Raw genomic sequence first — 57,671 nt, 5'->3', positions numbered from 1 at the left:
CTGGCTCTGCGGCGCGAGTCGATAATGGCCGTGATGGGGATAACTCTGTTCAAACAATTGTTTTAGATGAAAAATATAATTGGCATTTTCGAAGGCGGTACGGGTATGGGCGTAGGGGAACCAGATATGATCACTCAAACCAAATCCCGAGTGGGCATCGAGCGAAATCAAACTTGTGCTGCGACTCAACAGTTGTTGTACATAGGCAACTAAGCCCGCAGTTTCCAGCTCCATTCCCCCAATACCGCGATACCAGGGCAGCCGTGACGATATACGCTGTCCTCCCACCATAAAGGACACTTTTTCACGGGATTCTATTGGAGCGTTACGCATCAAATCTACTTGATTACCATTGCCCCGCGTTCCCATGAATAACCCAACAGGATTCACTACAGGTACAAAAGCTAACCGCAGGCCCGTTAGCATCTGTTGTAGGTGTTTATCCCAAACAAGCCGCTGCAATAAACTGTTTAACAATGCCAAAATAACTTGAGATCCAATACGTTCAACCCCATGCACGCCACCCACAAAGAGCACTGTCGGACAAGGCGTATCTGTACCACCTAACTCAACACTGTAAAGGGGGAAATGCTCTTGGCGGAATGGAATGTCGGCAAGGATCTGATAATCTAACTTAAGATGATGAGTATCAATGAGTTGCTGCAGCGTATCTAACTCAAATGGAAGCTCAAAAGGAAGTTTCTTCATGTCACCTTAATCAATAAAATGAGAGAACAACTCATGCCGTTAAAGTGATACTAATAGTGAACAAAGACAAAATGATGACAAACTGCATATCAGAAGTGACTTTACGGGGAAATAAGCGGAAAAATAGCGAGTAAAACAAAGAATAAACTATCCTAAAACCCTACATTAGTCTTCACGATAAAGTAGCTCTCCAATGATGGTTTCTACGTCAACCTGCGCTAAACCTTGGTCAACAATATCTCGCCAACGCCGTCCCTCTTCTGTATTACGAAACGCGATATAGAGCTGCTTATTCGCCAGAATTTGCCGATTGATTTGCAACTTTGTCGCCAGCGGCTGTAAGGGCTTTTGCTTGAGTAAATAGTGCAGAACGTTGACATCAATCACCGCGGCATCAATCCGACCTGCGGCAACTTTTTTAACATTATGCTCATCCGAAGTCACAGCTTCAGTCCGCTGTACACCGGAAACGATCATGCGATCTAAGGCCTGAGTATTCACATAATCTTTCACCACACCTAAGGTATAGCGATTAAGATCTTCAATATAATTCCAACTTACTGGATGGGACTTTTGCTCCACCAGCCCCAATGGGCTTTCGCCAATCGGTTTTGAAAAGATAAACTTTTCAGTCTCTACATAGTATTCAGGAAAATAGCCTATGTAGTCAGAGTTCGGCATAGTCGTAAGTTTGACAGCGCGGCTCCACGGATAGAAATCCACGTCTAATTGGTGTCCCATGACGTTCAACGCCGCCCGTACCACGGCAATACTGGCACCCTGCTCCATTAATTGCTCTCCTGAGTAAGGCGGCCAAAGTAAAGATGTGAGCATTAAGGTGTCCGCTTTAGCTTCGCTTAATCCCATAAAGGAAAGACAATACACAAGGAGCATTGAACGCCATCGAACCATTTAGTACTCCTTTGCCTGCATGGATTTACGACTACATCATCGACAACTTAACGCTTTCGTTTTTATCTGCCGAGATTTTATGACTGGTTAGATTTTATGACTAGTTTTAGTATAGCTATCAAGCCACAGCGGGGAAGTGAAGTTTTGTTACAATTAGAATAACGACATTAGCAGCGAAAGCTAACTCAAAGTGCAGCTTGACTTGATGATATGACTCGCCGACTTTTTCATTAGCCAATTAGCTTGTTCGTTTATCTGCTAACCGAAATAGCTAGACAGAATAAAATTCAAGCCGCATTGCGCGGCTTGGAAGTCAAATATCAATAGTATTAATCAACTCAAAGCCAAATGACTTAAGCATTAATATCTTCATATAACTCTTGATACATCAGCTCACGCATTTTGAATTTCTGAATTTTTCCCGTCACTGTCATTGGATACTGATCCACAAACTTGATGTAGCGCGGCACTTTAAAGTAGGCGAATTTCTCGGTGAGAAAATGACGAATATCAGCCTCTGTAATCGCGGCTCCTGAGCGGACTTTGATCCAAGCACACACTTCCTCGCCGTATTTATCGCTTTGAACGCCAAAGACCGCCGCATCCTGCACATCTTTATGGGTGTAAAGTTTCTCTTCAATCTCACGGGGATAAATATTCTCGCCGCCGCGAATAATCATATCTTTAATGCGCCCCACAATTTGCACATAACCTTGCTCATCCATTTGGCCAATATCGCCCGAATGTAGCCAGCCTTGACTGTCTATGGTTGCCGCCGTTTTATCAGGATCATTCCAATAACACTGCATAATGCAGTAACCGCGACTACAAACTTCACCGGGTTGATTAATTGGCAGCACTTCGCCAAATTCATCGACAATTTTCACTTCGGTATGGGGCAAAGCACGGCCAACGGTGAGCACACGTTTCTCTACGGGTGAGTCGATTTCAGTAATGTGATTGAGCGGACTGCATTCGGTCTGTCCATAACCAATCAGCACTTCCTTCATATACATCAGGTTTTGTACACGTCGCATCACTTCTTCAGGACAAGTTGCCCCCGCCATCACGCCGGTACGTAAGGAACTCAAATCAAAACGAGCAAACTCTGGGTGTTCCAACTCGGCAATAAACATGGTCGGTACGCCATGCAAAGCGGTGCAACGCTCTTGCTCAATCACTTGCAATGTCGTCAGTGGATCGAAGGATTCTCCGGGGAACACAGCAGTTGCGCCTTTGGCTAAGCAAACTAAACTGCCGAGTACCATGCCAAAACAATGGTATAAAGGCACTGGAATACAGAGTTTATCGTGACAGGTAAACTTCATCGCCTCTGCGACTAAATAGCCATTATTCAATATGTTATGATGGGATAAGGTCGCACCTTTCGGGCTGCCCGTCGTGCCAGAGGTAAACTGGATATTAATCGCATCGTACGGGCTTAATTCCTTAGCAATACTCTTGAGCATTATCCTGTCAGCGGCGGTCACATCAACGATCAAGTCATCAAAATTCAACATACCGACGGATTTCTCTGCGCCCATACGGATCACAAATTCAAGCTCAGGTACGGCTTTAGCTTGTAATTTACCCGAGGGACAAGAGGTTAGCTCAGGTGCCAATTCATATAGCATCTCAAGATAATTGCTGGATTTAAACTTATCAGCACAAATTACCGCGCGGCAACCCACGTTACTCAGCGCGTATTGCAACTCTTCAGGACGATACGCAGGATTAATACACACCATGATGGCGCCAATTTTAGCGGTCGCATATTGGGTTAAACACCACTCGATATTGTTAGGCGACCAAATTCCTACCCTATCACCGGACTTAATACCGAGTTTTAATAGTCCTGTGGCGAGCGCATCGATTTGGGCAAGATATTGGCGGTAATTCCAGCGGATATGTTGATGGTGAACGACGACAGCTAATTGTTCGGGATACGTTGCCGCAATCTCATCAAGATATTGACCTATGGTCTTCTCAACGAGTTTCGGTGATGACTCGCCTCTAAACTCGCTAGCATTGAGCGGGCTTATAACTTGGCTTGTAGGAACTGACATTAAGGCCTCCGTGCATTTATTATTATGGTTAGCGAGGTCCAAACTAACCAATCCACGGATCATGTCACAAGTAAAAAAGCACTTTATTAGACTAAAGAGTAAGACAAACTATTAGATAACAATCCATTAAAGCCCAGTGCTAACGGCTGATAAACTCAAAATGAGCACTCGACTTAGGCACATTTAAGCTTTGTAACCGCTCAACAATGGCCAGTAACACCCCTTGGCGACGCATATTTTCTAACACGCCGGGGCTAAAAACCTCGAGTCGCGTCATGGCCGTCAACAGCAACTTACATTGTGCGATACTAGCATCACGAATATAGGCAGGTTTATCGACTAAGTAACTGTTGTTATACCAATAGTCCCAAGTGAAATTAGCCAATAACCAACCTTGCGTTGTCAGGTCATTAATAAATTCCAGCATTCGCTCATGACTTAAGATCACATCACCCGCCGTAAAATCCTTAAGATATTTAGTGTATAAACCACAATCGGATGTCATTGTTAAAGTCCCCATAACACACCTCACAGGTTTTGGTTGCCTCTGCTGCCACAACTTGTACGACACCAGTCACAAACCGAGATCGAATTTGACGCTTTGCCTTAGAAACGAGAATTTGCATAAGGCATACCAAATAAGATTACTGTCAACAGGCTAAGCCACGTTATCTGAACGGAAACTTAATCAAACTCACAATATTTGATATGGGTGACGAACTGGGGTATTCGACAAAATTCAGATAAACTCAGCGGTATTGAAGCGCTTAACGGCAACTATGAGTAAAGGAAACAAGATGAACTACTGGCTTATGAAATCGGAACCCGACGAATTTAGCATAGATGATCTTAAGGCTTGCCCTAACCAAACTGAAGCTTGGCATGGGATCCGTAATTATCAGGCGCGTAACTTTATGCGCGATGAGATGCAGATTGGCGACAAGGTATTTTTTTACCATTCAAGCTGCAAAGTGCCCGGTATTGTCGGTATCGCTGAAGTTGTGACCAATGCGTATCCCGACAGCACGGCCTTCGATCCAGAATCGAAGTATTTTGACCCTAAGTCAGATCCAACCAAACCAAGATGGCTACGAGTAGATATCCGCTTTGTCAAAAAATTTAACGAGATTATTCCCTTAAGTTTGATAAAAAGTTTACCCCAACTGGCGGACATGTATTTAGTCTCTAAGGGGTCAAGACTCAGTATCCAACCTGTGACCGCCGAACAATGGCAAGCCGTACTCATGTTAACCCGCTAGAAAGCAATCTTGAACCAGAACGTTCAGCTATAGTTCATTTCGCATCGCCTATTGTTGGCCACATCCAGCATTGGACACAACATCAACTCAATGCCCCTTAGGAGTACAGATGAATAAATTGACCTCAGTGGTAATCACAGGACTTGTCCTCAGCTTAACGATGTCCATCTCAACCTTTGCTAAAGATGACCATGAGCACCACAAAAAGGATAAAAGTCTACCGCCGGGATTACAGAAAAAAGTTGACCAAGGTCAGCCACTGCCACCCGGTTGGCAGAAAAAACTCCACCGTGGTGATGTGCTTGAGCATGATATTTATGATCGCGGCCGCATCGTAGTGCCCTTAGACAGAGATGGCATCATTAGCATTCAAGTCGAAGGTGCACTAATCAAACTCGATAATAACAGCCGTAAAATCCTCGATATCGTCAATATCATTACCGATTAACTTCCCATGGCAAAATGGCATTTATAACTGACACTTTTACAACTACGCCCAGCGCTTATCTGGGCGTTGAGTACTTCTTAATACTGCTTTGATCTATCAAAAAACGTTGTCTGTAAGACAATTTATCATCCCAGTCCTCACTCAATAACGTTCTAACTTACAATAAAGCAACATATTGATATTTATCATATCTTTACTATCTGGCTATTGGTCGTAAATTGGCTAAATGCTAGACTCATGCAGGGTGAAAAGATATCGAACAGAACAAGATAAGTGTCACCTAAAAATACTCATGCGGCTAAGGCAAAATCTTAATTGAATTCATAGCATCCCGATAATGACCGTAGACTAACGCTGGATTTTTGATAATGGAAAACACCTCACTTCAACGGGTTAAGCAGGCAATTATTGCGGGGTTCTGGGCATCACTCGCCAGTATTTCTGTGGGTTTTCTATTTAAACTCTGGCTAGCACAATGGGTTGCCAAAGCCGATCTAGCGCTCTATCACACAGTGATCGACATTATCTCACTGTCGCTAATCCTAATGACGGGATTTCGCTCCTCTATGGTGGTGACCTACTCCCAGACCAAGCAAGATGTGGATATTACCAATATATTCCGCTACAGCTTGATCGCTATGGTATTACTGACATGGGGCTTAGTTTTACCCTATATCAAACACAAACTTCAGCTCAATGTAGAATATTTTCAATTGGTTGGGATTATTCTGAGTATGGGGCTCAAGGTCTATTTTACCAATCAAATTGCCATGTACCGGCTATATGCCATCTCCAATAGAGTCACTTGGTTAGAGCCGCTCGCGCAAGTGACTAGCTTTTTATTATGTTTCTACGGCTTAAAACAAACCGCCATTGCATCACTCTTTTACAGCATGACACTGTCATCGCTCATCGTTGCCTTATATATGTACTTAAAACGGCGCAAAGATATTGCCACTCCGCCCTTAAGTGCAGTGCATTTTGATACGGGTTTACGCAGTTTTATGAAGAAAAGCCTGACGGCGTCCATGGAAGCGGGGGCCAGTATCTTGATGATTTACATCACCGTACTGCTGACTATTGCCTATTTCAGCATAGATGAACTGGGTGATTTCCAAGTGGTGGTGCGGCCGATGATCACTTACCTCACCCTGCTTTTTGTCTTTCCCATCTACCGGTTTGTACTGCCCGAAGTCGCAGTGTGCGTACGAGAAAAACGCTTTGACGAAGTCCAACAAATTAAATCATGGCTGACGAAAGTTTCTTTGTGGATCAGCGGTATTTTTTTTGTCGTTATGGTTTTTGCGAGCAAGCCGTTAGTCGCTTGGTTATTCCCCGAGCAATACATTAAAGCGGCCCCAGTATTAATGCATTTCTCCATGTTTTTTATATTTATGATGCTCAATGGCTACCAGCTAGCTTATATCAAAGCTCATGGCTACTTTACTCAAAGCCTACTTATTCGCCTTGCTGGTATCGCAGTACTGGTCGGTACTTTCTACGCTTACCGCCTGTATACGGAGAATGTCGTCGCGGTGATTTTAGCCTTAGGCACGGGCTATTTGATGATGTATCTCATATCTAAACTAATTGAAAGACGCATTCAACAAAGCCTTAACAACGGCGAAAATGCTTAAAACAATAAAGGAAATGACAGGTTTCAACTAAAAAGGCATCCCAGAGGATAGTCTGGAATGCCTTAACAGGAGACAGCATGTCAGCTTATAATTTAGCGCCCATCGAGCATGCGACCAATACCACCAAGCACAGAGCCTTCACCGCGATCACTGCCACCCGCTGATGGGGCATGGGCGATAATACGGTCCGCCATACGTGAGAATGGCAAGCTTTGTAGCCAAACCGTCCCGTGGCCTTTGAGTGTGGCTAAAAACAAACCTTCACCGCCAAAGACCATAGACTTTAATGAGCCTGCACGCTCTATGTCGTAATCAATCCCTGAGGTAAATGCAACAAGACAACCTGTGTCAACTCTTAAGGTTTCACCTTTTAGTTCTTTTTTCACTAAGGTGCCCCCCGCATGGATAAACGCCATACCATCGCCCTGTAGACTTTGCAGAATAAACCCTTCACCACCGAAAAATCCGGTACCTAAGCGGCGATTAAATTTCATCGTCACGCGTGTACCTAAAGCCGCAGCCAAAAAACTGTCTTTCTGACAGATAAGCTCACCACCATGTTCGGCCAAGTCGATCGCTAGGATAGTGCCAGGATAAGGGGCGGCAAAAGCGACTTTACGTTTTTGATTGCCTTGGTTGGTAAAGTGAGTCATAAAAATGCTCTCACCCGTCAATGCCCGTTTACCCGCGCCCACCAACTTGCCAAAAAAGCCTGACTCAGGCTCAGAGCCATCGCCCATTTTGGCCTCAAAGCTAATATCTTGCTCTAGATAATTCATCGCGCCCGCTTCAGCGACCACGGTTTCGTTAGGATCGAGTTCCACTTCAACCAACTGCATACTGTGGCCGATAATTTCATAATCCACTTCATGACAACGTCTAGACATACTGTTCCCCTTAACTGTCAGTTCCTTGTTACTATCCTTTAGATTGACCCCGATGGACGACTCTTTACCTATCGCGGCTCAATTTCACTCTTCATCTCGACCTTAATCTAGATCTTAGCTCAGTCTGAATTTAGGCCTTATTTTAACTCTCAATCTAAGCCTTAATCTGACCTAGGCATTAATCTATGACATAAAATGTCAAAATGCGATTATTTTATGCGGTAACTTGTATCAAAAGATGACAAGCGAAGACTTATCAACCCAAACCCACACCATTAAACTGCTCAGCCTTAGCAAACTCCTCTAATATCAACTCGGTAAAAAGTTGTCCCGCACGACCTAACGGTCGCTCTAAGGTCGAGACGAGCTGTGGAATAAACGTAAAACGACTGCCACCGACGAAATCGATTTCAACTAATTCGCCCTTAGCCAACTCTTCTTGCACTAAAAAGTCCGGCAACCAGCCAAAACCTAAGCCTTTTAACAAGGCGTTCTTTTTCATGATAAAGCCAGAAAGATAAAATACTTTATCGCCGCCAAATTGCATTTCATCGCGGTAACTTTTATTGGGTGAAGAGTCTTCGATAGTTAATTCCACATGTTGCTGCAGCTCAGACAAACTAATTTCGCGAATAAAAGATAAAGGATGCGAAGCACTGGCCACCAGCACGCTAGTAATTGCAGGCAAAGGCTGCGGATGATAATAGGGGCCAGTGCGATAATCTTTCACTAACATCAAGTCAGCATTATCACGCTCAAATCTGTGTTGTACACCGCCTAAAAACTCCATATTCAGCTGAATTTTAGTGGGGATCTGATGTTCAGCCATGCGCTTTAAGGCCGTCATGATAGGCTCCATCGGTAAGGCACCGTCTATCACTAGCTCTAGCTTGGGCTCCCAGCCTTCACTGAAACGACTGGCAAGATGTTCAATGTTTGCAAGGTGTTGCAGTAATCTTTGTCCCTCGGCCAAAATCACTCGGCCCTCTTGCGTCAGCTCAGCACGATATTGCTCACGGCTAAAAAGCGGCACGCCTAGATGCTCTTCTAACTTTTTAACTTGATAACTCACCGCCGATTGCGCTTTGTGTAATCGCTCCGCCGCCTTGGCAAAACTGCCCTCTTCCACCAGCACTTGCAGCACATTAAAAGCATCAATATCGATGCGCATGGTCACTCCTTGGCTCTAATGAACATGTCACGGAAACACTACGATTCGTAAAGATTAGAATACCATCTAATTTTTAGATTTAGATAACGGATTTATTATTCTTTTTTTTGTTCATTCAAGCAACTAAATTGATAACAAGATCACATAACCATAACGACAAGCGAAGTAGAGCTAATCTCACGCCGCTGTAAAAACCAAGGATCCTCCATGCCATTTTATGTGAAACAAGGCCAGATTCCCCATAAGCGCCATATCGCATTTGAAAAGGAAAACGGCGAGCTTTACCGTGAAGAGTTGTTCTCAACCCATGGTTTTTCCAATATTTATTCCAATAAATATCACCACAACATGCCAACCAAAGCATTAGAAGTAGCGCCCTACAGCCTAGGCCATGGTGCCAATTGGGAAGATTCGCTGGTCCAAAACTATAAACTCGATTCCCGCGATGCCGACCGTGAAGGTAATTTCTTCAGCGCCCGTAACAAGATTTTTTATAACAATGACTTAGCACTGTATACCGCCAAAGTCACCGCCGATACCGACGAGTTTTACCGTAACGCCTATGCCGATGAAGTGGTTTTTGTCCACGAAGGCGAAGGCACACTCTACAGCGAGTACGGCACGATTAAGGTCCAAAAATGGGACTATCTCGTGATCCCACGTGGCACCACTTATCAGTTTAAATTCAACGATTACAGCAATGTGCGACTTTTCGTCATCGAGTCATTCTCTATGGTGGAAGTGCCTAAGCATTTCCGTAACGAGTATGGTCAGCTATTAGAATCAGCACCTTACTGCGAGCGCGATTTGCGCGTACCTACATTGCAAGATGCTGTGGTTGAGCGCGGCGCCTTCCCCTTAGTGTGTAAGTTTGGCGATAAGTACCAACTCACCACGCTCGAATGGCATCCCTTTGATTTAGTAGGTTGGGATGGCTGCGTTTACCCTTGGGCATTCAACATCACAGAATACGCACCAAAGGTAGGCAAAATCCATCTCCCCCCTTCTGATCACTTAGTCTTTACCGCCCATAACTTTGTGATTTGTAACTTCGTACCGCGCCCCTACGATTTCCACCCTAAATCGATTCCGGCGCCTTATTACCACAACAACATAGATAGCGACGAAGTCTTGTATTACGTCGATGGCGACTTTATGAGCCGCACGGGCATTGAAGCGGGTTACATGACCTTACATCAAAAAGGTGTGGCCCACGGACCACAACCGGGCCGAACTGAAGCCTCAATTGGCAAAAAAGAAACCTATGAATATGCAGTGATGGTGGACACGTTCGCCCCACTGAAATTAACCGAACATGTACAAAATTGCATGAGCAAAGACTACAACCGCTCTTGGCTAGAAGACTAGCCCCAAGCCACCAGCACTCCCATGCGGGAGTCATTAGAGTGACGGCGTGTTGCACTAAAATAACGAGGAAAACAACATGGCAAGCGAACTAAATCCACTGGGCTTATTAGGTATCGAATTCACTGAATTCGCCAGCCCTGATACTGATTTTATGCACAAAGTCTTTATCGACTTTGGTTTTTCTCTGCTGAAAAAAGCCAAGAACAAAGACATCCTGTACTACAAACAGAATGACATTAATTTTCTGCTCAACACTGAGCGCGAAGGTTTCTCAGCTAAGTTTGCTAAATCCCACGGCCCAGCCATTTGTTCTATGGGCTGGCGTGTAGAAGATGCCGGCTTTGCCTATCGCGTTGCCGTTGAACGTGGTGCAAAACCCGCCGATGATGCCAACAAAGATCTGCCTTATCCTGCGATTTACGGCATTGGCGACAGCTTAATTTATTTCATCGACACCTTTGGCGCAGATAACAATATCTATGCCGCTGATTTTGAAGATTTAGACGAGCAAATTATCACCCAAGAGAAAGGCTTTATCGAGGTCGATCACTTAACCAACAACGTCTACAAAGGCACAATGGAACATTGGGCTAACTTCTATAAAAACATTTTTGGTTTTACTGAAGTGCGCTACTTTGACATCAGCGGCGTACAAACCGCGCTAGTGTCATACGCCCTGCGCTCACCCGATGGCAGCTTCTGTATCCCGATTAACGAAGGTAAAGGCAGCGATAAAAACCAAATTGATGAATACCTGAAGGAATACAATGGCCCAGGTGTGCAACATTTAGCCTTTAGAAGCCGCGATATCGTTAAATCTCTGGATGCGATGGAAGGCAGCTCAATCCAATGCCTAGACATCATCCCTGAATACTACGACACTATTTTCGATAAGTTACCGCAGGTCACAGAAAATCGTGAGCGCATTAAACATCACCAAATTCTGGTGGATGGTGATGATACAGGCTATTTATTGCAGATATTTACTAAAAACCTGTTTGGACCGATTTTCATCGAAATCATCCAACGTAAGAATAACTTAGGTTTTGGTGAAGGCAACTTTACTGCCCTGTTTGAATCAATTGAACGGGACCAAATGCGCCGCGGCGTACTGTAAGTATTCATCCTGCTAATAAAAAAACGGTACGCACTGCGTACCGTTTTTGTTTCTACGACGATCTAAATCGTCATTTAAATCAGCATCAGCTTTGACACCAATCACTCGGCTTTAACTTTCCTACGCTAGTCCACATTGATAGGTTTGATAACCTTACAAGGGTTACCTGCCGCCACACAGTTCGCGGGAATGCTCTTATTCACGACACTACCAGCACCAATGACACAATTATCACCAATGGTCACACCGGGTAACACAGAGACGTTTCCGCCTAGCCAGACATTATTGCCGATTTGAATTGGCGCGCCGTATTCCGTCGTTTGCCGCGCAATGGGATTAATAGGATGCGTTGCGGTAGAAATCATCACATGGGGACCAAACATCACATTATCGCCAATCGAGACTGAGCAAACATCTAATATGGTTAGATTATGATTGGCGTAAAATTGTTTGCCAATATGGATGTTATAACCGTAATCGCAAAAGAAATTAGGCTCAATATGGGCGCAGTGTTGAATATCAAGCAGGCCACGAAGATGCTCCATTCGGGCATCAAGCAAAGTCGGTTCGGCCAGATTAAACTGATGACAAATGGATTTCGCCCGCATCCGCTCAGCCAATAACTCATCATCCCAAGCCTTATAGGGCTGGCCCGCCAACATTTTTTGTTTCTCAGTCATCGTATTGTCAACATTCAGTCCATGATGACCTAACCCTAACAATCGATTGATGAAAGTTCAAGAACTGCCTTATATGCTATTGAATGAACGACCCATCTTACTGACAGAACATTTAGCTAATAGCCAATGTGAATCACATTCAAGCATTCAAGCATTCAATCTCAATCGAGACAAAGGTCATTGCCTTTGTTCGTCATCACAATAGAGTTCTGCAAATAAATACACTAGACACAAACTGTTAAGCGGCATGACCGGATTTGTCCAAATCATCCGGCTGTGACGCCCTGCTTCACCGAAGATTTCAAGCAATAAATCCGAAGCCCCATCGAGTGCTTTAGGATGTTCAAAGCAAGATTGATGCACATTTAACACCCCTTCCAAGCGATAAATTTGTTTTATCCGCGAAAGCTCACCGCAAGCCTGTTTCAATTGGGCAATGGCATTTAGGGTAGCAAGACGACAGGCAGCGTAGCCTTCGCTCACAGTATGATCTGCGCCCAATTGTCCTTGATACTGAAGCTCGCCCTCTAAATAGGGAAACTGACCCGAGGTCATTAACTGACTGCCAACAATTGAATAGGGTTCATAATTTCCAAGAGCCGCAGCAACCTCAGGTAGTTCAAGCCCTGCCGCCACTAGCCGCGATTCAGGTGTGATCATCATAATGTCACCCCCTGAGATGAGGCATTCGCAGGATTAAGCAGCGGGGCTAACCAAGTCGTCAAATGTTGAGGATTGACTGTCAGCCAGTTCGCAGCGGCCTCATCTTCCGTCATTCCTTGTCGATTAACCGCATAATCGAGTTCTGCAACCATTTGATTCGATAATACTATGTTATCAAGCACCTGAATTTGTGCGGGCGAGAAATTAACAGCTAACTCGCGTTCACGGGCGAGCAATACCGCTTTATCTTTCCCCCCGAGTAAACCTTTAGGGTCCTGAAGATCGCGAATACCGTATTGATGGTGTAAAAATTGTGGATGCCACAAAGGAACGATCACCCAATCGTTTACCGCTACGGCAGACTCAAAAGCGGCGACACAGTCGGCCTGAGTGCCTGTTCTAAATTGATAACCCGCCGCCGTTAATCCATATTGCGTCATAATATTTTTAGAAAATCGCGTGATCCCCGCCCCCTCACCAATCCCTTGAATGATGGGCCGCATACGTTGCTGCACGTCAGGTTTGAGTAAATCCTCAATGCTCGACACTTGCTCAGCAGGCACATAATCGGGTACGCCCCAGAGCGCATAGGGCTCATAATGCAGCCCGAGTTGCCGCGTAGCAACTCGCTCTTCGACACCTTGTCGATAAATCCCATGGCTATGGGGCAGCCATGCTGAACACAGCATATCCACTTTGCCTTCACCTAGCTGCTCAAAATTAGCCTCGTGCAATGCATAGCTTCGTTGCACCTCTTTGCCCATAATCCCTATCACATGGGCCACCACAGCGGCGGTGACTCGATGAAAACTTAAGTCCGTCACTCCCATGCGAATCATCGGCTTACCCTGTGAGCTCTCCATATTTGTACTCTTATTCAATGAATTCATACCTATCGCACCTCGAGGAAATAATGCCAATGATGCCAAACTGCCCAATCCCAACGTTTGCAATAATTGCCTTCTGAAGACATTAATCTCCGCCATGTTCAGGCTCCTTGGTGTCTAAAATAGTGAGCCTATCCATCACAATCCCTACGATGGCGTTATCCTTTGCATAGGGGAATATCATCTCTACTTTGATGCCATTCGGATCTTCAAGGAACAACTGATGCTCACCAATTTCAGGCACAATTCGTTCCTGAAAAATCATCCTCTGCTGGCATAAATGCTGCTGCATCTGGTGTAAATCCGTACCACGAAACGACAAATGGTCAACACGTCCCGAGCCATAAATATTTCTGCTTTCCCCTAAGTAGGCATCTAGCGCCTGATCGCCCGCTTCCACCAAATGCAAAATGGGCTTATTTGAGGCATAAAGCCAATGTCCAGGAAAACCAAACTGTGGCCGCCAACCTAATTTCAATCCAAGGATGACTTGATAAAACAACAGCGTTTCAACCAGTTTGGGCGTTCTGATGGTAAAGTGATCCAATCCGTTTATGTTCATATTGTCATCCTCTGGCAGTACTGACTCGGTATAACCAAGTGCGAATCCAAACCGTTTTAATCCGCAAAAATCGTGTGAATAAATTCAGTTCAGATAAGCACTTGGCGTAAGGTTATAAAATTAATTGATGAGATTAATTGTTCGGATTAATTACCACGAACGCCCGCCGCTAACGGCTTAAAACGGAAAATATAATAAGGTGGACTGTTTTCAGCTTTGCCATTATTTAATGGTGCCGATAACGGTAATTGCGCAGCCCCAGAGTACAAGTAACCTTGCTTGCCATAACTCACACTGTCGGGCCAAACCATACGTTCATCATGGACATAAGTACGATACTGGCGAGAATCTGCAGGGATCACGCCAATGGCCCGCTCTCCCACTTCCGTTAGATACAAATTATTCGCTTCATCAATACTTAAGCCACCGTTGTCGGGCTTATCGGCATAAGCTTCCACTTTGGCAGAGAGTGCCGCAGGCGTTAACGAAGGATTGATGAGATCTGTCATCCGCACACGGTAAACTTTGTCTTTATTCATCGGGGCAAAGTAGAGCCATGTTTGGGTTTTATCTAAAGCAATGCCATCGGCACCCACATAAACTTCAATCTGCTTTCTACCTTTTGAGTCTTTATCGATAATCAGTGGCCGCTGTAAGTCTGGCATCACACTGTTATCACCCTGTAATAGGCGCCGACTTTTCCCTGTATTTAAGTCCACAACCACCAGCGCAGCCTTTTCACCAATGGGACCCGTGCCAATCCCCTCATCGGCAATCACAATCGCTTGATGTCGAGATGAGATAACAAAGTCATTATGTTGTGACTCAGGAAGAGAGACTGGCGCGGGCAAATGAATAATGCGATCTAATTGGTTTTTCTTGGTATCCCACGCCACTAATTTAGGCTCAATACGTGGCGCCTGCTGACCAGAGTCTAATAGCCAGACTCTGTCTTGATCGTCGGTTCGCAGCCCCAACACCCAATTAAGGCAAGTGTCAGGTTCTTTCGCTTTGCCCTGCGGATCATGGCATTGCTGCCAATCCGAATTAGGAAATGGCTTAGTACTACCATCCGCTAAAAGCTCTGCCACCTTAATGTTAGGTTGATAGAAAGGGTGATAACTGAAAATCAATCGTTCATCTGATGTGAAAGTAATACCGCCCACAGCCCCATCAAGTTCGGCAAAGACTTCCATTTTTGCCAGCGGCTCAGTCTGTGTCGCCCATGAGTGAGAACACAACAAACTGGTTGCCAGTAGAGTAAAAGCCTTTGATAACATTGGGTATGTAATGCGCGTAGATAATATGGTCATCTTCATTCCTCCTAACGTGGGCCAGCTAAAAGCGTTAAACTTGCTTCGCCTAATCTATGCTGCCAAAGATAGAATCCCACCAAAGCGGGTGTTGATCCCTTGTCTATCGGCAACTGCGCCACATCCAAAGCATGCACTGTCCATACATAACTGTGTTCACGTCCCTCTGGTGGACAAGGTCCAAAGAATCCAGGTTTACCTAAATCGGTATTAGCTTCAATGGCACCACTGGGTAGCGCTCCGCCATTCACACCACCTGCGAGAGTCGACACCTGTGCCGGAATGTCATACACAACACGGTGCCAAAAACCACTGCCAGTAGGCGCATCTTTGTCATATAAAGTGACAGCAAAGCTCTTGGTACCGGCAGGTACATTTTGCCAAGTTAAACGCGGCGCAATATTTTCGCCCGAACAACCAAATTGATTCCAATAATACTCAGGAGGGAACCTTGAATTATCAGCTAAATTACTTTCGAGACTAAACGCAGAGGCACTGTCGTCAGCCATAACGTAATTAATACTGGCGGCCAAAGCGACAGTCACTAAGAGAGTCTTTTTAAAAGAGGAGAAATAAGGCGATTTCATAATGTGCTGAACCCATTTTTGAACTGTCCTAGAACAGTCATTAACCATTGATTTGAGAATGTGGGTTAGCATATCAATCAAATTATGATTGATAAGGCGTATTTGGTTGATATGAGTTTCAAAAAATATTGGATAATCTCAACATGCTTCTCAGTTATTTTTAGGTTATGGTAGTTTCAGCAAAGATAATGCAAAAAAGTAACAACCAAACGACTAAGATATGTTCTTAACACAATAATATAACGAGGATTAGCTATGATTAAAGCGGCTTATCAACCTTGGTTTCCCGTGAGCAGAAACCTAAAGCCACATCCGAACCTGAGTTGCAGATTAGACCATTTATCTTTAACCATTCTGTGGCAGGAACTTGATAACGATGCATTCACAATGGAATTATATTTCCCAACGATATCTGGAATACAAGTAATTGATGAGTCAAGTTATCAAACCTTCTTAGATAACATAAGTGATAACTTTAGCGATATTCAACATCATGATAAATGCAATACGCCATTCCCTATTGATTCAGATTTAAATATCACGAATCAATCCAATGTCGATTATTTTTCTTTACCTTGGCCAATATGGAAGTCGGTAAAAAATGCACGCCGTCCTTATTATGGTGAATTAGGCGAACATATTTACCAAGACCTATACAGTTATTATATGGTGGGCGCCGATAGTGTCTACTTGATCGATACTGATGTAGAACCTACAGTCAATGTCTTATCTTGTTAACTATGAAGTTAATCGCTGTTAACCGAACAACTGCAGAATTAATCACAATGGGGTTAGTGAGCATATTGTTAATAATAACTACAATATGCTTTTTGCGTGAAATATCGCCAGCCAACACAACCGATTACATTTAAAGAGAGCAAGTTCAAAATAAGCAGATTGGCTAAATCCTCCGTTTTCATTACACTATCGCCCTTCTCATCTTCACCCAAGAATGACCAAACCATGCCTGATTTTGCCTTACTCGCTGTGTTTATCCCGACTTTTTTCTTTGTTTCTATCACGCCGGGCATGTGCATGACACTCGCCATGACCCTGGGCATGAGTATAGGTGTGCGCCGCACCCTGTGGATGATGCTGGGTGAACTGGTAGGCGTGGCGTTGGTGGCGACAGCCGCCGTGATGGGCGTGGCCAGTATCATGCTCAACTATCCCGAAGTCTTTCAAATCTTCAAATGGGTTGGCGGAATTTATTTAGGCTTTATCGGCGTACAGATGTGGCGCGCGCGCGGCAAGATGACCATATTAAGTGATGATGACACTAACCCCAGAGCCAGCAATGTTACCTTGATCTCTCAAGGCTTTATTACCGCCATTGCCAATCCAAAAGGTTGGGCATTTATGGTGTCGCTACTACCCCCTTTTATCAATGCCGAGCGCGACGTCGTGCCGCAGCTCCTCGCCTTACTGAGCATTATCATGGTGACCGAATTTACCTCTATGCTCGCCTACGCCAGTGGTGGCAAAAGCCTGCGCATCTTCTTGAGCCGTGGCGATAATATTCGCTGGTTAAACCGCATTGCAGGCAGCCTAATGATAGGCGTAGGAGTTTGGTTAGCCATGAGCTAACGGTTTGAACTAACCGCTTAAATGTAACCCGTTCTACCTAAAATGAGCCCAATAAAGTCCCGTTAACTCGGTCTTTATGAAGGCTCTTTTTTGTAGGGCAACACATCCTGCATCTGCACCATATATTGCTGCATTTGCAGTGTTTCTTGCTCAACAAAGTCGGCAATCGCCGCCTTAAATCCCAAATGGGCGATGTTATGGTAGGAATACATTGCTACGGGTTCAAAGCCACGCAGCACCTTATGTTCCCCCTGTGCGCCCGCATCAAACACTTGAAACTCATGTTCAATACAATATTGAATACCTTGATAATAACAGGCCTCAAAATGTAAACCGTCAAGCTCAACCGTCGTCCCCCAATAACGACCATATAAGCATTTCTGCCCTCGGGTATTCTCACCTTTTAAATACAAGGCGCCAGCGACCATCTCGCCCTTTGCATCTTCAACCACCAAGAGTAGGACTTGCGCAGCGAGTTGTGCCCCCAACTGCTGAAAAAAGGTTGGCGTTAAATAGCCGCGATGACCGGAGCGCTTAAGGTAAGTTAATTGATAACATTGGATAAAAGTCTGCCATTGCGAAGCGGTGATCTGCTCCCCTTCGACAAACTGAAACTTAAGATTAAAAGGCTGTAACTGCGCCCGCTCCTTCAAGATATTTTTACGCTTACGGGAACTAAAGCCCGCCAGAAAATCATTAAAATCCCGATAACTGCGATTATGCCAATGGAACTGAGTGCCTAAGCGTTTTAACAGCGAATTTGGCAAACTTTCAAATAACGGCGTTTGTGTTGGGGTAACAAACAGGCTGTGCCATGAGGAAATCGGGGTATTGCCCTGCTCTGGCCCATTAAGAATAGCTTCCTTAGATACGAGATTATCCTGTGCTGATATTAGTCGGCGATTCAATGTCATCAGCAGTAATGCCGCCACGCGCAGTTGCTCGGCGCGCTCTACTGCGGGATGAATGCCCATCCGTTGACCTTGCACTGGGGTAAAAGGGATCGCATTCACCCATTTGGGATAGTAATCGAGCCCATGGCGCTCATAGGCTTCGGCCCACGCCCAATCGAACACATACTCACCGTAGGAATGGGATTTTTGGTACAAGGGCATGACGGCAATAAGTGGGAACTGATTGAAGTGCTTAGCCGTTTGCACACTGATAAACCCTCCTTCAGCCAAAGACGACAAGCTTTTATCCTTACTGGCGACATCATTTAATGTGTCACCCGCATCGAACACACATAAATGTCGAGGCGTCCAACCGGTTGCAGTGCAAGCGGAGCGGCTTTGCTCGAGTGCCAACAGAAACTCATGGCGGCAAAAGGGATTCGCCTCACCCATGGCGGCATTCCACGCACTGGCCGAAATATCCGACATTGAGCTCGCAAAAGCCAAAATAAGCTGTCTCATTGGGTAAATTATCGTCCTTTACTGGTGTGAACAAGTATACGAGGTTGCAATTAAGCCTAATTCTCGGCACATTGCATAGCCATAATTAAAATAAATTCAGGATTGAGTATGCGTCCAACAAGACCTTTTAGACCTCTTATTCTCGCCATTGCGATGGCGCTTCCCTTACTATCATCTCCCGGTCTGCTTGCCGATGAATCGCCAATTTTCAGCCAGATGGCCACCGCACAACCTGTGTGGGCTAAGCATGGCATGGTCGCAAGCCAAGAAACTCTCGCCAGTCGCACCGGCGTTGAGATCCTAAAGCAAGGCGGTAATGCGGTTGACGCCGCCGTGGCTGTCGCCTTCAGTTTGGCTGTCACCTTACCCCGTGCTGGCAATATCGGTGGCGGCGGTTTTATGCTGGTGCATATTGCCAAAGAAAACAAAACCATCGCTATCGATTACCGTGAAATGGCGCCGTCTAAAGCCAAGAAAAACATTTTCCTCGACGAAAATGGCGACGCAGTTGAAAAACTAAGCCGCGAACACGGTCTTGCCGTGGGTGTGCCAGGTACAGTGATGGGCATGAGCTTAGCCCTTGAAAAATATGGTACTATGACTCTCGCCCAAGTTACGGCACCCGCGATTAAAATGGCGCAGGAAGGCATCAGCATCACCCCAGATCTTGCCCAATCCCTTGCAGGCCTAAAACGCCGCATGGCCCAATGGCCAACAACAGCAGCTATCTTCTACAAAGCCGACGGCAGTGACTATCAAGTTGATGATATTCTTAAACAACCTGAGCTTGCCCATTCGTTAAGTCTTATCGCTGAAAAAGGTACCAAAGGATTCTACGAAGGAGAAACCGCCACTAAGCTCATCAATGCGGTGAAAGACGCTGGCGGCATTATGACCTTAGACGACCTTAAAAATTATAAGGTTGTGGAACGTGAACCCGTGCGCGGCGAGTATCGTGGCTACGAGGTAGTGTCTATGCCACCGCCATCATCGGGCGGCGTGCACATCATCGAAATGCTCAACGTATTGCAGCAATTCCCGATAGACAAACTCGGCCACAATACCGCGCAGACGATTCATCTGATGGCGGAAACCATGAAGTACGCCTATAGCGACCGCAGCGAATACTTAGGCGATCCCGACTTTTATAAGGTGCCCGTCAGAGCCTTAACCAGTAAGGACTACGCCCAAAAAATCGCCAGCCAAATTGCGATGAATAAGGCAACACCGAGCGCTGAAATCAAGCCCGGCAAGCTCGCCCCCTATGAGAGCGACCAAACCACTCACTTCTCGGTAGTCGATAAATGGGGTAACGCTGTCTCTAATACCTACACCTTAAACTTCAGCTACGGCTCAGGTTTAGTGGCTAAGGGAACAGGGATTTTGCTCAATAACGAGATGGATGATTTCTCTGCCAAACCCGGCGTGCCAAACGGCTACGGTTTAGTAGGCGGTGATGCTAATGCGGTCGAAGGCAATAAGCGCCCACTCAGTTCAATGAGCCCAACAATAGTGATGAAGGATGGCAAACCCTTCCTCGTCACTGGCAGTCCAGGTGGTTCGCGCATTATCACCACCACACTGCAGATCATCATGAATGTTATTGATCATGGATTAAATATCGCGGAAGCCAGTAATGCGGCGCGGGTTCATCATCAATGGCTACCCGATGAATTGCGAGTCGAGTCCAGCTTTAATCGCGATACCATTTCCCTGCTCGAAGCCAAAGGGCACAAGGTAAAAGTTCAGTCCGCTATGGGCAGTACACAATCAATCATGGTGACCGAACAAGGAATTTTTGGTGCGTCTGATCCGCGCCACTCAGGTAGCGAAGCCATCGGCTACTAGCATCCCCATGATGCCAATGTTAGTGAAAGAGATGAGTGTAAAGAGATGAGTGAGAGAAATAGGTGGATGAGATAAAAGGGTTTATGACCTATTCGATCTAGGTCATAAACCCTGAGTAAAGCTTGTCCTTCCGCTCAGTGAATGCAAACTCTCGCTTAAAAAAGCCCTGCTATACATCACTGTATAAGCAGGGCTTTTTATTTTCTTAAATTACACCGTATCATGCTGATTTACAATTGCTTTTTTCAATGAAGCGACAGGTGAGTCATGAAGTATCTACTGAGACCTAACGCACTTCTGTACAAAATTCATTGGTAAACTGTAATGTCAGTTATTGGGATCTTAGCGTTGGCTGGTATCCACTAATATAGGCTTGCCATGGCATTCACTCTCCGACTCGCAGCCAGTCCGTCCGTGGATGCTCGACCGCCCCATCCATGGGGCGGACGGTCGTCTCGCTAATCACCATGGCTCACCTTTTTGGCACTAGTGTAACCTGTCTGTATGAAGGAGATACCCAGCACGCTTTGGGACATTTTCGCGTTAGGACCTAAATCTAATCCTTGAGTTTCGAATTACTAAAAATATGGCAAAATCCTGAGCGACCGATTTAATAAGCAACAAATTATTTTTCACCGACAGTAATCCTCCAAACTCAGATCAAAATGAATCTCTACAAGTTTGTGCCATCTGGCACAAACTTGTGATTTCAATTTTTCTTCAGCAAAAATAAGAAATGATTTAGTTGTAAAACTTTGATCTACGTAAAGAACGGCTCTCTAACGATAGTGTAATTTATATGGTAAGAACCGCTTTCCCCCTACTGCAAAGGATTGTGAAATCAATGCCAAAATCTCCTGAAGTGTATATCACATTTGATTGTAATATTTACAGTAAAGAGGCAGTTCTTAAGGCCTGTTACCAGTTAGCAGATATAGCCGTTTTCGATGTCAGTTCCCAAAAGAATAAAATCACCGTATCCGCAGTGGTTCATTCTACCAGTAATACTTCGGCAGATGAATTGTCTAACGATCTGAAAACTTCGGTTATCGACTATCAATTGCGTGAGAAAATTGAAGCACAAACTAATAAAATCAAAAACATATTAATCAGTGCTGCATTAAGTAACTCTTTGAGGGCGTCGAACTGATGAGAGTAGCTTCTCCAGAAACTTTTGCATCACAGAGTTATCGTTTACTGCCATTTCGGTTTGAACGTGTAAATGATGATAGATTTTTACTCATCAATGAGGTTGGCGAACATTGCTATTTAAATTGTGCGGATTTAAATGACTTAGTTGATGGATCCTTAACCACATCAGGAAAAACCTTTCAGAATCTTGAATCTAAATCATTTGTTTACAGTGAAAAGAACAACTTTGCGCTGAGAGCTTTCAGTGCAAAATATAGGGCAAGAAAATCATTTCTGTTTGATGGTCCAGCGCTACATATTTTTGTTTTAACACTCAGGTGCGAGAACTCGTGTGAATATTGCCAAGTAACACGAAGAAGCCCTGATGCAGTTAAGTATGACATGCCACTTAGTATCGCAAAGCAGGCCGTGTTGCGCATGTTTGAGTCACCAGCAGAAAATCTAACGGTCGAATTCCAAGGTGGAGAACCACTACTTGCCTATGACGTACTTAAGTACATTATTGAACTCTGCATAGAACTTAATATAACTGAACAAAAAAATTTGCAGTTTGTTGTAGCTACGAGCCTGCAAAATATAGACATGGAAATGCTCGAATTTTTCCACCTCCATAACGTTCATATTTCTACTTCGGTCGACGGTCCTCAATGGTTACACCAACTCAACCGGCCAAATAGTTGCTCAAATAGTTATGAGAAAACAATGCATGGTCTTGAAATGGCTAGGAGTGTTCTGGGACATGACAGAATAGCAGGAATGACCACTATCACTCGTAGTAGTTTAACTGCGATAAAAACCATTATCGATGAGTATGTACGTCTTGGTTTTCACTCGATTTTTCTACGCCCCTTGAACATGTATGGGTTCGCAGTGAAGAAAGAAAACAAGGTAGGTTACTCATCTGAAGATTTTAATAAATTCTATGAGCAAGCGCTTAAGTACATCATAGAAATCAATCAGCAAGGCTATCGTTTAGATGAAGTAAACGCAGCTTTAGCGTTAAACAATATCCTGACGCCACAGGCAACTGGATATGTCGATATGCGTTCGCCATGCGGAGACGGTACAGGAGTCTTGGTATACAACTACAATGGAAAAGTGTATCCATCGGATGAGTCTAGAATGCTGGTTGAAATGGGCGACGAATCACTCGCACTTGGTTCGGTTAATGAATCATACCAAGACCTGATGTCATCAAGTGTGTTGAACACTATCTTACACGCTGGGATTGCTGAAGCCCTGCCAGGATGCTCTGATTGCGCATATTTACCTTACTGCGGAGCGAATCCAATACAAAACTACTCTCGTTATGGCGACATGATTGGTCATCGAACATTTAGTGCTTTCTGTGCAAAGCAAAAGTTTCTTTATCGATATGTATTCAATTTATTGCAAGACAAATCTAATCGTACTGTCTTCAATAGCTGGTTGCCACATAGTCTCTGTCAGAGAGCCGAAGAGGGGCTGACAAATGAATAAAGGGATCCCATTAAAAACGAGAGCAGAGGTCAATGCATTCAGTGGTTCGATGATGTTAAAAGTCATAGGACTGGATGAATTTGTGTCTAGCGGCATATGCGATAACAGACATTGCCTGCTTCTGCCAAATTATGATCCAAACCAAAGAGAGTTACTCAGTCTAGATTGGGGAGCTGTTGCTATACAATGTGGTGGCATACCAAGTAATCTAACAGTTCCGGTTATCAGTAAACTAGAGCATCCTGAAGTCATCTCTACTGGAGATGTGATTGTATTAAACGAGAATAGAGTTGATATTCTGTATCGTCGTAAAAGCACTGTGAATCTGCTTTTTGTCACAGAGAGATGCAACCACCAATGCATCATGTGCTCCCAGCCGCCAAAAGTGCTAGATGATGGCTGGCGTTTTGAGGAGTGCCATCAGCTACTGGAACTCATTGACCGAGATATCCCTGTTTTAGGTATTAGCGGTGGCGAGCCGACATTGCAACGCGACGGATTTCTAAAACTGCTTGAGCATGCCAAAAAAGCTCTGCCATCAACGCAATTGCATATCCTGACCAATGGGAGTGCTTTTGAAGAATATAACTATGTCGAGCAGATCATTCAGTTAGGCCATCAACAAATTGTATGGGGAATTCCAATTTATGGTTCTACTCCTCAACAACATGATTACCACACACAAGTTCTAGGCTCATTCAATAAAACCATGCATGGGCTCTACAATCTTGGGCATGTCGGAGCACAAATAGAGCTAAGGGTTGTACTAACTCGACCAATCATAGAAAACATAGTAGAGCTATCAGAGTTTATTACTAGAAACCTTCCATTTGTATCCACTGTCGCCTTAATGGGATTAGAACCAACCGGATTCGCCAGAACAAATTATGAAGCGGTATGGTGTGATTTAAATGAATACCAAGAAGAATTACTCGAAGGAACACATGTTCTACTAAGCTCAGGGCTAGATACCGTTCTTTATAACATTCCACGATGCCATGTTCCCAAATCACTGCGTTCTATCGCAGTACAAAGCATCTCCGATTGGAAAAACAGCTCTAGGAAAGAATGCGAATACTGCGAAGAACAGAATCTTTGCTGTGGTTTTTTTAAATCTCATACCCAGCGATTTAGTGAGCAAAATGTTATGCCCATTCAGTTAGAAAGGAGAGCAGAAAATGTGGTTAGAACTTAATAAAATCTGGCGTTCAATTACAGGAGTCCTTCCAACAATTTCAGTTGCTTCTATAGGCGGAAGTACATTATTGGTTCCTCAGGCATACGCTATTCCGTCAGTGACAATGGCAGACATTGATAGCGCTCAATTGAACCGCTTGGTCAGTTTTGACATGCAAATAAACGCAAACAGCGAAAACTTATATGCTGGTCATCGTTCTCATTCCAGCCACCGTTCTCACTCAAGCCACAGATCTCATTACTCATCTAGGACTGGAACGAGTTCATATCCATCCACATCTAGCCCTATTAATACACAGCCAAATACTCCGCCATATCCCAGCTCAGCAGCTCAAAACAGTTCTGTATCAGATACCCCGTCTTATCAGGGCAGTAATGATACCCTGAAAGCATTAGTGATGAGAGTTCAAATCGTACTTCTCAGAAATGGTTACAACATAGGAGCGATTGATGGACTAATGGGACCTAGTACTTCATTAGCACTAAAATCATACCAAAAGGATATGGGGCTGAAGGTGACGGGGACCATGACAACAGAAACACTAACTAGCTTAGGAGTTTCACTTCCATAAATGCAATGTCATGAACAATGTATAAAACGCCACCATTACAGTAGCCACTTTGTATCATTACTAAAATTTGGTCAACTTGTGGTGTTCTAATTCAATTGGTCAGCTTGATAGAAGCTATACGAATTTTATTGCCAGTGCTGATTTGAAAAAGATGTGCACTTTAATAACTGTTAAAGTGCAGTTTTCGTGAGTTATAGCGCTTAAACGATGTGTTTTGCGCATTATCGTGACAAACTTGTCTCAAACTAAGCTTATGCAGCACAATGTGCATAAACAGTCACATATCTATTAGTTTTTAATGTTTCACTCTTAAAATCGACTCAGACTAAACTCAGAACAAAGTATCACTTAGCAGCTTTGTATTTGTAGAGTTCTTTAATTGCCATAACATAAAGTCTACACTTCTTGCTAAAGGACCAAATTCACTAACCCACTACAATTATGAACTAAGAGTTTCAGGCTGGCATAAGGACATTGTCTTTTCTAACCAGTTTAAAAACTCCAATTCATTGCTTCCTAGTCTTTCTGTGTGGCTGAGCAGTACATAACGATGTCCAGATTGAGTTAATCCAAATGGAGCCACCAGCCTCCCGTTTTTCAAGTCATCGATTATCAGAGGATATGACCCTATAGCAGCCCCTAAACCGTCAACTGCCGCCTGTAAGCAGAAATAAAAATGCTCAAAGGATTTAGACTTATTGATATTAAAGGCATGTGTTGAACGTGATGACCAATCTGACCATGCAGAAGGTCTCGTTTCACTATGAAGCAAAACGATATCATCTAAGTTGTGCTGAGCTTTGTTCCAATATTCAGGCGAAAAAACAGGGCCAACCCACTCATTGACTAAGTTGTGTGTCGTATATTCTGGGCTAATATCGAAGTCATCACGCCGGATGGCTAAAGATAATCCTGTTTCACATAAATCCACAGGCCCTCCTGCTGTTGATAGTCGAACATCAATACCCGTAAGCTGGAAAAAACTGGCCAGCCTAGGCATCAGCCAGCGCATAGTTAATGTGGGCTCACAGGAAACTTCAAGATGCTTATTGCTTTCCCTCGTTAGCTTCTTAACTCCATTATCTAGAGCATTAAACGCAATATCAGTGTACAGCTTGAGTAGCTCACCTTCTTGCGTGAGACACATTCCTCTACCTTGTTTGTAAAACAGTAACTTCGACAAATGGCTCTCTAGCAATTTAATTTGCTTACTCACTGCTCCGTGAGTGATATGAAGTCTTTCTGCTGCCTTACTGTAACTCGATGACTCTGCCGTAATATGAAATACATAGAATGCTTTTAAATGTCTCATCTGTGACTTTTTCTCACATTTAGGATGCCTTTTTTTCGATTATAACTTACCAATAAATCTATACAATTATTTTAAAATCATGAACAGTTAGGATAGAAAATGGAGTTAATAAGTTTTGCAGTATTTGGGCTTTTAATCGTAGTAAGCCCTGGTGCTGACTTTGTTTTAGTATTTAAAAACAGTGCAATTTTTGGCAGAAAAGCGGGCATATTAACGGCTCTTGGGATAGGGATTGGTGTTTGTGTGCATATTACCTATTCAGTGATAGGGATTAGTCACTTAGTTTCTCAGAATGCGGTTTTATTTAGCATAGTGAAGTACATTGGTGCGGCGTATTTAATTTATCTCGGTGTAACAGGGTTAGTCAGTTCTAAGTTGAAATTAGACTATGAAAACTCAACAGACCAACCCACACATGCTCGAAAGTACATATTTCAAGGTTTTTTGTGTAATGTATTGAATCCTAAAACAATGCTTTTCTTTCTAAGCGTCTTTAGCCAACTAATCTCAGCCAATAATGAAGGTATGTCTTTCGTTATTAGCTATGGCGTTTACATTGCACTTCTACATATGGCTTGGTTTTGTATAGTCGCTTACCTAGTCACATCTGTACACGCGAGTCACATAATTAAAAAGTTTGGTCATAGAATTAATCAGGCGTGTGGATTGGGTCTAATTGCTTTTGGTGCAACATTATCAATAAAAGCCTAAATTCCAACTCTCACATAATAAGTAAGTATTGTAGTGGTACGCTAAATTTGGTCACTTAGATAGAGGTGTAATCTGACTTTACTTCCATATTTTTGGAATGACTAAATGTAAGTCAAATTATCCTCTGTGCACTGAGTGATTAATCGGTCATAGCTCACAATGGGGCATAGGCTTTTTAGCTAAACGAACAGCGAAAGGGTCAGTGAGGATTGGCATTGTTGCAACAGTGACCGTTGGCGGCATGGATGCCGCCGTCGAGCCTATAGGGATACTTCTTATGAAATAAAAAGACGGCGAGTCACTGGGAAAACAATGACAATTCATGCAGCACAACTGACGATATAACTCACTAGCTTTGAGCCTTTGAGTATTTAGAGTTGAAATGGCAGAAATCTAAGATTTAACCGCCGTTTCCGTATGAACCTTTAATACTCAGAACAGTTTATTGCTCCCAACACTTTTGTGTCATCCCAAAATAACTTTAACAAAGACCACTATTTCACCGCCGAAAGCTCGATAAATGCTGCGGTGTACATTTTTAGGTTCAGCATAAATTGCTTATGGGCGATGAACTCTTTTTCGGTATGGCCTGTGTATTCCACGCCCAGCATCGCTTGGGCAAAACTTAAAGCAATGTGGAATAATTTACTGTTCGTTGAGCCGCCAATTGCAGCTCGATAAATGCTGCGGTGTACATTTTTAGGTTCAGCATAAATTGCTTATGGGTGATGAACTCTTTTTCAGTATGCCCAGTGTATTCCACGCCCAGCATGGCTGGTGCCAAAACTTAAAGTAATAGGGAATAATTTACTGTTCATTGAGCCGCCAATTGCAATGGGTTTAGGGTCGACTAAGCCAAGAAAACGTGCCTGAGACGCGATAATATCCTCGCCCAGTTTGCCATCATTTTTTGCTTAAAAGCCTGAAACAAAACATTTGTTACAAACTAAACACAAAATCGATGGAACCCCTAGTCCGATACATGTTAAACAGTCACATTAAGCTTAATTTAATGGTTTTAGCCGCACGTAGACTTCAATATTTTCCTGAAATCCAAGGCCATCATCATGCAAACATCCATAACAATATCGACCTAACGGGGAACAAATAATGAAGGGACTAACCCTCAAACCGCAAGCACTCACGCTAAGTGCCATCGCTTTAGCCTTAACTTTGGGCGCTTGTAGCACACAACAACCCGATGCCAGTGTTCAAGCAAATGCGGCGCCAAATGCCGTGTCAGCACAAATTATCAGCCAGAATACGACGAATCCATTCTTTAAACCCTATGATACTTTTATGGAAATTCCGGCCTTCGATAAAATCAAGCCGGAGCATTTCCTCCCCGCATTTAAAGCGGGAATCGCCCAACAACACGAACAAATTCAAGCAATTGTTGATAATAAAGCAAAACCCACCTTCGCCAATACGATTGAAGCCATGGAGTTTTCTGGCGATCTAGTGACGCGCGTTTCTAACGTCTTCTTTAACCTGACAGGCGCCGATACTACGCCAGCATTGCAAGCACTCTCCAAAGAAGTGTCGCCCATGCTATCGTCGGCCGAAGACGATATCTTGCTCAATGACAAACTGTTTCAAAAAGTCAAAACCGTTCACGACGCGAAAGACAGCCTAAAACTCAGCACGGCCCAAGCCAAATTGTTGGAAGATACCTATAAATCTTTCACCCGTGGCGGCGCTAACTTAAGCGAACAAGATAAAACCAAACTGCGGGCATTGAACGAAGAAATCGGTAAACTCAATTTAGCCTTTGGTGACAATCTATTAGCCGAAACCAATGCATTCGAATTAGTGGTTGATAGTAAAGCCGATCTCGCGGGTTTGCCCGCAGATGTGATTGCCACTGCCTTTGAAACCGCCAAAAAACGTGGCCATGAAGGCAAGTGGGTATTTACCACGTCTCGCCCTTCTATCACGCCTTTTTTAACCTATGCCGATAATCGCCAGTTACGTGAAAAACTCTACAAAGGCTATATCGAGCGCGGTAACAACAATAACGCCAACGATAACAAGATTATCCTCGCTAAGATTGCTGCCCTGCGTGCTGAACGTGCTCAACTGATGGGCTATAAAACCCATGCGGATTTCGTGTTAGAAGAACGCACAGCTAAAACACCAGAAAACGTCTACGGTTTACTCAATAAAGTATGGCCAGCGGCATTGGCCCAAGCCAAAAACGAAGTGACTGATATGCAAGCCATGATTGACGCTCAAGGTGGCAATTTTAAGCTGCAAGCGTGGGACTGGGATTACTACGCAGACAAGATCCGTGTTGCTAAGTACAGCTTTAACGAACAACAAACTCGCCCGTATTTCTCCCTCGACAGTACATTAAAAGGCGTGTTCTACACGGCTAACCGTTTGTACGGTTTAACCTTTAAAGAACGCACCGACTTGCCCAAATACAATGCAGAAGTTCGTACTTGGGAAGTTTACGATAAAGACGGCAAACTGATGGCCATCTTTATGGGTGACTATTTCACCCGTGACAGCAAACGTGGCGGCGCTTGGATGAACTCCTTCCGCAAACAATACAATATGAATGGCGTTGATTCTAAACCTATTATTGTCAACGTATTAAACTACCCTCGACCAGCGGGTAATGAGCCAGCGTTGCTGACTTTCGATGAAGCCAGCACACTATTCCACGAATTTGGCCACGCACTACACGGCATGTTATCGAACGTCGAATATCGCTCACAGGGCGGCACCGCCGTACCTCGCGATTACGTTGAGTTCCCATCGCAAGTGAATGAAAACTGGATGACTCAGCCAGAAGTGTTAGCTCAATTTGCCAAGCACTACAAAACCGGCGAAGTGATCCCGCAAGAACTGGTGAAGAAAATCCAAGCAGCCAGCAAGTTCAACCAAGGTTTTTCTACCGTTGAATACATGGCGGCCACTAAACTCGATTTAGATTGGCACACACTGACCGACACTACACCAAAGGATGCGGCCAAGTTTGAGGCGGACTCATTAGCGGCAATGGGACTGATTGAAGAAATTAGCCCACGCTATCGCAGCACTTACTTCTCGCATATTTTCGCGGGCGGTTATTCTGCAGGCTACTACAGCTACCTGTGGTCAGATATTTTAGGCGCGGATGCTTTCGAAGCCTTTAAAGAAAACGGCATTTTCGACAAAGCCACTGCGGATTCCTTCCGTAATAATATCCTTTCGAAAGGCGGCAGCGATGATCCTATGCTGATGTATAAAAAATTCCGAGGTAAAGAAGCCGGTATCGAGCCGCTACTGCGTAGCCGCGGATTACTGGCTGAATAGCATCAAAAATAACGGTTTGCTAAAGGTAAGATCAACAACGGGAGCCTAAGCTCCCGTTGTTTTATGCTATTACCCGTAGTAACTCATTTGTCACTCAATCAGAACTCAGGTAAGCCTTATTTTTACTGTACAAAATAACCAGTGACCTTAGCTTTTCCATAAATACATCTATATGTACTACGTTTTGCGCTAAGCCTTGGGACTCAATATGCCGTCTCAGAATATCAATACTTGCAACTAAAGATTTTTCGTCCAATGCCAGTAGTGCACCTTTTAGCCGATGCAAATAACCAAGAAAGCGCTTACCGTCATTCGCGTCCAAAGCATCAAGCAAGCCTTGTTCGTCACTGTTCCAGCCAGCAACAAACAGCGCTTGCATATCAATAAGTGTCACTGTCGATAATGATTTCATACTTATTTCTTGACTATCCGACATCACCTTTCCAAGAACGTGTTCAAGAGTTCTATTCAATCTCTCGATGGTAATGGGCTTATGTAACACCTCTGCAATACCTGCAGCTTTAATTTGAGTAATACCATTAATATCTGCCGTACTGACAATCACAGGTGTATTAATTCCTTTAGCTCGTATTGCTTTAAGAAATTCAAATCCATCCATCTGCGGCATGCCAAGATCAGTCACTATAATGTCATAAGGCTTGGTCGAGCAGTATTCTAAAGCCTGTTGCCCATCCCCTACGCTATCAACGTAATGATAACCAAGTGCGGCAAGTTGATGCTCAAGTAAGGTTCGGTTAAGCGGATCATCTTCAGCAATTAATACCTTGGCATAATGATGAATTTCTGATCTTTGTTGGCGAACAGTTAAGGGTTCAAGAACTTCATCATGCTTACCACATGCAGCCAAAATAAGTTTGAACATTGATGTCGAGAATGAGGTTACACATAGATCTTGGTTTCGACGTTCAGGGTATAGAGGGCCGTCGCTGGATAGGATCACAGTATCAAGATACGTATATAAGATATCTCGCCATGGCTCTGATAGTGCCGTCCCTGAAGTTGCAAAGACAATTACAGCGTTTGTCCTTGGTGCGGGCAAAGGCTTTAACAAGCTTGCTTCAATGATTTCGACATCGGGGATCCAGCATTTAAATTGCTCTATCAGATTAAACTGCCAAAGTGGTGAATCGCATACAATTACGACTGTGCTAAAACGATATTTATCTGCAAATTGGCAACGATTTTCGTATGAAAGGTTATGACGTAAAGGCACATTGATCGTAAATATAGACCCCTCCCCCTCCTCACTATCAACTGTAATATTGCCCCCCATTAACGTCATGATCCGTCGACATAAAGTCAACCCTAACCCTGTGCCACCAAAACGACTATTAATAGATCTGTCTGCTTGTACGAAGGGTTCAAATACTTTGTTGATATGTGCGTGCGAGATACCAATTCCGGTATCGCTAACAGAAATGCGCACCCAGCGGATATCATCCCTAACTTCACCAGGAATTGCCCTGATAGTAATGGACCCCTCCTCAGTAAATTTTCGAGCATTACTCACTAAGTTCATCAGTACCTGAGATAATCTGTGTCCATCTCCACTCCAAGTGCCTGTAAGTTCAGGATCAATTAGGCAGAAAAAGCGCAAATTCTTGTCCAGAATCACAGGTGCAAAAGTCTGTGCACAGCGTTCAACCAGCTCAATAAGTTGAAATGGCTCGGGATGCAATTGTAATTCCTGAGCTTCTATCTTAGACAAGTCCAAGATATCGTTGATCAAAGCCAATAACGCATCAAATGCACGGTTAATTGTCGAAACTCGCGCCTTTTGTTCTAGCGTTAAGGGCTCTAACGCTAACAACTCCAAATTACCCAATGCACCGTGCAAAGGTGTACGAATTTCATGGCTCATCATCGCGATGAACATCGACTTGGCCTGATTAGCTTGGTCAGCCATCTCACGCGCTTGCTCTAACAAACGGACCGTGGTCTTCTGAGCACTAATATCGGTCAAGCTAAACAAGATGACTTCGCGTTGTTGGTAACGAATATGAGAATAAGCCACAGATATTTCCCGTTGCTCGCCACATGCACTTAGCACTGATGCTTCTGTTATCTGAACCTCATGGACGTTTGACTGCAATTCGGATTGATTTTTATGGCGATTCAACTGTGCTTTAACTAATATTTCGCTATAGAAATTCACACATTCTGAGGGTAAAAGTAAGCATTCGGCAGCTTCGTTTTGCATAACCACTTTATTGCTAAAAGGATCATAAATGCTCAAACCTACTGGTGCAGTATTCAGCACGGCATGATTGAATGCATCACTTTCATATACAAGACGCGACTGTATTCGTAGTGGCGCAAGTATTAAACGGTCGAGTAAAAGAATAAAGCCCCACAGGATCCCCAGCACTAAAAATGTCAGTATACTTAATGTGATTAGCTTACTTTTTAGTGCATTAAAAATTGTAAACCAGTCAAATACATAGACTGCAATCCAGTTTGGTCCTTGGATAAATTGTGACACGAAAAACATGCCATCACGATAAGTTATATCTCGGCGCAAAGCCGTATTTTGTAATAATGCAGGATATTCCAAGATATATTTCGCCCATCGACTCTCACTTGGGCTGTAATTGTCTACACCGAATATATGCTTACGATCACTTGAGACAACAAAAAAACCTGTCTCATGAGTCGAACTCTGAAAGAGCATAGAGAATTTACTGATAGGAACGTTTACGACAATAACAGCGATAAGCTTACCATCACAATAAACTGGGGCTGCATAGTTTGTAGTTAATTCATCAGTAATAGGCGATTTATAAAAGGGGACCCAGAACATTCTCTCATCATATAATTTATTCACATTGGTGGTTGCTATCACAGCATCGACCTTAGTTACAGCATCATTAATAAATTTATTAATGCCAACTTCCTTCAGATTATTCAATTTAGTTAATGACAATGGTGGCCACAATGCTAGCAATCGATGATCAGATGAATATATATAACCGCCAAGGTAATGCCCATTTTCTCGCTGACGTAACAAGGGTGTTGGCGAGACCTCACGCATTAAGCCTAAAAAATCAGCCAGTTCATGATCAGTTACGCTATGACTAGATGAAGATAAGATCATCGCAGGGGTAGCGGTTACATCAGTATCGGTAACTATGACACCATTTTTTTTTAGTAACTCTTGACGATAACGCAACACGGGTAAGTTTTCCCCATCACGTAAGCGCCACAACATCTCATAAAATTCAACCCTTTGTTTCAAACGAGCCTGGCTTCTATCAAGATTTTCCTTGATGATACCTCGCTGAATTTGAAACAAATGTACACGTTCGTCTAAAAAACGTTCAGATAATATTGTGATTTCTACAACTGATATAGTAAGCACAATAAAACTGATAGCTAATCCACCGCTAAATAATAACCAACGGGAATAACGTCCGGGTAAGTCAGGATCAGAGAGAGAACTGCATTTCAGATATTTGCATAATAAATTTCGTAGATTTAATTGAGAAGATTTCATTTAGGCGGACCACTGAGAAGGTGTTCAGAATAGTTTGTTAAATATATTCACCAATTCTATATCATTACTTGCGCCTAATTTTTGCATCGCTTTTTTCTTCTGCGTGCTTATTGTTTTAATACTACGATCAGTGTGTTGGGCAATATCAGTAACTGACATACCACGCACAAACATTCGCACAACTTCAAGTTCCCTCGCCGTCAGTTGCGAAATAGATAAAGTTGGGTTTGAGAGATGATTTGACATCATGTGTTTCACTAACGCTTTTGATGTTAGGGGGTCAATATATTTTTCGCCCTGTAGTACACGAGTAATCACTGTCGGTAAAATAGAAATATCATCACTCGATTTACTTAAAAAACCACAAACGCCAATCTGCATCGCTTGCTGCATAATAACTAAATCATCATGTGCAGTTAGCAAAATAATTTTTATACTTGGATATAATCTATGAATACGTCTAAGTAATAGTAAACCATCTGGCTCATCATCATTTTCAAAGGAATAATCACAAATCAAAATATCGCAAGGATCATTAGCGATTGATTCAAAAAGAGCTCGAATGGAAGTCACTGTCCTAACTAGACTAAAATTTTTAAATTCATTTATTATTTTACCAATCCCCATCACAACAACAGGGTGATCGTCAGCCACTATAATATTAACTTTAGACAAGTATCCGTGACTAAAGGGCATGTATAAACTCCAAATACGTTAATTGATAATAAATAGTAAAACATCTAACCGTTACACATCAAACATGTTAAATTATTGTTCAAAAACCAGAGGCTATAATATTTTACTATAAACTTAGAGATGTGGAATGAAAAAGGAATTAACAGAAGGAGCTTAATTATGAAACACTTAATTTCATAAGGTATTATATTTCATAATTTCTCTTGATAGCAATAGCAACTCATGTGACTTAAATCAAAATTTTACATTTTATAGATTATAATACCCACATAAATTATGCGCTTAAATTCATATTTAAAAATATCACTAGTCATGACACTATAACTAGTTGTAAAAAATTTTTATTCATTCTTTATAATTACCCACGCAATTAATTGCATATGATTTTTAATATTAATAACTACCTTCTATAACTAGGGTTTTATCAGAGTAACCTATAAAAGGTTACTCTGACTCAAACCCCAAATATATCACTATTTTTCCTACTCAAACTGATTTACTTGACCTGTGAACAAGGAGTGTTTAAGCGCTCAAACTTAGTAGGCCTACCATCTTTATTCTGTAATTCAAGAGCATAGTTAATTTTGCATTGTTGGGCTGATGATTCGCCCCACTTAACCATCAAGGTACCGCTGTTATCTAAACCGCGTGCTAGTACGCGACCACCTTGTCCAACGATGCCCACAATATTGCCATTATCGGCAATAACTTCACTACCAAAGGGAACACTTATGCCTTGACTAAACTCCAAATCGATGAGGACAACTCTTCCTTTATTAGCAGTTTCAAATTTAGCAATCACCACCGCGCCTGCACTTGGAGTGACTTGTTCACTGGTTGATTTCATCTCAATTTCAGTCGACATATTGTGTGGGTCTATATCTATTTGATTACGACGATAGGGATCTAAGTACGGCATAATGGCATAACCATCGTCATCTATCGCTACACTTGGGTATGAGGAAAGGGAGGCACCAACAGCATCAGGTGCTTCAATTATCCCGAAAGTATCGCTCACTTGTTGTCCAAAGGTAACACCACCAGCATGAGCAACCACTGCACCTCTTGCACCCAAAGAGACTTGATGATAACCAGAACTGTAACCCACAGAACCATTAAGAATACCGTGAGATCCATGTATGTTTCCGTAAAAGTCTACAGAAGGATTATGATTACGCTCTTCTTTGGAAATGCTTGATCCCCAGTTATATTGATTGTTTTTTCCAGAGGTACCATTGATTGCGGTACGAATACTATTATTCTCATTGGAAAAATTAACGTTCGATGTTGCACTGACACTCGCGCCTAATGGAATAGATAGCGTAGCGTAAATTTGATCAGAATCAGAACCATATTCATCCGATGTGCGCATTGCTGCAATAGAATAGTTAAAATACCGCGTGCTACTGGAGAAACCAACTTGAAACTGAGTCGTAGAATGAGAGTTATCCCAATAATCCTGTGTTCCACCAGTGAAATACATAGATCCTATACTGCCCAATGATTGATTCAGCGTAACTTGGATGCTACTACGCTGACGTTTTGGCATCATCCAATAACCTTGATCAAACGAGCTATGAAATAATCCATTTATAGTGTCATCAAAATCAAACGGATTATTTTCTACTTGGTGTTCATCATTCGCAACTGCCATTGCATCTTGTAGATTGTAATAACCGTTGGTGGAATAACGATATGCAGCAACAGAAACTGAACTCCCCATTTTTGGCAACGATTTACTAAAAGACAAGCGCACACTTTGACCGCTAGACGTTTTATTGTCTGTTATTTTCTCATGTGTAGGCACTTCTGTAGAGGCATGGGCAATATCTAAACCGAACGCACCAATACCTGTATTCATGGCCACCCCCACTAAGGGGGAAAAGTAACCGTCGGCAGCTAATACACCAGTGTAAGCAGTAAACAAATTACTCAAGCCGTGCTCATAGGTCAGTTGACCTACAATGGGTTTATCATTACTACTATAAAAGCCACTACGATATTGTCCAATTGCCGCACTATATTTATGAGCACCAGGGCGTAACATGCGCACAACTGCTGAATATGGAACTGAAAAAGTTCGGCTCTGACCGTTAGCCTCAGTCACTATAACTTCAAGATCGCCGCCATAACCTGAAGGATATAGATCGTCAATTTCAAATGGACCTGGTGCCACAGTGGATTCATATATAGTGTATCCGGCTTGACGAATAGTCACTTTAGCATTGCTATTAGCAACGCCACGCACTATCGGCGCATAGCCTGTTTGTGAATCTGGCAACATACGCTCATCGCTTGCTAACTGAATCCCACGTAATGAGAAGGTATCAAATATATTTCCACTGGTAGAAGAATCACCTAATGTTAACTGTGAGCTAAAAGGCTCAATATCACGCTGAGCATAAAGTGCTCGGTTCTCCCAGTTACGGTTATCATCATTCCAATCTAATGACGATTTCGATCTTAAACGCCAGTCCCCTAAATTCACTCCACCGTCTAGGCTTAAAAAGTGTTGAGTACCAAATTGTTGTGCGGAACTGTAATAGCTGGTGTAGCCATAATTAAGCATGCCAGCCGTTACACCGCGATCCCATTCTGATGGATCTACATATCCCCGCACATTTCGCCTTAAGCTCAACTGAGGTATGCTCAGATCTAAACGAAGTTCACTAGGATCAAAAAGTACAGATGCTGAGGGAATATTCGTTTGAAGGTCAACACAAGCATGCTTATCTTTGATATCAACATCTTGTAGTTGGAGTGTGTCAATGCCAAAACGGTCAAGCAATTCAATACTCAAACATGGTTCAGCATTTTGCATTCCAGGCCTAACCTTAAACAAAACTTCCTCGCGCCCCACTGCAACTTCATTAAGATAAATATCGCTCAAGTAACGCCCAGGTAATATGCTATTACCTTTAGAAAATCGGCTAAGATCAGCAGAATCTGTTCCTCCTTGAAGAAAAGAGGCATCGAACTCTTCTTCAGCATGTACTCCCTGAGCAACAACTAAATATAAAGTAACTAGAACTGAATAAGGAATAAGACAGCATCGTTCGCTCGCATTGTTGCGACTATTACGTGAGGGTGATTTAGTCATCATGTGAATCCGATTCGAAATAAAAGGGTATGCATCACTTATTTACAATAGTGACAGCACTACTTCCTTGTATATTGTTAAACCAATTTAATTAGTTACTTGACAAGTGAATATGAATGTTCTCGTATTGCACCATAATCATCGATAGATTTAAATTTAACTTCTTTTGTTTCATTCGATATGGCATTAACAGGTATATTTAACTTACCACCTGGAGCAACCATTCCATCACCAACAATATGAGCATGACTACCCGTCGATAATGCAACCTCACTCATAGAGACATGATAAGAGCTTGGGTTTGTGCATTCTAAAATCCAACTGGCATCTCCTTTAATCAAATTCCAAACTAATTGTTGAGGCGCTTCAACTTGAGTGCCTTTAATATCATTAGGCCGAAAAAATACTTTAATTCGAGTTCTCAAAGCAACTTGTATAATATTTTTATCGGAAGATGTATCCGCTTTAGGTGGAATTTCCTGCACATTGAGATAAAACACAGATTCATGTTCCTTCGGCAAAGTATCCCCTGTATATATTAGCCTTAAGGTTTGCCCTTTATTAGAGTCAATCCGTGAAATTGGTGGCATAAGAATAAAGGGAGATTTAATTAAACTCGAAGATGTGTCTAAGTCACCATCATCAATCCAAGATTGCACTACTAAGGGTTGCTGGCCTGTATTAGTTAACTTAACATTTGCCTCTCCTTCGCTCTCTTCATAAACCACACGGGTATTACTAAGTACGATCGAGGCATTCGCAGAAGAGGCAATAGCACCTCCCATGATCAATACACTCATTGCCAAGTAATGCACTAAAAACGGTTTCATATCGCACTCTCTAGTTGAGGGATTAAAGGGGAGGATGACCTCCCCCTTCGTACAAGCCTAACTTACTGGTATACGATACTGTAAGTTACAGCGCTATTTGCAGTACCTGGTGTAGCAGCATTTGTTGCGTAGTAACCTACTTGGTAGGACAACACTGCGCCACCAGCGTCAAGAGGTGTGCCAGTTACCGTACTGTTATCGCCAATCTTGATAGGTGAACTGTCACTGTTGCGCAATTGTAATTGAACGTTTTCTGCAACACCGGCAGTGCCCGCGCCAATGAGTTTTAGACGGCCGCTAGTTAGGTCTGTATTTGGACCCGCTTCAAAGCCTGCTTTTACTGTCGACTCAGCAGAACAGCTACTCAGAGTAATATTAAAAGGCTTGAATCCAGCAGTTTCGCCTTGTGCTGCAAGTGCGTGAGTACTTGCTGTATCCAAAGTCACAGCCACATCCCCATTAGCTCCACTACCTTTTACTGTGCAAGTCGTGCCAGTAATTTCACCAGTGATATTAATGTTGCCATCCGCAGCAAACACTGTGCTGGTCAGTAAACTCGAAGCAGCAACAATCCCAGTTAATGCGAAAGAGTAAATTTTATTTTTCATAGTAATGTTCCATTTAATTGCTGTAACTCAGGCTAATTCGCCTGCATTATTGTCATTTTGATGTGCATTGATTACGACATACATTCGACGAAAGCCATTATGAATAGAAATCAACAATGAATATATTGCATAAACACCTATTATTCCTAGACTATAAGTCTTACTTCTCAATAAGATTAATCCTATTAGCAGAAAGTAATTTAATTATTTATTATGCAAATAATAGTAAAACCAACCAATTTATTTAGCCCATCACTATTTATAGGATAATTCCTAATCACTATATAAGAATCGAAGCGTTGCCAATGCATTACTAGCAAACTAGCATAGTTAGTAACAACTATTTAATAAATAGTCTCTGGTATTGTTTTTGAGTGTTTGGGTAGAAAACGTCTATTAGAATGATTTTTATCCGCAGAAATTTCATGTGGATAATTGATAGTTTACATTTAAATTTACTGAATCTATAAATGTGCAACAATGAATACGACACAGGCACAAATAGCGCTATATGACCAACCTTGGTACATATTGATTTATGGCATGGGAATATCTGAAATAACGGAGTTAACATTGTTTAATCAATCTGCTAAACCCAGTTCCAAAGCCCCATTATTACTAACGGACAAAAACCAACCGTCGACATTCGCTATAAATAAAAAATATGATTGCAAAAATGTTAATAACGACATTGTTAACGATGACACATCAATTTCGTATAAAAAAGAAGAGTGCTTATGTGGACAGCCCGTAAATATTAACACTTTAATGAATAAAGCACAGTGGGATAGTTTATTATCTGGAAAATCTGCAGAAGTTTTAATTGATACTGTTGCCTATTTTCAGCCTCAGTTCCATGTAACAAGTGGAAAACTTTATGGAGCAGAGGCATTGGCCCGTTGGAATCATCCAAAACTGGGTGTACTTGGCCCTGAATACCTATTGCCCAGAATGCATTCGACCATAATGCGCAATGCGTTGTGGAAGCAAATGTTAGATTACACCATCAACATGTTGAAACATTTGCAAGGTTCAGGTTTAGATTTAGATTTATGCCTCAGCGTTAATATCAGTGCAGATATCGCAAGTTCCGCTCGCTGGGCAGAAAATACGATACATAGGGTAGCGCAATCTGGGATCAACTCCTCCCATATCGGCATAGAAATCACAGAGGATTATGCAGGATTCGAAGTAGAACTCGCGGCTGCAATTAGCAAATTAAGATTACAAGGATTTAAATGTGCTATTGATGACTTTGGCACTGGTTTCTCTTCGCTACAGCGTCTAGCCCTGACTCCTTTTAATCTTTTAAAAATAGATAGAATTTTCGTACATCAAGCAAGAGAAAGCCTTGTCAGCCATAAAATATTAGCCAATACAATTCTCTTAGCCCATGACTTAGGGTTAAGTGTCATAGCGGAAGGGGTAGAAACCGAAGCTGACCTTGAGAGAATAACTAATTTAGGAGTAGATATTGCCCAAGGATATTATTTTGCAAAACCAATATCTGCTGATAATTTTATCCAATATGTAAGAAACTGAGCACTTTAAGAAACGAATTAACCAACAGCTATTGGCTACCTATATATAAATAAAGGATTAGAAATGAATTTAAATAAAAAAACAATCTACAAATATGTAAAAACTCTTTTTTTTGGTGCATTTATCTCTGTTATTACGATTGACGATGCGGCAGCCATATGTGAGACAGGGACTGGGAATGAAGTTCCAGCGATTCTTACTTTTACCTTCAATGGAAATATCAATATTCCCCGAGATGCGCCAATTGGAGCAAGAGTCTATCGTTCTAATGCCACCTACGCTTACGCTCCTTTCGAACCTCGATATCGGTGTCATAACAATGAAAATGCTGGTATACAGAATGCTATTGGTGCCCCGTCCAACGGCTCGAATATATTCCCTATTGGCACAACGGGTTTAGGCCTTAAGTATTTTTGGGAGCACTCCACTATACTTGACTATTATAATTCATCTAGCGTTGTTACATGGGTAACCTTTCCGCAGTCATCACCATTTTATCTTGAGATATATAAAATTGGCCCTATCCAGGACGCTATAGAAATTCCGGCTGGGTATATTGGATATTATATTGCTGGGGGACTTAGAATAATTGACTTCAAAAATGCCAGTAAAGTGGTTATAACACAGCAAACATGCACCGTTTCAAATATAAACGTGCCTATGGGTGTTCAACCAGCATCCGGATTTCAAGGGATTAATACTCGAATGACACCGACAGATTTTGCAATTAATCTTAATAACTGTCCGAGTGGTATAAACTCTATAAAATATCGGCTCGATCCAACGACAACTATTATCAATCCAACGAAGTCAGTTGTTACGCTACAATCCAGCTCCACTGCCAGTGGTGTTGGTGTACAGATACTCGATGCTTCCAGTAACCCTTTACCTTTGGGTGTTGATAATGTCTTTTCAGGTTATGCTGCAACAGGTGGAAATTACTCTATTCCCCTTAAAGCTGCTTACTATCAAACCGGTTATATCGCCAAAGGTGGCAGTGCAAATACGTCGTTAACATTCACTATGACATATCAATAAACTAAGAGGCAAAGAAATTCCTCAAGTTCAAATCTAGTATTAAGAGTATTCCATATGTCTAAAAAAATTTTGCGGATTATTATTGCCGATAAAAAACATGAGAATCGCCTATGTATTGAAAAACAACTTAACTCATTAGGCTACTTTAGAATAATCACGACGGCTTCATTTGCAGAGGCATCTCGTTTAGCACAAGTTGAAAACTTTCAAGTTGGGCTAGTGATCATTGAAGAAAGCCTTATTCATACGGAACATTTTAATCAGCTACGTACTCAATCGGCAACACCCAACATTTTGGTCTATCGAACTCAAATGTTCACTACTTGGGACCAAACATTGATTGGATTACCCGATATAGAAGCATTAAGAACAGTGATGTCAAACTTTTAATTAAATATATTGACTAACAAATTATGTGATTTAAAAATTAACAACATTTTTGTAAATGCTCATTACACTTTTAAATATAATAGCTGCATATTCTCCCCCCCAAAGGGCTTGTTAGGTTTCCCTAACAAGCCTTTATCTTTTTACAATTAATCGACTAAACCGCGGCGCTTTAACAGTGCCTCTGTTGTCGGTTTTTTACCAGTAAAGTGAATATAATCTTGCATGAGATCTTCACTGTTACCTTTAGATAAGACTTCCTTACGGAATTTGTCACCATTATCGGCTTTTAATCCACCTTGCTCGCCCATATAGGCAAAGGCATCGGCGGCAAACACTTCGGTCCACAAATACGCATAATAACCTGCGGAATAACCACCGGAGAAGGCATGGCTAAAGTAGCTCGACTTATAACGGGGTGGTATTGGCGCAAAATCAAGACCATGTTTAGCTAGCACTTGGTGCTCAAACTTCTCTACATCGCTAATTTGAGTGTCGGCGCTGATAGAGTGCCATTCCATATCTAACAAGGCCGCTGACAGGTACTCAACGGTATCAAAACCTTGGCCAAACTTATTTGCCGCTAAGATTTTATCGAGCAGCGCCTTAGGAATTGGCTCACCCGTTTTGTAGTGTTTGGCATAGTTAGCAATCACAGCAGGGTCGATATTCCAATCTTCGTTAACCTGTGATGGGAACTCAACAAAGTCACGTGCGGTTGATGTGCCAGCCACGCTTGGGTATTTCACCTGCGAGAATAAACCGTGTATTGCATGGCCAAATTCATGGAACAGAGTGGTCACTTCATCGAAGGTCATTAGCGTTGGGCCATCGGCTGGCTTAGGAATATTAAGCGCGTTATAGACTACGGGCATAGTGCCGAGTAGACCGCTTTGGGTGACGAACTCATCCATCCACGCGCCGCCGCCTTTGCCTTCACGGGCATACGGGTCTAGGTAGAATAAGCCAATAGAACTGTTATCTTTATCAAAGACTTCAAAGGCTAAAACATCGGAATGCCACACAGGTAAATCGGTACGCGGTTTTAAGCTGATGCCATACAATTTATGCATAGCGAAAAACAGCCCGTCTTTCAGCACAGTATTAAACTCGAAATAAGGCTTGATACTGCTTTCATCGAGGGAGTATTTCTCTTTACGCACTTTGTCAGCGTAGTAAGCCCAATCCCAAGGTTGCAGCTCAAAATCACCGCCCGCCTTTTTGATTTCAGCTTGAATATCAGCCGCTTCCACTTTGGCGCGAGCTAAAGCTTTTGGCGCTAAATCATCGAGGATTTCATACACAGCGGCTGGTGTTTTCGCCATTTGATCGGCAACCGCATAGGATGCCCAAGTATCGAACCCCAGTAAATTGGCTTTTTTAGCCCGTATTTGCGCCATTTTGACAATCAATGGACCATTGATTGCGACGGCTCTGTGCGCCGAGGTTTCCCACACTTTTTGGCGCAGTTCACGGTTGCTCAGGCTAGAAAGCACAGGTTGGCGTGTCGTGTTGACTAACGTAATCAAATAGCCTTCTTTTCTAGCAGCTTTGGCCGCTGCGGCTAAGGTGGCGATTTCGCTGTCGGATAAACCGGCTAACTGGGCTTTATCAGTCACAACAATCACATCATCTTTAAATGATTTTAAGCTGTTTTGTGAAAAGTCCGTCGCTAAGGTTGCAAGCTCAGCGTTAAAGTCGCGCATCTTAGCTTTATCTTCGGCCGACAATTTCGCGCCAGCGCGGACAAACTGCTCATAGTAATATTCAACTAGACGCTGATCTTCCGCATTTAGGCTGCTCTTTTGCTGGTATACGGCTTCAACACGGGCAAATAAAATCGGATCGAGATAAATATTATCTCGGTGGGCAGATAGCTTAGGTGCCAGATCCGCTTCGGTTTTCTGAAAATCATCATCAGAAATCAGACCTGCGAGATTAAAGAAGGTACGCGATACGCGCGTTAACAATTCACCCGAGGTTTCCATGGCGAGAATGGTATTGTCAAAACTAGCCGCCTGTTTGTTATTCACAATCGCAGCGATTTCTGCATCGTGAGCTTTAATGCCCTGCTCGAAGGCGGGAGCATAATCTGCGGACTGAATAAGATTAAATTGCGGCGCTTGATCTTGCAGTGGACTCTTGCTCAGCAGCACATTAGCTGCTTCAGCTTTGGCGGCGGATTGAGTCGCAACGGCATTTTTGGCTTCATTGGTGCTTACATCAGGCTTGTCTGAACAAGCGCCAAGTAACAATGCCGCAGCTACGGCTGTGGTAATAACGGACTTACGCATATTAACTCCCTTGGATGTTGCTGCCCTTTCGATTGTATTTTTAAGGTGAAAGGTGCGCGCAAATGGATTTTGGCTTTCGGTTTACAACAGTCTGTTTTAACGAACTTGTGTAGCTTCGTACGTCAATTTCGATGAACTACCTTAACAAGTTACGCGCATTTCAGCCAAGTTTTACCCGCACAGAGCACAGCTAATTTGTATCACTTTATGTGTATTACTCGTCTAAATAAGCCTATGCCAACGCTACGCTAAACCTAACTCGCCTCAATCAAGCCAAGAGACATGCGAGCATAAGTGATCAACATTGGCTAAAATTTGATGTAAAAGAATTATTTAAAACAATTCTACTGAAGTTTTACGTCAAATATCCCCGACATAGACGAGGGGCTGAGCAAATAAAATGCCATTCCAATAACAAATATTAATTCTTCTTAATAAACTGTTTACTGTAATTATTTAAACATTGCTGTAACAAATAAACAGGCTAAACGGCTCACTATTTAGGCAAGCAAACCTTGAGTCACAATTTGAAACAGCTTTTATCCGATTAATGTCACATTCAGATCATCAAATGTCTTTATAATTCCCGCTCGTTAACTTAGCGGCAAATTAACCTAACAGTTAAATTACGCTGAATTAACGGGATGATGGGCATGTTCTTTTACGGAACATGCATTGGGGTCAAATAAATATAAATAGAGATAACTATGTTAAATAAGAAAATACTCGCAGTGATGATCACTGCCGCCCTTGGTGTAAGCGCCTGTAATTCTGATGACGACAAAGTCGTTCAAGCCGATTTACGGGTACTCGAAACCACAGATCTGCACACAAATATCATGGATTTCAACTACTACAGTGGCAAAAATGACCCAACTATCGGTCTAGCCCGTACTGCAAGCTTAATCCACGCTGCACGCAACGAAGCCAAAAACAGCGTACTCGTCGACAACGGCGATCTACTACAAGGCAGCCCAATGGGCGATTACATGGCTAAAGTTGGCCTGCAAATGGGTGATATTCATCCAGCCTATAAAGCCATGAACCTATTAGATTATGAAGTCGGTAATATCGGTAACCATGAATTTAACTATGGTTTAGATTTCTTAAATAAATCTATTAGTGGTGCAGATTTCCCTTATATCAACTCAAACGTTTATTGCGCCGACGATAATGGTTGCTGGAATGAGGTTAAAAAAGGTGAGCATTTATTCACCCCTTATATCATCAAACAAAAAAACATCATCGACAGTGAAGGTAATAATCAAACCATTAACATTGGTTATATTGGTTTTGTGCCACCGCAAATTCTATTGTGGGATAAACAAAATCTGACGGGTAAAGTGACGGTCGAAGATATTATTGAAACCGCGAAAAAATATGTCCCCGAAATGAAAGCCAAAGGGGCCGATATCATTATCGCCATTCCTCACTCTGGCATTGGTTCAACGGAAAATCCTGGCGATCCTATGGCTGAAAATGCCACTTACGCTTTGACTTATGTTGATGGTATCAATGCGATTCTATTCGGCCACAGCCACTCTATCTTCCCTGATGCTAAGTATGCCGACTTACCCAATACCGACGTCACTAAAGGCCTACTGAACGGCGTCCCCGCAGTGATGCCAGGTCGTTGGGGTGATAACCTAGGGGTTGTTGACTTTAAACTTGAACGTAGAGATGGTAAATGGCATGTCCTTAGTGCGAAAACGCAAGCTCGCCCCATATATAATGGTGCAACTAAGGAAGAGTTAGTTAGCCAAGATCCCGCAATTAAAGATGCAGTCGCAGCCGAGCACCAAGGCACCCTCGCCTTTGTGGATGAACCTATCGGCGTTGCCGCAGCCGACATGTACAGCTTCCTTACCTTAGTGCAGGATGACCCTACGGTACAAATCGTTTCCGATGCGCAAATCGCTAACGTGAAAGCGAAATTACCTGCAGCATTAAAAGGTCTGCCAGTGCTATCAGCCTCCGCCCCCTTTAAAGCGGGCGGTCGCCACGGTACAACCAGTGATGCAGATCAATTTGTGCAAGTTGATAAAGGCCCACTGACCTTTAAAAACGCCGCCGATCTATACCTGTATCCCAATACTATGGTGGCAGTCAAAGCAACGGGCGCCGAATTGAAAGATTGGCTCGAGTGCTCAGCGAACCAGTTCAATCAAATTGACCCAGCAAAAACCACCCCACAAGGTTTAATCAACTGGGATGGTCATCCAACCTATAACTTCGACGTACTCGATGGCTTAACCTATAAAATTGATGTGACCCAACCGAGCAAGTTTGACCGCGATTGCGCCGTCGTTAATGCCAACGCAAACCGTATCGTTGATTTAAGCTATAAAGACGAAAACGGCAAAGTCATCACAGGTGAAGAATTTGCCGCGAAAGAGTTTATCGTTACCTCAAATAACTACCGCGCCTTCGGGGGTAAGTTTGCTGGTACGGGTAGCGACCATGTGGTACTTGAACTGCCCGATACTAACCGTGAAGCACTAGCTGCTTATATCACAGCGCAATCTCAGTACAACGAAACCACAGGTAAGTACGAAGCTATGGTCAATCCAAGTGCCGATTACAACTGGGATTTCAAAACCATCACTACCAACGTCACATTAGACATTCGCTTCGAAACCCAAGACAGTGACAAAGCCGCTGCCTTTATCGAAGCCAATAAACAACGTGAAATGAAGAAGATCGGTAAGGATGAACTGGGTTTCGCCGTTTATAGCATCAACCTAACCAAATAAGCGTTCAATCCCGAAATATCATGCTCAAAAAGGCTCCTCGTGAGCCTTTTTTATTCCCTACCGATTAAATTAACGCTAATCTGCGCGCTATAAACAGTGTGTCGCCATTTAGTTAATCATGCTCCACACTAAAGGTTAAACCTGCTTTGTGTCGCCAAATATCTGCCTTATTATTTAGCGGCGTCCTCGCAACAACAGAGAAAGCTTATGAAATATCAATCAATCTTATGTGCCACTGCGTTAATGCTGGGCGCAGTGCAACCTGCAACGGCCGATGTTCATCTCAATCTGCCTAAAAATGCTGAAGTGCTAACGGTCAATGGCAAGCCAGCCGTAAAGAGTGGCGATCTCATTTTAGCCGATGGGACCAATCAGATTGCCTTTCGCTATGCCGCGCAATATCGACAACAAGCTGACTCAGTGCATTATCTTTCCGACGTGCTCATCGTCCGTTTTGATGCATCAGCACAAACACTCACGCTGACACTTCCCGCTATCAACTCAGCCAGAGATGCAAAGAAATTTGATGAGTCACCTAAGCTGACACTATTAAATGCTCAAGATGAAGCAGTGGTTTTTACCAGCGATAAATTGATTAAGAATGGCATTCAACTGGGACGGGATTTCGAACACGAGATACTGCAGTACAACCTTAGCAATCATCCGGCTTCATTAAATCTCACTATGAATACCGCAACAACGCAAGCAAGCGACGCCATTGCACCAGTATTGGCAAGCCTGCCGCAAATACACCAAACATCAGCAGCCACATCCACGAGCTTGATCGCGCCAGCAGTTATGTCGTCAGCAGTCGCAGCGAACAATGATAAGGCTCAGCAAATCACTCCAGCGACGACACCTAGCCAAGCTGAAATCAGTCAAATGCTGGATTACTGGTACAAACAAGCCAACGACAATACCAAAGCCAGCTTCAAAGCTAAAATAAACAAAGAGTGACCCATACCGCTTCAGTTTATCTATTTAAAACCGCCAGCTTAGTGTCACATATGAACTGGCGGCTCTATTAAAGCTTAGTAAAACTGATATTTCAGAAACATTAAAGCTCAGTAAGCCCATTCCCACTTCACAGCTTAATGTCATTTAACACAGCAAAGCTGCTAAGCAACAAATAGTACGAGTGCCTGTAAAGGCATTATTTATATATTTGGTAGAACAAATTATAAATATAAAAGACATATCATTTTACAGTCTTCATAGACTATTATTTATCAACTCGCTTTATAAAAGACAGTTAAGCATTTGTAGATAAAAGACTTATCACTTAATTAACTACAAAGAATTCGAACTGAGTAAAATCGAATAGTCTCTGTTCCTCCAGCCAACATAATTAACTATCCGCAAAGCGTTATCTCATAATTAAATATTTTTAAAAATCAAAACCTTGAGCAAGGATAAATACTATTTAGCCTACACATTTAACCGTATGCGTTATGATTTACGCTATATATTTTGGCTAGATCCAGAAACAAATGTAACAAAAAATGTCATAAAGGCATTATTTAGCAATAGTCATTATCAGCTTCAAAGCCTTACTAAGCATGAAAAGATCAACGCTCTAATACTATTCCATAAAAAACATTCAACCTTTAGACTTATTCAACCTTCAACCTGCTCATTCTTTATACTGATTTAAACTCTCCCCATCAAATGTTAGAAATAAGTTGCCTAAATGATAGGGCGAAAAATTACTAATCAAGTAAAAGGAATAACATGATGGAACTTAAATTAAAAAAAGCTGAGTTAGTGAATCTGTCCCATGATAAAAAAGTCTTACCTAGCGAATTAACACCACAAGTTGCTGGTGGTGTGATAACTCGTGCTTGCGGAGAGTTGACTGCCAATGCATACACCTGCCCTTCTGATCGTACAGGTAGCACTCATCGCTGTTGTCAAATCCCTTAATACGGGATTCAAGTAACCAAATAGGTTGTGACGTCACAATATAACACAGCATATTTTATCAGTAGATGTGTAAAGGGCATATCCACTATGCCCTTTTGACTTTCTAAATGAGCCAATATGTAGAAGCTGTACTTCATGGAAATAAAGGAAGGTGGTTCAGTGCAATTTAATCAACCCCATCAGTCTAGCCTTGCTAGACAGGCATTGAACGACATAGCTGCGCTATTAGTGAAAGATGCCAAACAATCATTAGAGCAGCAAGGGGTTGGTTTGTTAACTGGCTTAGCTGGGCAACAATTATTTTTCTGGCAATTACATAAACAGTTTCCAGAACTAGCATGCCAACATGAATTTTCAGCACGAATGACATTAATAGAAGAGCAAATACCATTCCTACATTCACAGTTCGCGTTTGGCTATGGACTGACTGGTGTCGCTTGGCTATATGAATTTTTTTTGCATGAAGGGAATTACCAAGCGGAGTTTAATCACAATACTGATGTGCTCTTACTACAACATTTACAACAGAATGACTGGACTGGAGAATTGGAATTTATTCGCGGACTAAGTGGTTTTGCAGTCTATATAGCGCGGCGTCAAACCGCGGAATTAGGCTTACCTTTGGCCCAAGCGTTATTGACACTACTGGAACAGCAATGGCATCAATTTGCCGATGGTACTGGTGCTTGGGAAGTGGCAACAAACTCTTTCTTTAGATTTAATCAGGCAACAGATGACCCTGAATTTAATTTAGGATTAGCTCACGGAGTCCCTTCAATCATTGCCTCTCTATTACCATTATTAGCGCATCAGCAACTACACAGCCAAATTCAGACGTTGTTGCAAGCCAGTTGTCAGTGGTTAATTCAGCAGCAACAAACATCAGAGAAATTTGGTAGTTGCTTTGCGTACATCACGGAACAACCGTGCCAGTCACGACTCGGTTGGTGTTATGGCGATGCCACCATAGCCTTAACATTGCTGCGAGTGGGCAATGCAATAAACCGTGATGACTTTACCGCCGCTGGTAAGAACATTGCCTTAAAAGCCGCTCAGCGTAGACTAAAAAGCAGCCAAGTACAGGATGCAGGTATCTGTCATGGTAGTGCAGGTTTGGCTTTAATCTTTCAAGTCATAACACGCTATTACACCGAATCCACTCTTTCACAGGCTGCACAATATTGGTTTGAACATACATTAGCACTATATCAAACATCAGGACTCGACGGTTTTAATGCCGTGCGCGAACAAGATAATTCAAACTGCCGCCTACCAGACCATGGCTTACTTGGAGGCTATGCCGGTATAGGTTTAGTGCTATTGATGGCCTTCAACGTAGAAACTAATTGGCTAGATGCGCTTTTATTAACCAATAATTGATTTCGATGTATTGGCTATTTTTATAACAAGGAATTGTTTATGAGTGTAGAGGTTTTGCAAGCCACGGATTTTTTTGTTATCCGGGCACCTAGATCAAGTTTGTCTCAACTACGAAAAATACCAACAGAACCTACGGCCTTAGTCGATTTTCTCGCCAGTTGGTTAGCAAACCCAGCAGTACAAGAAGCCTTATATCTTGCAAGTCCTTCATTGATGGAACGATTGCCTAATTGGCAACTGCAACCACACAGTAAAGCGGCAATTAAAATAACTAACTCCTTATTGAAATATTTTATTCGGTTTAGCTCTAGAGCGACGCCATTTGGGTTATTTGCAGGCGTAGCCTTGGGGCAAGTAGCAAATGAAACGCGCTTACAGTGTGATAGCATGCTGCGAGATAAGCGCCATACCCGCTTTGACATAGCCTATTTAACTGCAATTCGAGCCCAGTTAAGTGAACCAAATAAGGCCGAGAAGTGGCCGTTATTGTGCTATCAAGCAAATCCGACGTTGCAACAACAGAGCGATGGTCTGCATTATATTGAACCGTATTTTTCAGATACTGAGCAAAAATATCGTTTAAGTACCTTGGTATTAGATGAATATTTGCTTGCTATGCTGCAACTGGCGAAGAAGGAAGGGAGCTTTGCTTCGTTACAAGATGGATTTCAACAACTCTATCCTACGGCGAATACTGCAAGCATACAGGATTATATTAAGCAGTTACTTACTGCCGGTGTGCTGCAAGTCAAATTACCACTAACATTAACTTCTGGCTCCCCAGATCAAACTTTTATTACGGCGTTACAAAGTATGGGCGCTACAGACAGTGCTGATATATTGCAACGAGCTCTCACTCAGTTAAACAGCATGGATAAACAACCTGTTAACCCGCTTAAGCAATATCAAGAAATTTATCATAGCTTGCAAACACTGCCGTATCCTGTAAGCGAGAATCGCCTATTACAGACTGATATTTTGCGCTCATTTTCACAGTGCCAATTAGCACAAGCAGAAGTCTCTGCCCTGATGCCTGCATTATTGGCATTATTAGCGATACGAAAATCTTATAAAACACCACTTAATGACTTTAGCCAAAAATTTGAAGCAAGATTTGGTAGCCAGTATGTGCCACTGTTGACCTTATTAGATGACGAAGTTGGTATTTCATTCTCCAGCGATATTGGCTACCACACTTCCTTGTTAGCAGGGTTAAATATCACCAATCGTCCCTCCCCCACACAAAATGTTATCGAACCATTGCAACAGACGATTATCGCTGCTCTAAGTGATGTAACCCCAAGCGAAACTGTGCTGAAATTAACAAGTGATTCGTTATTGTCTAAACATGAAAGTGCGACATTAATGGCTAAGTTACCCGCTTCCTTCGCGATTAATTTGTCAGCGTATCAACAAGAGGATGGCCGAGTTATTTACTATTATCATGGTTGCTATGGTCCTTCAGCAGCGAATTTACTCGGACGTTTCTGTCATTTATCAACAGATATGCTGCAACAGGTCAAACAACATTTATCTCAAGAAGAAGCGCATTCTCCAGAAGTCCTTTTTGCAGAAGTACTACATATGCCCGAGGGGCGTCCAGGCAATGTCATCGCTAGACCAACATTAAGAGCCTATGAGATTGTTTTTCTTGCTGACAGTCACTTAGCAAACGAGTGGCAAATCCCAATCAGCGATCTATTGGTCTATCAAGAAAATAACGTGTTATGTTTATGGTCACAGCGACTACAAAAAAGAATAATTCCCCGTTTATCCTCTGCCCATAATTTCAGTGATCGTAGTTTAGGGATTTATCGGTTTTTATGCTCACTTCAACATCAAAACTTACAAATGCCTCACTTCTCCTTACCTGATAGCCTGCATAAAGCAAAACGAGTTCCAAGGATCATGTTAGATAATCTGGTCCTGCAAGAGGCCCACTGCAATATTTCAGTAGCACTATTGAAACGCTTATGGCAAGAAGGCCAGTTTGTTGAATCCGATTGGCAACAACTGCAGAAAGAATATGGTTTAGAGCGTTATATGAGCTATGCCATAGCCGACCATGTGTTACTGATCGATCTGCAAAATAATATGATGTTCCAAATGTTGTTGGCAGAGGTAAATCATAAAAGCCACATTAGGTTGAATGAAGTGCTCGCGATGAAATACCAACCTTTACTGCAAGGGCCAGATGGCCCTTATCAACATGAAATAATTGTACCGCTGTCAAATAGTGCCGCAACCCCATACTTAGCACCACGCATAGCACCATTGACGAGCTCAACCAATGACAAGTGTAGGCATTTCGCGCCTGGCTCAGAATGGCTCAGTGTCAAATTGTATGCAGGGCAAAGTAGTGTGGAGCAACTGTTACTAAAGCAATTGGCACCATGGCTAACGCAGATGCAGCAAGATGGTGTGCTCAAACATTGGTTCTTTGTACGCTATGGCGATCCTGATTGGCATCTACGGCTACGATGTTTTGGGGAGCCGGAACGATTATATGGGGAGTTACTACCCGCACTAAATCGCTTATTAGCGCCATCTCTAGCCAGTGCAGGCTTACATTGCATTGAGTTGTTCACTTACAGGCAGGAGACAGAACGTTACGGGGGTGAGCATATGATGCCTTTGGCTGAGCACTTTTTCTGTTTGGACAGCCAGTTTGTGTTGCAGGCAATATTATTCAGTCAACAAGATGACAGCTTGAGGTGGCGCTTAGCCATTTTAGCGATAGATTTAATTTTAACTCAATTCGATTATTTACCCGCCGAGAAATTTAAACTGATCGATAATTTGCGGACAGGATTTGCACAAGAATTTAAAGAAGGCTTAGAGTTACGCCAGCAAATGGGCGATAAATATCGATACTATCAGTCACAATTACAACAAGATCGCCAATTATTAGATTGGCATAACCAAGCTATTGAGCCATTCAAACAACAAATTCAGCAGAGTTTACAGCAGTTTTCATCTTCGATTACACCATGTTGTCAGGCAATGTTGGCATTATTTGAGTCCCAACAAGCACAAGGTAGTCGCGATAGTTTACTAGGCTCATTATTACATATGTTTACTAACCGTTTATTCAAGGCTTATGGTCGAGAGCAAGAGTTTGTCGTTTATGACATGTTACGCCGTATCTATCTAAGCAAACGCGCACAACCAGTACGAGGTTTATCGCAATGAGCGATTTATTTCGAAAAGAAGTTGTCTTGCAGCAACAGCAAAGATTACAAGGGGAAGTAAGTTTAACCCAGCCAGTTAGTTTTATTGGTTTCACAGTATTGATTAGCACGCTTTTTTTATGTGCATTACTATTTTTGTATTTTAGCGAGTATCAACGCAAAGAACATGTGCAAGGTTCTATCGAGCCAGCCATTATGGCGATTCGTTTGCCCACGCCTAAATCAGTCAACGCAGGGCATCTTTTAGTACAAGTTGGCGAGCAAGTGCAGCAGAATCAACCTTTAGTACAACAGCTGAACCTCCCAAATACGATGGGAAAATCATTTTTACTAAAAGCTCCTTTTACAGGAACGGTTACCGAAGTTTTATTGCCGTCTGGAGAGGATATCGGCCCATCAAAACCCTCAATATCGTTATTACCGCAACCAGAAACCTTGTTCGCAATTGTATATATACCCTCAAGAGTTATAGGACAACTCACATTGGGGCAGGAGCTACAAATGCGCATAGAGGCACTTCCCTATCAACATTTTGGTGTGCAAACAGCCACTCTAGTTGAGATAGGAAGTCAGCCTATAACCATAAATGAATCGCAACCCTTATCAGAGCCGAGTTATAGAGCCGTTTTAGCATTAACGGAAGACGCAAAAAAATTGCCACTGAGAGCAGGTATGGGATTAGAGGTTGATATTAGCTTCGCGCCACGCAGACTATTGGAGTGGTTGTTTACACCAAATGTTGATGATAAGGGTCAAAACTAATGGCAACACTGCAAGAGAAGCTTAGAACTTGGTCTGGCCGCCGCTTACCCATGATCGTTCAAACTGAGGCCGCAGAATGCGGCTTAGCCTGTGTAGCTATGGTGGCCAGCATGCATGGCTATCAAACTGATTTAAATAGCTTAAGACAACGTTTTTCGCTATCGCTAGAAGGCTGTACCTTACTGGATCTGATGCATATTGCAGAGCAGTTGCAACTCAGTAGCCGCCCACTGAAAATTGAATTAGAAGAATTATCCGACTTAGCTACGCCATGTATCTTGCACTGGGATCTCAATCACTTTGTGGTACTAAAGTCAGTGAACACTCAACACTGTATTATTCATGACCCAGCTTTAGGAGTGCGGCGAATATCCCTAACAGAAGTGTCAAAATCATTTACTGGTATCGCTTTAGAATTGACACCGACAGCTACATTTACTGCAGAACAAGCTAAACAATCACTAACATTCTCATCCTTTTTTTCTAAGATCACTGGTTTAAAGCAATCGTTAGGGTTGTTACTCAGTTTGTCCGTTTTTTTACAGCTGTTTATTTTAGCCTCACCTTATTACATTCAACTCGTGGTAGACGCCGTTATTATCAATAATGATGGTCAGTTGTTATTAGTGTTGGCATTAGGCTTTGCCTTGTTACTATTATTTGATGTTGCCACCAATGCTTTACGCAGCTTAGTGCTACTGAATTTCAGCAGCCAACTTAGTGTGCAGCTAGCCAGTAACCTCTTCCATCACTTAGTGCGGCTACCATTGGCCTATTTTGAAAAACGTCATATGGGGGATCTGGTATCACGATTTGGTTCTTTAAGGCAATTACGGGAACTGCTGACTACCGGCATTATTGAAGCCATCATTGATGGTTTTATGGCGCTAGGAGTTCTATGCATGATCTTCTTTTACAGCCCGTTATTGTCTCTCGTCGTGCTAGTGGCAGTGCTAGCATATTGCGCCTTGAGATTAGCGTTATATCGGTCCTTACGCTTAGCCTCAGAGCAGCAAATTCTAGCTTTAGCAGGTGAACAATCTAACTTTATGGAAACGATCCGAGCAATTCAAACGGTTAAGCTATTTGGTTTTGAAAGTCAGCGAGAAGCGATTTGGCAAAATCACTATGTTAAAGCAACGAACAGGACCATTACGCTCGGGAAATATGAAATTTCGTATCAAATAATGAACAAATTGCTATTTGGTACAGAAAATATTGTAGTGATCTATCTTGCTGCAGAATTAGTAATGGCGGGCAGTTTTACCACAGGAATGTTATTTGCGTTTATTGCCTATAAAGCCCAATTTATGGCGCGTATGAGCAAGTTGATCGAAAAGTTAATTGAATATCGCATGCTGAGTTTACATTTTGAACGGATTGCAGATATTGCCCTAACAGCCAAAGAGCAAACTTATCCACCACAACCAATGCTGCATAAAGTGGCCGGAAATATCTGTCTACAACAGGTTAGTTTTAGTTATAGCTCCGTCGCTGAGCCAGTGCTATACAATTTAGCATTACAAATAAACGCCGGTGAGTCGGTTGCAATTATAGGTCCATCCGGTTGTGGTAAGAGTACCTTAATGAAACTGTTATTAGGGCTATTAACACCAACCGAAGGTGAGATTTTAATCGATGACATACCGTTGGTGAAATTAGGATTAGCTCAATATCGCCAGCAAGTCGCAGCTGTAATGCAAGAAGACCGATTACTCGGTGGGACAATAGAAGATAATATTACTTTTTTTTCGGAAAAGATTGACGTCGAAAAGCTCACTCGTTGTGCACAAATGGCAGCAATACACCAAGATATTTGTCAGATGCCAATGGGCTATAAAAGTTTAATAGGCGATATGGGCTCAGCACTATCCAGTGGGCAAAAACAACGGTTAATTTTGGCGAGAGCGCTGTATCGGGAACCGAAGATTTTATTTATGGATGAAGCAACAAGTCACTTAGACATTGTCACTGAGTCTGTTGTTAATCAAGCGATGAAAAATTTGAATATCACCCGAGTGGTAATCGCCCATCGGCCCGAAACCATTAAAGCTGCAGATAGAGTCATCGATTTAACACAACTTCTACAGCGACCAGCAATTAACAAAGTAAGTTAAATAAAATCAAAATATTGCACCGATGAAATGAATTGTTTATGCACTCTATCGACTTAAGCGTGTCAGAAGGCTACTTTTATAGTAACACCCGTGATTCAGAAAATAACTTGGTCAATTCGATAGTTGAGTTACTTATGACATAACTGACAAGAATAGACCAAACCCAAGATAAGCAAGCACCTAAAAGCTTGTTATTATCAGATAGAGATTCACTCTTCTACGTTAATCACATGAATGAGAGCAATGTATAGATGGGATTAAGACAAATTGCAGACGCAAAAAATCCAGCTTATTCAGCTGGCTTCGTTACATCTCAATGAGATAATTAGGCGCTTGGCGATGACCTACTCTCACATGGGGGTGAAATCATAGCGCTATAAATACTTAGTATTTAGCCATAATTGAACGCGAAGAAGCTTGTCTTCGTAGCTGGGGAGTCCGCTTAGCGGCGGGCGACCGCCATGGATGGTGGAAGTGTCAATATTGGAGGAACATTTATTGACCGACATCGAGGTAGGTTTTCGCAAAGCGTATAAATACAAAAGCCCTAGCGGTTTAGGCTAGGGCTTTTGTGTTTATTTGGATGCTTGGCGATGACCTACTCTCACATGGGGAGACCCCACACTACCATCGGCGCGTTTGCGTTTCACTTCTGAGTTCGGGATGGGATCAGGTGGTTCCACAAGGCTATTGTC

At 42.7% G+C, this 57,671-nt stretch carries 44 protein-coding genes, 1 rRNA gene and 1 pseudogene (1 of these 46 running past the window's edge); 24 read left to right on the top strand and 22 right to left on the bottom strand.

From position 1 onward, the window contains the following. The 4 genes from KO533_RS18760 to KO533_RS18745 form a co-directional block, all read right to left on the bottom strand. Positions 1 to 708 carry the 5' portion of a M14 family metallopeptidase gene (locus KO533_RS18760; protein WP_168827414.1) on the bottom strand. The gene continues 333 nt to the left of window position 1, outside the view, so only the first 708 of its 1,041 coding nucleotides appear in the window; it begins with the start codon at positions 706 to 708; its stop codon lies off the left edge, out of view. A 165-nt stretch (positions 709 to 873) separates the two neighbouring features. After that, the gene (locus KO533_RS18755; protein WP_219255609.1) at positions 874 to 1,620 is read right to left on the bottom strand and encodes a transporter substrate-binding domain-containing protein; all 747 of its coding nucleotides are present in this window, start codon (positions 1,618 to 1,620) and stop codon (positions 874 to 876) included. 353 nt (positions 1,621 to 1,973) lie between these two features. Continuing rightward, the gene (locus KO533_RS18750) at positions 1,974 to 3,686 is read right to left on the bottom strand and encodes an AMP-binding protein (protein WP_219255607.1); all 1,713 of its coding nucleotides are present in this window, start codon (positions 3,684 to 3,686) and stop codon (positions 1,974 to 1,976) included. 139 nt (positions 3,687 to 3,825) lie between these two features. Beyond that, positions 3,826 to 4,206 carry a DUF6508 domain-containing protein gene (locus tag KO533_RS18745; RefSeq protein ID WP_219255605.1) on the bottom strand — a complete coding sequence of 127 codons (381 nt, stop codon included), beginning with the start codon at positions 4,204 to 4,206 and terminating at the stop codon, positions 3,826 to 3,828. A gap of 277 nt (positions 4,207 to 4,483) precedes the next feature. On the opposite strand from KO533_RS18745, the gene KO533_RS18740 reads away from it, so the two are divergent. The 3 genes from KO533_RS18740 (at position 4,484) to KO533_RS18730 (ending at position 7,030) form a co-directional block, all read left to right on the top strand. Then, a complete protein-coding gene (locus KO533_RS18740) occupies positions 4,484 to 4,945 on the top strand; it encodes an EVE domain-containing protein (protein ID WP_028759596.1) in 462 nt (153 codons plus the stop codon). 109 nt (positions 4,946 to 5,054) lie between these two features. Beyond that, positions 5,055 to 5,393, top strand: coding sequence for a hypothetical protein (locus KO533_RS18735; protein WP_168827409.1), 339 nt, complete (start codon positions 5,055 to 5,057; stop codon positions 5,391 to 5,393). A 368-nt stretch (positions 5,394 to 5,761) separates the two neighbouring features. Further along, positions 5,762 to 7,030 carry a hypothetical protein gene (locus tag KO533_RS18730; RefSeq protein WP_219255603.1) on the top strand — a complete coding sequence of 423 codons (1,269 nt, stop codon included), beginning with the start codon at positions 5,762 to 5,764 and terminating at the stop codon, positions 7,028 to 7,030. A 92-nt stretch (positions 7,031 to 7,122) separates the two neighbouring features. Here the strand turns inward: KO533_RS18730 and KO533_RS18725 are convergent, their stop codons facing one another. Together KO533_RS18725 and KO533_RS18720 are read right to left on the bottom strand one after the other, a co-directional pair. Continuing rightward, complete coding sequence (locus KO533_RS18725) at positions 7,123 to 7,917, bottom strand: TIGR00266 family protein (protein ID WP_028759593.1); 795 nt, start codon at positions 7,915 to 7,917, stop codon at positions 7,123 to 7,125. Between the two features lie 256 nt (positions 7,918 to 8,173). Then, entirely contained in the window at positions 8,174 to 9,088 is a 915-nt protein-coding gene (locus tag KO533_RS18720) for a LysR family transcriptional regulator (RefSeq protein ID WP_028759592.1), read from the bottom strand. A gap of 207 nt (positions 9,089 to 9,295) precedes the next feature. Here KO533_RS18720 and KO533_RS18715 point away from each other — a divergent pair, with 207 nt between their 5' ends. After that, positions 9,296 to 10,456, top strand: coding sequence for a homogentisate 1,2-dioxygenase (locus tag KO533_RS18715; protein ID WP_219255601.1), 1,161 nt, complete (start codon positions 9,296 to 9,298; stop codon positions 10,454 to 10,456). A gap of 76 nt (positions 10,457 to 10,532) precedes the next feature. Next, positions 10,533 to 11,573 (top strand): 4-hydroxyphenylpyruvate dioxygenase, encoded by a 1,041-nt coding sequence (hppD, locus tag KO533_RS18710; protein WP_028759590.1) that lies wholly within the window; start codon positions 10,533 to 10,535, stop codon positions 11,571 to 11,573. Between the two features lie 125 nt (positions 11,574 to 11,698). Here the strand turns inward: hppD and KO533_RS18705 are convergent, their stop codons facing one another. From KO533_RS18705 to KO533_RS18680, 6 genes are all read right to left on the bottom strand, one after another. Then, positions 11,699 to 12,253: a sugar O-acetyltransferase gene (locus KO533_RS18705; protein WP_219255599.1), complete on the bottom strand. Its 555-nt coding sequence runs from the start codon at positions 12,251 to 12,253 to the stop codon at positions 11,699 to 11,701. A 177-nt stretch (positions 12,254 to 12,430) separates the two neighbouring features. Beyond that, complete coding sequence (locus tag KO533_RS18700) at positions 12,431 to 12,916, bottom strand: Atu1372/SO_1960 family protein (RefSeq protein WP_198573679.1); 486 nt, start codon at positions 12,914 to 12,916, stop codon at positions 12,431 to 12,433. Then, positions 12,913 to 13,902, bottom strand: coding sequence for a glycine betaine ABC transporter substrate-binding protein (locus KO533_RS18695; protein ID WP_251073500.1), 990 nt, complete (start codon positions 13,900 to 13,902; stop codon positions 12,913 to 12,915). The genes KO533_RS18700 and KO533_RS18695 overlap by 4 nt, the downstream gene beginning before the upstream one ends. Continuing rightward, positions 13,889 to 14,365, bottom strand: coding sequence for a VOC family protein (locus KO533_RS18690; protein WP_131525029.1), 477 nt, complete (start codon positions 14,363 to 14,365; stop codon positions 13,889 to 13,891). The genes KO533_RS18695 and KO533_RS18690 overlap by 14 nt, the downstream gene beginning before the upstream one ends. Positions 14,366 to 14,511: 146 nt before the next feature. After that, positions 14,512 to 15,678, bottom strand: a complete 1,167-nt coding sequence (locus KO533_RS18685) for a major royal jelly family protein (RefSeq protein WP_251073499.1) — start codon at positions 15,676 to 15,678, stop codon at positions 14,512 to 14,514. Positions 15,679 to 15,689: 11 nt separating this feature from the next. Further along, positions 15,690 to 16,223, bottom strand: coding sequence for a YbhB/YbcL family Raf kinase inhibitor-like protein (locus KO533_RS18680; protein ID WP_263168142.1), 534 nt, complete (start codon positions 16,221 to 16,223; stop codon positions 15,690 to 15,692). 297 nt (positions 16,224 to 16,520) lie between these two features. Here KO533_RS18680 and KO533_RS18675 point away from each other — a divergent pair, with 297 nt between their 5' ends. Beyond that, positions 16,521 to 17,003, top strand: coding sequence for a hypothetical protein (locus KO533_RS18675; protein ID WP_105252178.1), 483 nt, complete (start codon positions 16,521 to 16,523; stop codon positions 17,001 to 17,003). 225 nt (positions 17,004 to 17,228) lie between these two features. Then, on the top strand, positions 17,229 to 17,852 hold the full coding sequence (locus KO533_RS18670; RefSeq protein WP_219255597.1) for a LysE family translocator: 624 nt from the start codon (positions 17,229 to 17,231) through the stop codon (positions 17,850 to 17,852). 74 nt (positions 17,853 to 17,926) lie between these two features. Here the strand turns inward: KO533_RS18670 and KO533_RS18665 are convergent, their stop codons facing one another. Next, positions 17,927 to 19,267, bottom strand: coding sequence for a GNAT family N-acetyltransferase (locus KO533_RS18665; RefSeq protein ID WP_219255595.1), 1,341 nt, complete (start codon positions 19,265 to 19,267; stop codon positions 17,927 to 17,929). 108 nt (positions 19,268 to 19,375) lie between these two features. On the opposite strand from KO533_RS18665, the gene ggt reads away from it, so the two are divergent. From ggt to hxsA, 5 genes are all read left to right on the top strand, one after another. Next, a complete protein-coding gene (gene ggt, locus KO533_RS18660) occupies positions 19,376 to 21,115 on the top strand; it encodes a gamma-glutamyltransferase (RefSeq protein WP_219255593.1) in 1,740 nt (579 codons plus the stop codon). 844 nt (positions 21,116 to 21,959) lie between these two features. Next, a complete protein-coding gene (gene hxsD / locus KO533_RS18655; RefSeq protein WP_219255591.1) occupies positions 21,960 to 22,265 on the top strand; it encodes a His-Xaa-Ser system protein HxsD in 306 nt (101 codons plus the stop codon). After that, a complete protein-coding gene (gene hxsB, locus KO533_RS18650; RefSeq protein WP_219255589.1) occupies positions 22,265 to 23,746 on the top strand; it encodes a His-Xaa-Ser system radical SAM maturase HxsB in 1,482 nt (493 codons plus the stop codon). Before hxsD ends, hxsB begins: the two co-directional genes overlap by 1 nt. Next, positions 23,739 to 24,941, top strand: a complete 1,203-nt coding sequence (hxsC, locus tag KO533_RS18645; protein ID WP_219255587.1) for a His-Xaa-Ser system radical SAM maturase HxsC — start codon at positions 23,739 to 23,741, stop codon at positions 24,939 to 24,941. The genes hxsB and hxsC overlap by 8 nt, the downstream gene beginning before the upstream one ends. Further along, on the top strand, positions 24,925 to 25,515 hold the full coding sequence (gene hxsA, locus KO533_RS18640; RefSeq protein WP_219255585.1) for a His-Xaa-Ser repeat protein HxsA: 591 nt from the start codon (positions 24,925 to 24,927) through the stop codon (positions 25,513 to 25,515). Before hxsC ends, hxsA begins: the two co-directional genes overlap by 17 nt. A gap of 439 nt (positions 25,516 to 25,954) precedes the next feature. On the opposite strand, the gene KO533_RS18635 is transcribed toward hxsA, so the two are convergent. Beyond that, on the bottom strand, positions 25,955 to 26,827 hold the full coding sequence (locus KO533_RS18635; RefSeq protein WP_219235970.1) for a LysR substrate-binding domain-containing protein: 873 nt from the start codon (positions 26,825 to 26,827) through the stop codon (positions 25,955 to 25,957). Positions 26,828 to 26,926: 99 nt separating this feature from the next. On the opposite strand from KO533_RS18635, the gene KO533_RS18630 reads away from it, so the two are divergent. Next, positions 26,927 to 27,538, top strand: a complete 612-nt coding sequence (locus KO533_RS18630; RefSeq protein ID WP_028759805.1) for a LysE family translocator — start codon at positions 26,927 to 26,929, stop codon at positions 27,536 to 27,538. A 625-nt stretch (positions 27,539 to 28,163) separates the two neighbouring features. Here KO533_RS18630 and KO533_RS22680 read toward each other — a convergent pair. After that, a pseudogene (locus KO533_RS22680) lies at positions 28,164 to 28,407 on the bottom strand (hypothetical protein); the annotation flags it as partial. Between the two features lie 241 nt (positions 28,408 to 28,648). Here KO533_RS22680 and KO533_RS18625 point away from each other — a divergent pair. Next, complete coding sequence (locus KO533_RS18625) at positions 28,649 to 30,841, top strand: M3 family metallopeptidase (RefSeq protein WP_219255582.1); 2,193 nt, start codon at positions 28,649 to 28,651, stop codon at positions 30,839 to 30,841. Positions 30,842 to 30,935: 94 nt separating this feature from the next. Here the strand turns inward: KO533_RS18625 and KO533_RS18620 are convergent, their stop codons facing one another. The 5 genes from KO533_RS18620 to KO533_RS18600 form a co-directional block, all read right to left on the bottom strand. Further along, positions 30,936 to 34,355, bottom strand: coding sequence for a hybrid sensor histidine kinase/response regulator (locus KO533_RS18620; RefSeq protein WP_219255580.1), 3,420 nt, complete (start codon positions 34,353 to 34,355; stop codon positions 30,936 to 30,938). A gap of 24 nt (positions 34,356 to 34,379) precedes the next feature. After that, a complete protein-coding gene (locus KO533_RS18615; RefSeq protein ID WP_219255578.1) occupies positions 34,380 to 35,051 on the bottom strand; it encodes a response regulator transcription factor in 672 nt (223 codons plus the stop codon). Positions 35,052 to 35,547: 496 nt separating this feature from the next. Next, a complete protein-coding gene (locus KO533_RS18610; protein WP_219255576.1) occupies positions 35,548 to 38,154 on the bottom strand; it encodes a fimbria/pilus outer membrane usher protein in 2,607 nt (868 codons plus the stop codon). Positions 38,155 to 38,246: 92 nt separating this feature from the next. Then, entirely contained in the window at positions 38,247 to 38,981 is a 735-nt protein-coding gene (locus tag KO533_RS18605; protein WP_219255574.1) for a fimbria/pilus periplasmic chaperone, read from the bottom strand. A gap of 62 nt (positions 38,982 to 39,043) precedes the next feature. Further along, positions 39,044 to 39,589, bottom strand: a complete 546-nt coding sequence (locus KO533_RS18600) for a fimbrial protein (RefSeq protein ID WP_219255573.1) — start codon at positions 39,587 to 39,589, stop codon at positions 39,044 to 39,046. A 480-nt stretch (positions 39,590 to 40,069) separates the two neighbouring features. Here KO533_RS18600 and KO533_RS18595 point away from each other — a divergent pair, with 480 nt between their 5' ends. The 3 genes from KO533_RS18595 (at position 40,070) to KO533_RS18585 (ending at position 42,559) form a co-directional block, all read left to right on the top strand. Next, the gene (locus KO533_RS18595) at positions 40,070 to 41,131 is read left to right on the top strand and encodes an EAL domain-containing protein (protein WP_219255571.1); all 1,062 of its coding nucleotides are present in this window, start codon (positions 40,070 to 40,072) and stop codon (positions 41,129 to 41,131) included. A gap of 63 nt (positions 41,132 to 41,194) precedes the next feature. Further along, the gene (locus tag KO533_RS18590) at positions 41,195 to 42,169 is read left to right on the top strand and encodes a fimbrial protein (RefSeq protein WP_219255569.1); all 975 of its coding nucleotides are present in this window, start codon (positions 41,195 to 41,197) and stop codon (positions 42,167 to 42,169) included. Positions 42,170 to 42,223: 54 nt separating this feature from the next. After that, positions 42,224 to 42,559, top strand: a complete 336-nt coding sequence (locus tag KO533_RS18585) for a hypothetical protein (protein WP_212601862.1) — start codon at positions 42,224 to 42,226, stop codon at positions 42,557 to 42,559. Positions 42,560 to 42,705: 146 nt separating this feature from the next. On the opposite strand, the gene KO533_RS18580 is transcribed toward KO533_RS18585, so the two are convergent. Next, entirely contained in the window at positions 42,706 to 44,850 is a 2,145-nt protein-coding gene (locus tag KO533_RS18580; RefSeq protein ID WP_219255567.1) for a M3 family metallopeptidase, read from the bottom strand. Positions 44,851 to 45,557: 707 nt separating this feature from the next. Between KO533_RS18580 and KO533_RS18575 the strand changes: the two genes are divergently transcribed. The 7 genes from KO533_RS18575 (at position 45,558) to KO533_RS18545 (ending at position 56,976) form a co-directional block, all read left to right on the top strand. Beyond that, positions 45,558 to 47,603: a bifunctional 2',3'-cyclic-nucleotide 2'-phosphodiesterase/3'-nucleotidase gene (locus tag KO533_RS18575; protein ID WP_219255565.1), complete on the top strand. Its 2,046-nt coding sequence runs from the start codon at positions 45,558 to 45,560 to the stop codon at positions 47,601 to 47,603. 207 nt (positions 47,604 to 47,810) lie between these two features. Continuing rightward, a complete protein-coding gene (locus KO533_RS18570) occupies positions 47,811 to 48,560 on the top strand; it encodes a DUF2057 domain-containing protein (protein WP_219255563.1) in 750 nt (249 codons plus the stop codon). A gap of 774 nt (positions 48,561 to 49,334) precedes the next feature. Then, positions 49,335 to 49,526, top strand: coding sequence for a hypothetical protein (locus KO533_RS18565; protein WP_147250506.1), 192 nt, complete (start codon positions 49,335 to 49,337; stop codon positions 49,524 to 49,526). 135 nt (positions 49,527 to 49,661) lie between these two features. Further along, positions 49,662 to 50,906 carry a lanthionine synthetase LanC family protein gene (locus KO533_RS18560; RefSeq protein ID WP_219255561.1) on the top strand — a complete coding sequence of 415 codons (1,245 nt, stop codon included), beginning with the start codon at positions 49,662 to 49,664 and terminating at the stop codon, positions 50,904 to 50,906. A gap of 39 nt (positions 50,907 to 50,945) precedes the next feature. Then, on the top strand, positions 50,946 to 54,098 hold the full coding sequence (locus KO533_RS18555) for a lantibiotic dehydratase (RefSeq protein WP_219255559.1): 3,153 nt from the start codon (positions 50,946 to 50,948) through the stop codon (positions 54,096 to 54,098). After that, on the top strand, positions 54,095 to 54,859 hold the full coding sequence (locus KO533_RS18550) for an HlyD family efflux transporter periplasmic adaptor subunit (RefSeq protein ID WP_219255557.1): 765 nt from the start codon (positions 54,095 to 54,097) through the stop codon (positions 54,857 to 54,859). The genes KO533_RS18555 and KO533_RS18550 overlap by 4 nt, the downstream gene beginning before the upstream one ends. Then, positions 54,859 to 56,976 carry a peptidase domain-containing ABC transporter gene (locus KO533_RS18545; RefSeq protein ID WP_251073498.1) on the top strand — a complete coding sequence of 706 codons (2,118 nt, stop codon included), beginning with the start codon at positions 54,859 to 54,861 and terminating at the stop codon, positions 56,974 to 56,976. Before KO533_RS18550 ends, KO533_RS18545 begins: the two co-directional genes overlap by 1 nt. 585 nt (positions 56,977 to 57,561) lie before the next feature. On the opposite strand, the gene rrf is transcribed toward KO533_RS18545, so the two are convergent. Further along, positions 57,562 to 57,671, bottom strand: a 5S ribosomal RNA gene (gene rrf / locus KO533_RS18540); the annotation flags it as partial.

Source organism: Shewanella sp. NKUCC05_KAH (assembly GCF_019345585.1).
Taxonomy (GTDB): domain Bacteria; phylum Pseudomonadota; class Gammaproteobacteria; order Enterobacterales; family Shewanellaceae; genus Shewanella; species Shewanella oncorhynchi.
The sequence above is the reverse complement of the archived record's forward strand: the minus strand, read 5'-3'. Positions and strand labels throughout refer to the sequence as shown.

Coding starts and splice junctions, on each gene's coding strand:
- KO533_RS18755 (WP_219255609.1), bottom strand. CDS start 1,620: ATGGTTCGATGGCGTTCAATGCTCCTTGTGTATTGTCTTTCCTTTATG.
- KO533_RS18750 (WP_219255607.1), bottom strand. CDS start 3,686: ATGTCAGTTCCTACAAGCCAAGTTATAAGCCCGCTCAATGCTAGCGAG.
- KO533_RS18745 (WP_219255605.1), bottom strand. CDS start 4,206: ATGGGGACTTTAACAATGACATCCGATTGTGGTTTATACACTAAATAT.
- KO533_RS18740 (WP_028759596.1), top strand. CDS start 4,484: ATGAACTACTGGCTTATGAAATCGGAACCCGACGAATTTAGCATAGAT.
- KO533_RS18735 (WP_168827409.1), top strand. CDS start 5,055: ATGAATAAATTGACCTCAGTGGTAATCACAGGACTTGTCCTCAGCTTA.
- KO533_RS18730 (WP_219255603.1), top strand. CDS start 5,762: ATGGAAAACACCTCACTTCAACGGGTTAAGCAGGCAATTATTGCGGGG.
- KO533_RS18725 (WP_028759593.1), bottom strand. CDS start 7,917: ATGTCTAGACGTTGTCATGAAGTGGATTATGAAATTATCGGCCACAGT.
- KO533_RS18720 (WP_028759592.1), bottom strand. CDS start 9,088: ATGCGCATCGATATTGATGCTTTTAATGTGCTGCAAGTGCTGGTGGAA.
- KO533_RS18715 (WP_219255601.1), top strand. CDS start 9,296: ATGCCATTTTATGTGAAACAAGGCCAGATTCCCCATAAGCGCCATATC.
- hppD (WP_028759590.1), top strand. CDS start 10,533: ATGGCAAGCGAACTAAATCCACTGGGCTTATTAGGTATCGAATTCACT.
- KO533_RS18705 (WP_219255599.1), bottom strand. CDS start 12,253: ATGACTGAGAAACAAAAAATGTTGGCGGGCCAGCCCTATAAGGCTTGG.
- KO533_RS18700 (WP_198573679.1), bottom strand. CDS start 12,916: ATGATGATCACACCTGAATCGCGGCTAGTGGCGGCAGGGCTTGAACTA.
- KO533_RS18695 (WP_251073500.1), bottom strand. CDS start 13,902: ATGGCGGAGATTAATGTCTTCAGAAGGCAATTATTGCAAACGTTGGGA.
- KO533_RS18690 (WP_131525029.1), bottom strand. CDS start 14,365: ATGAACATAAACGGATTGGATCACTTTACCATCAGAACGCCCAAACTG.
- KO533_RS18685 (WP_251073499.1), bottom strand. CDS start 15,678: ATGACCATATTATCTACGCGCATTACATACCCAATGTTATCAAAGGCT.
- KO533_RS18675 (WP_105252178.1), top strand. CDS start 16,521: ATGATTAAAGCGGCTTATCAACCTTGGTTTCCCGTGAGCAGAAACCTA.
- KO533_RS18670 (WP_219255597.1), top strand. CDS start 17,229: ATGCCTGATTTTGCCTTACTCGCTGTGTTTATCCCGACTTTTTTCTTT.
- KO533_RS18665 (WP_219255595.1), bottom strand. CDS start 19,267: ATGAGACAGCTTATTTTGGCTTTTGCGAGCTCAATGTCGGATATTTCG.
- ggt (WP_219255593.1), top strand. CDS start 19,376: ATGCGTCCAACAAGACCTTTTAGACCTCTTATTCTCGCCATTGCGATG.
- hxsD (WP_219255591.1), top strand. CDS start 21,960: ATGCCAAAATCTCCTGAAGTGTATATCACATTTGATTGTAATATTTAC.
- hxsB (WP_219255589.1), top strand. CDS start 22,265: ATGAGAGTAGCTTCTCCAGAAACTTTTGCATCACAGAGTTATCGTTTA.
- hxsC (WP_219255587.1), top strand. CDS start 23,739: ATGAATAAAGGGATCCCATTAAAAACGAGAGCAGAGGTCAATGCATTC.
- hxsA (WP_219255585.1), top strand. CDS start 24,925: ATGTGGTTAGAACTTAATAAAATCTGGCGTTCAATTACAGGAGTCCTT.
- KO533_RS18635 (WP_219235970.1), bottom strand. CDS start 26,827: ATGAGACATTTAAAAGCATTCTATGTATTTCATATTACGGCAGAGTCA.
- KO533_RS18630 (WP_028759805.1), top strand. CDS start 26,927: ATGGAGTTAATAAGTTTTGCAGTATTTGGGCTTTTAATCGTAGTAAGC.
- KO533_RS18625 (WP_219255582.1), top strand. CDS start 28,649: ATGAAGGGACTAACCCTCAAACCGCAAGCACTCACGCTAAGTGCCATC.
- KO533_RS18620 (WP_219255580.1), bottom strand. CDS start 34,355: ATGAAATCTTCTCAATTAAATCTACGAAATTTATTATGCAAATATCTG.
- KO533_RS18615 (WP_219255578.1), bottom strand. CDS start 35,051: ATGCCCTTTAGTCACGGATACTTGTCTAAAGTTAATATTATAGTGGCT.
- KO533_RS18610 (WP_219255576.1), bottom strand. CDS start 38,154: ATGATGACTAAATCACCCTCACGTAATAGTCGCAACAATGCGAGCGAA.
- KO533_RS18605 (WP_219255574.1), bottom strand. CDS start 38,981: ATGAAACCGTTTTTAGTGCATTACTTGGCAATGAGTGTATTGATCATG.
- KO533_RS18600 (WP_219255573.1), bottom strand. CDS start 39,589: ATGAAAAATAAAATTTACTCTTTCGCATTAACTGGGATTGTTGCTGCT.
- KO533_RS18595 (WP_219255571.1), top strand. CDS start 40,070: ATGAATACGACACAGGCACAAATAGCGCTATATGACCAACCTTGGTAC.
- KO533_RS18590 (WP_219255569.1), top strand. CDS start 41,195: ATGAATTTAAATAAAAAAACAATCTACAAATATGTAAAAACTCTTTTT.
- KO533_RS18585 (WP_212601862.1), top strand. CDS start 42,224: ATGTCTAAAAAAATTTTGCGGATTATTATTGCCGATAAAAAACATGAG.
- KO533_RS18580 (WP_219255567.1), bottom strand. CDS start 44,850: ATGCGTAAGTCCGTTATTACCACAGCCGTAGCTGCGGCATTGTTACTT.
- KO533_RS18575 (WP_219255565.1), top strand. CDS start 45,558: ATGTTAAATAAGAAAATACTCGCAGTGATGATCACTGCCGCCCTTGGT.
- KO533_RS18570 (WP_219255563.1), top strand. CDS start 47,811: ATGAAATATCAATCAATCTTATGTGCCACTGCGTTAATGCTGGGCGCA.
- KO533_RS18565 (WP_147250506.1), top strand. CDS start 49,335: ATGATGGAACTTAAATTAAAAAAAGCTGAGTTAGTGAATCTGTCCCAT.
- KO533_RS18560 (WP_219255561.1), top strand. CDS start 49,662: ATGGAAATAAAGGAAGGTGGTTCAGTGCAATTTAATCAACCCCATCAG.
- KO533_RS18555 (WP_219255559.1), top strand. CDS start 50,946: ATGAGTGTAGAGGTTTTGCAAGCCACGGATTTTTTTGTTATCCGGGCA.
- KO533_RS18550 (WP_219255557.1), top strand. CDS start 54,095: ATGAGCGATTTATTTCGAAAAGAAGTTGTCTTGCAGCAACAGCAAAGA.
- KO533_RS18545 (WP_251073498.1), top strand. CDS start 54,859: ATGGCAACACTGCAAGAGAAGCTTAGAACTTGGTCTGGCCGCCGCTTA.